The 55,725-nt window shown below is 72.0% G+C and carries 52 protein-coding genes (2 of these 52 cut by a window edge); 24 read left to right on the top strand and 28 right to left on the bottom strand.

Annotation, left to right across the window (positions count from 1 at the left end; all coding sequences use genetic code 11):
• The 5 genes in view from ACIBQ6_RS37960 to ACIBQ6_RS37980 are tightly spaced (at most 32 nt apart) and all read left to right on the top strand, a layout consistent with a single transcriptional unit that may run on beyond the window.
• Positions 1 to 710, top strand: the 3' portion of a protein-coding gene (locus tag ACIBQ6_RS37960; protein WP_397218014.1) for an extracellular solute-binding protein. The gene continues 655 nt to the left of window position 1, outside the view; the window shows 710 of its 1,365 coding nt (coding positions 656-1,365); its start codon lies off the left edge, out of view; it ends in the stop codon at positions 708 to 710.
• Positions 685 to 1,611: a sugar ABC transporter permease gene (locus ACIBQ6_RS37965; protein WP_357977328.1), complete on the top strand. Its 927-nt coding sequence runs from the start codon at positions 685 to 687 to the stop codon at positions 1,609 to 1,611. Before ACIBQ6_RS37960 ends, ACIBQ6_RS37965 begins: the two co-directional genes overlap by 26 nt.
• Positions 1,608 to 2,426, top strand: coding sequence for a carbohydrate ABC transporter permease (locus tag ACIBQ6_RS37970; RefSeq protein ID WP_352364067.1), 819 nt, complete (start codon positions 1,608 to 1,610; stop codon positions 2,424 to 2,426). Before ACIBQ6_RS37965 ends, ACIBQ6_RS37970 begins: the two co-directional genes overlap by 4 nt.
• Complete coding sequence (locus tag ACIBQ6_RS37975; protein WP_397158714.1) at positions 2,423 to 3,469, top strand: ABC transporter ATP-binding protein; 1,047 nt, start codon at positions 2,423 to 2,425, stop codon at positions 3,467 to 3,469. Before ACIBQ6_RS37970 ends, ACIBQ6_RS37975 begins: the two co-directional genes overlap by 4 nt.
• A 32-nt stretch (positions 3,470 to 3,501) precedes the next feature.
• Complete coding sequence (locus ACIBQ6_RS37980) at positions 3,502 to 4,536, top strand: DNA polymerase IV (protein WP_397218017.1); 1,035 nt, start codon at positions 3,502 to 3,504, stop codon at positions 4,534 to 4,536.
• A gap of 97 nt (positions 4,537 to 4,633) precedes the next feature.
• On the opposite strand, the gene ACIBQ6_RS37985 is transcribed toward ACIBQ6_RS37980, so the two are convergent.
• Positions 4,634 to 4,843 carry a ubiquitin-like protein Pup gene (locus ACIBQ6_RS37985; protein ID WP_132622197.1) on the bottom strand — a complete coding sequence of 70 codons (210 nt, stop codon included), beginning with the start codon at positions 4,841 to 4,843 and terminating at the stop codon, positions 4,634 to 4,636.
• A 149-nt stretch (positions 4,844 to 4,992) separates the two neighbouring features.
• Between ACIBQ6_RS37985 and ACIBQ6_RS37990 the strand changes: the two genes are divergently transcribed.
• A complete protein-coding gene (locus ACIBQ6_RS37990) occupies positions 4,993 to 5,397 on the top strand; it encodes a hypothetical protein (RefSeq protein ID WP_352327589.1) in 405 nt (134 codons plus the stop codon).
• 25 nt (positions 5,398 to 5,422) lie between these two features.
• Here ACIBQ6_RS37990 and dop read toward each other — a convergent pair whose 3' ends face one another.
• From dop to ACIBQ6_RS38020, 6 genes are all read right to left on the bottom strand, one after another.
• Positions 5,423 to 6,940, bottom strand: coding sequence for a depupylase/deamidase Dop (gene dop / locus ACIBQ6_RS37995; RefSeq protein ID WP_358299020.1), 1,518 nt, complete (start codon positions 6,938 to 6,940; stop codon positions 5,423 to 5,425).
• A gap of 86 nt (positions 6,941 to 7,026) precedes the next feature.
• A complete protein-coding gene (locus ACIBQ6_RS38000) occupies positions 7,027 to 8,106 on the bottom strand; it encodes an acyltransferase (protein ID WP_358299018.1) in 1,080 nt (359 codons plus the stop codon).
• A 66-nt stretch (positions 8,107 to 8,172) separates the two neighbouring features.
• Positions 8,173 to 9,192, bottom strand: a complete 1,020-nt coding sequence (locus tag ACIBQ6_RS38005) for a pyridoxal-phosphate dependent enzyme (RefSeq protein WP_397218019.1) — start codon at positions 9,190 to 9,192, stop codon at positions 8,173 to 8,175.
• A 65-nt stretch (positions 9,193 to 9,257) separates the two neighbouring features.
• The gene (hypF, locus tag ACIBQ6_RS38010) at positions 9,258 to 11,516 is read right to left on the bottom strand and encodes a carbamoyltransferase HypF (protein ID WP_397218021.1); all 2,259 of its coding nucleotides are present in this window, start codon (positions 11,514 to 11,516) and stop codon (positions 9,258 to 9,260) included.
• A 147-nt stretch (positions 11,517 to 11,663) separates the two neighbouring features.
• Entirely contained in the window at positions 11,664 to 13,427 is a 1,764-nt protein-coding gene (gene arc / locus ACIBQ6_RS38015; protein ID WP_357706964.1) for a proteasome ATPase, read from the bottom strand.
• A 204-nt stretch (positions 13,428 to 13,631) separates the two neighbouring features.
• A complete protein-coding gene (locus tag ACIBQ6_RS38020; protein ID WP_352326892.1) occupies positions 13,632 to 14,483 on the bottom strand; it encodes a tRNA (adenine-N1)-methyltransferase in 852 nt (283 codons plus the stop codon).
• 55 nt (positions 14,484 to 14,538) lie between these two features.
• On the opposite strand from ACIBQ6_RS38020, the gene ACIBQ6_RS38025 reads away from it, so the two are divergent.
• Positions 14,539 to 15,630 (top strand): GNAT family N-acetyltransferase, encoded by a 1,092-nt coding sequence (locus ACIBQ6_RS38025; RefSeq protein WP_397218023.1) that lies wholly within the window; start codon positions 14,539 to 14,541, stop codon positions 15,628 to 15,630.
• Between the two features lie 188 nt (positions 15,631 to 15,818).
• On the top strand, positions 15,819 to 16,289 hold the full coding sequence (locus tag ACIBQ6_RS38030) for a hypothetical protein (protein ID WP_352364046.1): 471 nt from the start codon (positions 15,819 to 15,821) through the stop codon (positions 16,287 to 16,289).
• Positions 16,290 to 16,784: 495 nt separating this feature from the next.
• Here the strand turns inward: ACIBQ6_RS38030 and ACIBQ6_RS38035 are convergent, their stop codons facing one another.
• Positions 16,785 to 18,332, bottom strand: coding sequence for an FHA domain-containing protein (locus tag ACIBQ6_RS38035; RefSeq protein ID WP_358299006.1), 1,548 nt, complete (start codon positions 18,330 to 18,332; stop codon positions 16,785 to 16,787).
• A gap of 316 nt (positions 18,333 to 18,648) precedes the next feature.
• Positions 18,649 to 19,785 (bottom strand): site-2 protease family protein, encoded by a 1,137-nt coding sequence (locus ACIBQ6_RS38040; protein WP_397218025.1) that lies wholly within the window; start codon positions 19,783 to 19,785, stop codon positions 18,649 to 18,651.
• A 116-nt stretch (positions 19,786 to 19,901) separates the two neighbouring features.
• Between ACIBQ6_RS38040 and ACIBQ6_RS38045 the strand changes: the two genes are divergently transcribed.
• From ACIBQ6_RS38045 to ACIBQ6_RS38055, 3 genes are all read left to right on the top strand, one after another.
• Complete coding sequence (locus ACIBQ6_RS38045) at positions 19,902 to 20,762, top strand: RecB family exonuclease (RefSeq protein ID WP_352364040.1); 861 nt, start codon at positions 19,902 to 19,904, stop codon at positions 20,760 to 20,762.
• 86 nt (positions 20,763 to 20,848) lie between these two features.
• Entirely contained in the window at positions 20,849 to 22,024 is a 1,176-nt protein-coding gene (locus ACIBQ6_RS38050) for a sensor histidine kinase (RefSeq protein ID WP_397218027.1), read from the top strand.
• Positions 22,021 to 22,704 (top strand): response regulator transcription factor, encoded by a 684-nt coding sequence (locus tag ACIBQ6_RS38055; RefSeq protein ID WP_358298999.1) that lies wholly within the window; start codon positions 22,021 to 22,023, stop codon positions 22,702 to 22,704. Before ACIBQ6_RS38050 ends, ACIBQ6_RS38055 begins: the two co-directional genes overlap by 4 nt.
• A gap of 72 nt (positions 22,705 to 22,776) precedes the next feature.
• On the opposite strand, the gene ACIBQ6_RS38060 is transcribed toward ACIBQ6_RS38055, so the two are convergent.
• The 8 genes from ACIBQ6_RS38060 to metH all read right to left on the bottom strand — a co-directional run bounded on the left by ACIBQ6_RS38060 (position 22,777) and on the right by metH (position 33,717).
• Positions 22,777 to 23,808, bottom strand: coding sequence for a dipeptide ABC transporter ATP-binding protein (locus ACIBQ6_RS38060; protein WP_352326884.1), 1,032 nt, complete (start codon positions 23,806 to 23,808; stop codon positions 22,777 to 22,779).
• Positions 23,805 to 24,833 carry an ABC transporter ATP-binding protein gene (locus ACIBQ6_RS38065; RefSeq protein WP_358298997.1) on the bottom strand — a complete coding sequence of 343 codons (1,029 nt, stop codon included), beginning with the start codon at positions 24,831 to 24,833 and terminating at the stop codon, positions 23,805 to 23,807. The genes ACIBQ6_RS38060 and ACIBQ6_RS38065 overlap by 4 nt, the downstream gene beginning before the upstream one ends.
• Complete coding sequence (locus ACIBQ6_RS38070) at positions 24,830 to 25,843, bottom strand: ABC transporter permease (RefSeq protein ID WP_352364030.1); 1,014 nt, start codon at positions 25,841 to 25,843, stop codon at positions 24,830 to 24,832. Before ACIBQ6_RS38070 ends, ACIBQ6_RS38065 begins: the two co-directional genes overlap by 4 nt.
• 93 nt (positions 25,844 to 25,936) lie before the next feature.
• Positions 25,937 to 27,703: an ABC transporter substrate-binding protein gene (locus ACIBQ6_RS38075; protein ID WP_397218030.1), complete on the bottom strand. Its 1,767-nt coding sequence runs from the start codon at positions 27,701 to 27,703 to the stop codon at positions 25,937 to 25,939.
• 63 nt (positions 27,704 to 27,766) lie between these two features.
• Positions 27,767 to 28,765: an ABC transporter permease gene (locus ACIBQ6_RS38080; protein ID WP_352364026.1), complete on the bottom strand. Its 999-nt coding sequence runs from the start codon at positions 28,763 to 28,765 to the stop codon at positions 27,767 to 27,769.
• 274 nt (positions 28,766 to 29,039) lie between these two features.
• Entirely contained in the window at positions 29,040 to 29,504 is a 465-nt protein-coding gene (locus ACIBQ6_RS38085) for a cellulose synthase (RefSeq protein WP_358298993.1), read from the bottom strand.
• Between the two features lie 85 nt (positions 29,505 to 29,589).
• Positions 29,590 to 30,231, bottom strand: a complete 642-nt coding sequence (locus ACIBQ6_RS38090) for an HAD family phosphatase (RefSeq protein ID WP_358298991.1) — start codon at positions 30,229 to 30,231, stop codon at positions 29,590 to 29,592.
• A gap of 21 nt (positions 30,232 to 30,252) precedes the next feature.
• The gene (metH, locus tag ACIBQ6_RS38095; protein WP_397218032.1) at positions 30,253 to 33,717 is read right to left on the bottom strand and encodes a methionine synthase; all 3,465 of its coding nucleotides are present in this window, start codon (positions 33,715 to 33,717) and stop codon (positions 30,253 to 30,255) included.
• Positions 33,718 to 34,023: 306 nt separating this feature from the next.
• Between metH and ACIBQ6_RS38100 the strand changes: the two genes are divergently transcribed.
• Positions 34,024 to 34,878, top strand: a complete 855-nt coding sequence (locus ACIBQ6_RS38100; RefSeq protein ID WP_397218034.1) for a PAC2 family protein — start codon at positions 34,024 to 34,026, stop codon at positions 34,876 to 34,878.
• A 536-nt stretch (positions 34,879 to 35,414) separates the two neighbouring features.
• Here ACIBQ6_RS38100 and ACIBQ6_RS38105 read toward each other — a convergent pair.
• The 3 genes from ACIBQ6_RS38105 to ACIBQ6_RS38115 all read right to left on the bottom strand — a co-directional run bounded on the left by ACIBQ6_RS38105 (position 35,415) and on the right by ACIBQ6_RS38115 (position 37,744).
• On the bottom strand, positions 35,415 to 36,164 hold the full coding sequence (locus ACIBQ6_RS38105) for a sirohydrochlorin chelatase (RefSeq protein ID WP_397218037.1): 750 nt from the start codon (positions 36,162 to 36,164) through the stop codon (positions 35,415 to 35,417).
• Between the two features lie 38 nt (positions 36,165 to 36,202).
• Positions 36,203 to 36,367 carry a hypothetical protein gene (locus tag ACIBQ6_RS38110; RefSeq protein WP_397218039.1) on the bottom strand — a complete coding sequence of 55 codons (165 nt, stop codon included), beginning with the start codon at positions 36,365 to 36,367 and terminating at the stop codon, positions 36,203 to 36,205.
• Positions 36,368 to 36,451: 84 nt separating this feature from the next.
• Positions 36,452 to 37,744 carry a uroporphyrinogen-III synthase gene (locus tag ACIBQ6_RS38115; protein ID WP_397218041.1) on the bottom strand — a complete coding sequence of 431 codons (1,293 nt, stop codon included), beginning with the start codon at positions 37,742 to 37,744 and terminating at the stop codon, positions 36,452 to 36,454.
• 248 nt (positions 37,745 to 37,992) lie between these two features.
• On the opposite strand from ACIBQ6_RS38115, the gene ACIBQ6_RS38120 reads away from it, so the two are divergent.
• A complete protein-coding gene (locus ACIBQ6_RS38120) occupies positions 37,993 to 38,457 on the top strand; it encodes a peptide deformylase (protein WP_352364015.1) in 465 nt (154 codons plus the stop codon).
• On the opposite strand, the gene ACIBQ6_RS38125 is transcribed toward ACIBQ6_RS38120, so the two are convergent.
• The 3 genes from ACIBQ6_RS38125 to ACIBQ6_RS38135 all read right to left on the bottom strand — a co-directional run bounded on the left by ACIBQ6_RS38125 (position 38,393) and on the right by ACIBQ6_RS38135 (position 40,263).
• Positions 38,393 to 38,677, bottom strand: a complete 285-nt coding sequence (locus tag ACIBQ6_RS38125; protein WP_357977583.1) for a WhiB family transcriptional regulator — start codon at positions 38,675 to 38,677, stop codon at positions 38,393 to 38,395. The genes ACIBQ6_RS38120 and ACIBQ6_RS38125 overlap by 65 nt on opposite strands.
• A gap of 75 nt (positions 38,678 to 38,752) precedes the next feature.
• Positions 38,753 to 39,673 (bottom strand): glycosyltransferase, encoded by a 921-nt coding sequence (locus ACIBQ6_RS38130; protein WP_358298983.1) that lies wholly within the window; start codon positions 39,671 to 39,673, stop codon positions 38,753 to 38,755.
• Positions 39,670 to 40,263, bottom strand: a complete 594-nt coding sequence (locus tag ACIBQ6_RS38135; RefSeq protein ID WP_358298981.1) for an HAD-IIIA family hydrolase — start codon at positions 40,261 to 40,263, stop codon at positions 39,670 to 39,672. Before ACIBQ6_RS38135 ends, ACIBQ6_RS38130 begins: the two co-directional genes overlap by 4 nt.
• A gap of 173 nt (positions 40,264 to 40,436) precedes the next feature.
• On the opposite strand from ACIBQ6_RS38135, the gene ACIBQ6_RS38140 reads away from it, so the two are divergent.
• The 9 genes from ACIBQ6_RS38140 to ACIBQ6_RS38180 are packed head-to-tail and all read left to right on the top strand — an operon-like array spanning position 40,437 to position 49,935.
• Complete coding sequence (locus tag ACIBQ6_RS38140) at positions 40,437 to 42,068, top strand: carbamoyltransferase (RefSeq protein ID WP_397218044.1); 1,632 nt, start codon at positions 40,437 to 40,439, stop codon at positions 42,066 to 42,068.
• A complete protein-coding gene (locus ACIBQ6_RS38145; RefSeq protein WP_397218046.1) occupies positions 42,065 to 43,144 on the top strand; it encodes a glycosyltransferase family 2 protein in 1,080 nt (359 codons plus the stop codon). The genes ACIBQ6_RS38140 and ACIBQ6_RS38145 overlap by 4 nt, the downstream gene beginning before the upstream one ends.
• Positions 43,141 to 44,358 carry a glycosyltransferase family 9 protein gene (locus ACIBQ6_RS38150; RefSeq protein ID WP_397218048.1) on the top strand — a complete coding sequence of 406 codons (1,218 nt, stop codon included), beginning with the start codon at positions 43,141 to 43,143 and terminating at the stop codon, positions 44,356 to 44,358. The genes ACIBQ6_RS38145 and ACIBQ6_RS38150 overlap by 4 nt, the downstream gene beginning before the upstream one ends.
• Positions 44,355 to 45,548, top strand: a complete 1,194-nt coding sequence (locus ACIBQ6_RS38155; protein WP_397218050.1) for a glycosyltransferase — start codon at positions 44,355 to 44,357, stop codon at positions 45,546 to 45,548. The genes ACIBQ6_RS38150 and ACIBQ6_RS38155 overlap by 4 nt, the downstream gene beginning before the upstream one ends.
• 2 nt (positions 45,549 to 45,550) lie before the next feature.
• Complete coding sequence (locus ACIBQ6_RS38160; RefSeq protein WP_357977238.1) at positions 45,551 to 46,099, top strand: SIS domain-containing protein; 549 nt, start codon at positions 45,551 to 45,553, stop codon at positions 46,097 to 46,099.
• Positions 46,099 to 47,442: a PfkB family carbohydrate kinase gene (locus tag ACIBQ6_RS38165; RefSeq protein WP_358298972.1), complete on the top strand. Its 1,344-nt coding sequence runs from the start codon at positions 46,099 to 46,101 to the stop codon at positions 47,440 to 47,442. The genes ACIBQ6_RS38160 and ACIBQ6_RS38165 overlap by 1 nt, the downstream gene beginning before the upstream one ends.
• Positions 47,439 to 48,113 carry an SDR family oxidoreductase gene (locus tag ACIBQ6_RS38170; RefSeq protein WP_352363997.1) on the top strand — a complete coding sequence of 225 codons (675 nt, stop codon included), beginning with the start codon at positions 47,439 to 47,441 and terminating at the stop codon, positions 48,111 to 48,113. Before ACIBQ6_RS38165 ends, ACIBQ6_RS38170 begins: the two co-directional genes overlap by 4 nt.
• The gene (locus ACIBQ6_RS38175) at positions 48,104 to 48,976 is read left to right on the top strand and encodes a glycosyltransferase family 9 protein (protein WP_397218052.1); all 873 of its coding nucleotides are present in this window, start codon (positions 48,104 to 48,106) and stop codon (positions 48,974 to 48,976) included. The genes ACIBQ6_RS38170 and ACIBQ6_RS38175 overlap by 10 nt, the downstream gene beginning before the upstream one ends.
• On the top strand, positions 48,973 to 49,935 hold the full coding sequence (locus tag ACIBQ6_RS38180; RefSeq protein ID WP_358298968.1) for a UDP-glucuronic acid decarboxylase family protein: 963 nt from the start codon (positions 48,973 to 48,975) through the stop codon (positions 49,933 to 49,935). The genes ACIBQ6_RS38175 and ACIBQ6_RS38180 overlap by 4 nt, the downstream gene beginning before the upstream one ends.
• A gap of 252 nt (positions 49,936 to 50,187) precedes the next feature.
• Here ACIBQ6_RS38180 and mshC read toward each other — a convergent pair whose 3' ends face one another.
• The 5 genes from mshC to ACIBQ6_RS38205 are packed head-to-tail and all read right to left on the bottom strand — an operon-like array spanning position 50,188 to position 54,095.
• A complete protein-coding gene (gene mshC, locus ACIBQ6_RS38185) occupies positions 50,188 to 51,405 on the bottom strand; it encodes a cysteine--1-D-myo-inosityl 2-amino-2-deoxy-alpha-D-glucopyranoside ligase (RefSeq protein ID WP_397218054.1) in 1,218 nt (405 codons plus the stop codon).
• Positions 51,402 to 52,058, bottom strand: a complete 657-nt coding sequence (locus ACIBQ6_RS38190; protein ID WP_397218056.1) for an NRDE family protein — start codon at positions 52,056 to 52,058, stop codon at positions 51,402 to 51,404. Before ACIBQ6_RS38190 ends, mshC begins: the two co-directional genes overlap by 4 nt.
• Positions 52,059 to 52,089: 31 nt before the next feature.
• Positions 52,090 to 52,854 (bottom strand): SCO1664 family protein, encoded by a 765-nt coding sequence (locus ACIBQ6_RS38195; protein ID WP_352327876.1) that lies wholly within the window; start codon positions 52,852 to 52,854, stop codon positions 52,090 to 52,092.
• Positions 52,851 to 53,399 carry a DUF3090 domain-containing protein gene (locus ACIBQ6_RS38200; protein WP_352363409.1) on the bottom strand — a complete coding sequence of 183 codons (549 nt, stop codon included), beginning with the start codon at positions 53,397 to 53,399 and terminating at the stop codon, positions 52,851 to 52,853. Before ACIBQ6_RS38200 ends, ACIBQ6_RS38195 begins: the two co-directional genes overlap by 4 nt.
• Positions 53,400 to 53,408: 9 nt before the next feature.
• Entirely contained in the window at positions 53,409 to 54,095 is a 687-nt protein-coding gene (locus tag ACIBQ6_RS38205) for an MSMEG_4193 family putative phosphomutase (RefSeq protein ID WP_397218058.1), read from the bottom strand.
• A gap of 146 nt (positions 54,096 to 54,241) precedes the next feature.
• Here ACIBQ6_RS38205 and ACIBQ6_RS38210 point away from each other — a divergent pair, with 146 nt between their 5' ends.
• Positions 54,242 to 55,189: an aldo/keto reductase gene (locus tag ACIBQ6_RS38210; protein ID WP_358302276.1), complete on the top strand. Its 948-nt coding sequence runs from the start codon at positions 54,242 to 54,244 to the stop codon at positions 55,187 to 55,189.
• 127 nt (positions 55,190 to 55,316) lie between these two features.
• Positions 55,317 to 55,725 carry the start of a hypothetical protein gene (locus ACIBQ6_RS38215; protein ID WP_397218060.1) on the top strand. The gene runs 473 nt beyond the window's last position, so 409 of the gene's 882 nt are visible here — the first part of the coding sequence; it begins with the start codon at positions 55,317 to 55,319; the stop codon falls past the right edge of the window.

Consider the following 55,725-nt stretch of genomic DNA (forward strand, 5'->3'; position numbering starts at 1 on the left):
CGCTGCTGGCCGGCGCCGGGACGGAGATCTACGCCTCGGGCAAGTGGACCGGCGCCTCCCAGGCCGTCAAGGACGTCCTCGGCTTCTACCAGCAGGTCTACGGCGGCAGCGGGCTCGGCGACCCCAAGCTTCAGCAGGAGGCCAAGGGCCGCGACAAGTCCTTCGCGCAGTTCGCCGCCGGCAAGATCGCCATCCTGGCCGAGAGCGACTACTTCTGGCGCTCGGTCATCGAGCCCCAGGCCGGGGTCGCCCCCATGCCCGACCGCGACCAGGTCGTGGGCTACGCCAAGATCCCGGCCAGGCAGCCCGGCGGCGGCATCCGCGGCCAGGACTTCGTCAGCATGTCCGGCGGGGCGGTCCGCGTGCTCAACCCCTTCTCCAAGAACCCCAAGGCGGCCTGGGAGCTGCTGGCCTTCATGCACTCGGCCGCCGCGACCAAGTCGCAGCTGGCCGGGCAGGCCCGCGTCAGCGCCCGCACCGACGTCAACGAAGAGGTGCTGAGCGCCGACCCCATGCTCAAGTTCGTCGCCGACGAGGTGCTGCCCATCACCGCCTACCGGCCGGGCCTGGCCGTCTACCCGCAGGTCTCCACCGCCCTGCAGGAGGCGACCGCGGCCGTGGTGGCCGGGAAGAGCGCCGACGAGGCGGCCGCGGCGTACCGGAGCAAGCTGGAGGGACTGGTCGGTGGCGCGGCCAACGTCGGCGGCTGACGCCGCCGGACTGGGCCGGGGCAGGGCGGTCGCGTTCGTCCTGCCCGCCCTGGTCCTGATCGGCGTCTTCCTGCTCTTCCCTGCCCTGTGGACCATCTACCTCGGCCTGACCGACTACCGGCTGACCGGCCTGGCCGCCGCCGACCCCCAGGTCGTCGGACTGGACAACTACACCGCCGCGCTCGCCGACCCGCGGTTCCTGTCCTCGCTGTGGCTCACCCTGCTGTACGTCGGCGGCTCGGCCGTCGTCGGGCAGGCCGGGCTGGGCTTCGCCCTGGCCTGGATCCTGCGCTCGCGCACCGGCCCGCTGCGCCGGGTCGTCGAGGGCGCGGTGCTGCTGTCGTGGATCCTGCCCAGCACCGTGGTCGGCATGTTGTGGTTCGCGCTGCTCGACCGCGACGACGGCACGCTCAACGCCCTGCTGCACACGCCCGGGTTCGCCTGGCTGCTGGACTACCCGCTGCTGTCGATCATCGTCTTCAACGTGTGGCGCGGCACCGCGTTCTCGATGATGCTCTACTCGGCCGCCCTGGAGAACGTGCCGCCCTCGCACCTGGAGACCGCCCGGCTGGCCGGCGCGAGCGTGCCGCAGCAGCTGCGCGACGTGGTGCTGCCCGCCATCAGACGGCACGTCCTGACGAACCTGCTGCTGATCAGCCTGTGGACGTTCAACGACTTCACGCCGTTCGTGCTGACCGGCGGCGGGCCCGAGGGCCGCTCGGAGATCCTGCCCGTGTACGTCTACCGCGTCGCCCTCCAGGACGGGCAGCTCGGCGTGGGCGCCGCCATCTCCTTCCTCATCCTGCTGATCAACCTCGTCTTCGCCCTGGCCTACCTGCGGTTGCTGCGCGGACGTCGCCGCACGCGGGAGGTCGCCGCCGCCGGAGGACCGCCCGCATGATCCGCCACACGCTCGGACGGCTGGCCGCCACCGTGTTCGTCGCCGTCGTCCTGGCCTTCTTCGCGCTGCCCATGCTCTGGCTGGCCAGCGCGCCCTTCGACGACACGCCGACGATCACCACGTCGATCCCCGAGTTCACGTTGCGCAACTTCGCCGCCGTCCTGGACAACCCGTACGCGCTGGGCTCGATCCGCAACTCGCTCATCCAGGGGGGCGGGGCGGCGGTGCTGGTCGTCGTCCTGTCGGCGCTGGCCGCCTACGCCCTGTCGCGGGTGCGGCTGCCCGGCCGTGACGTCCTGCTCTACCTGCTTCTGCTGCTGTCGTCCGTGGTCACCGGCACCGCGGCGATGGTGCCGATCTTCGAGCTGGCCACCCGGCTCGGCCTCATCGACACCCATCTCGGCGTCGTCCTCGTGGTCTCGGCCGGTCTGCTGCCCGCCGCGATCTTCATCCTGAAGGACTTCATGGACGAGACGCCCACCTCCTACGAGGAGTCGGCCCGGGTCTTCGGCGCCTCGTCGCTGCAGATCCTGCGGCACATCGTGGTGCCGCTCGTCCGGCCGGGGCTGGCCACCATCGCCGTGTGGGCGCTGGCCAGCGTGTGGGGCGGGTTCCTGTTCCAGTTCATCCTGCTGCGCGACCCCGAGAAGGCGCCCGGCTCGATCATCCTCTACACGCTCTACACCGAGGGCGGCGCGCCCCGGCTCGACCTCATCTCCGCCTTCTCGCTGCTGTACTCCCTGCCGGTGGTGCTGATGTACCTGTTCGTCTCCCAGCGGTACGGTTTCCGCTTCCACGGAGGAATCAAGCGTTGATCTCCCTGCACGGCCTGACCAAGGTGTTCCCCGGGGGCGTGCGCGCGCTCGACGACCTCGCCCTCACCGTCGAGGACGGCGAGTTCTTCGCCCTGCTCGGCCCCTCCGGCTGCGGCAAGACCACCCTCCTGCGCAGCATCGCCGGCCTGGAGACCCCCACCTCCGGGACCGTCGCCATCAACGGCAAGGACGTCACCGCGCTGCCGCCGGGCGAGCGCGACGTCGCCATGGTCTTCCAGGACTACGCGATCTTCCCCCACATGGACGTCACCGCCAACATCGCCTACCCGCTGCGCATCAGGAAGGTCCCCCGCGCCCGGCGGACGGAGAAGGCGGCCGAGGTCGCGGCCCGGCTCAGCCTCACCGAGCTGCTGCTGCGGCGTCCGTCCGAGCTGTCCGGCGGCCAGCAGCAGCGGGTGGCGCTGGCCCGCGCGATCGCCTGCCACCCGGCCGCGTTCCTGTTCGACGAGCCGCTGTCCAACCTCGACGCCCGCCTGCGCCTGGAGGCGCGCACCTTCCTCAAGCGGCTGCAGCGGGAGCTGGCCGTCACCACCGTGTTCGTCACCCACGACCAGGCCGAGGCGCTCGCACTGGCCGACCGGATCGCCGTCATGTCCAGGGGCTCGATGATCCAGGTCGGCACCCCGGCGGAGATCTTCCACCGGCCGGCCACCACGTTCGTGGCCTCCTTCATCGGCTCCACCCCGATGAACCTGCTGCCGGCCCAGGTCACCGGCTCCGGGCTCAAGGTGGCCGGCGCCCTGCGCCCCCTGCCCGACGGCCTGACCCCGGACGACGACGCCCCCGTGACGTACGGCGTGCGCCCGGAGTACATGGACCTGTCCCCCGCCGAGCGCCCCGACGCCTTCCCCGGCGTGGTCTCCGTCCTGGAGAACATGGGCACCCACACCCTCATCACCCTGGAGTCGCCGGACGCGCTCATCCAGGCCGTCGTGCCGGAGGGCGAGGAGCCGCCGCTCGGCGCCGCCCGCTGGGCCGTGCCGCGCCGCGCCCTGGTCTACCGCGACGACCGGCTGCTGTGACCCCGGGGCGGCCCGCCTCGCATACTGGACTCATGGCCAGGTCCTGGATCCTGCACGTCGACCTCGACCAGTTCATCGCCGCCGTCGAGCTGCTGCGCCATCCCGAGCTGCGCGGCAGGCCCGTCGTCGTGGGCGGTTCCGGCGACCCCGCCCAGCCCCGCACGGTCGCCGCGACCGCCACCTACGAGGCCCGCGCGCACGGCGTGCACTCCGGCATGCCGCTGCGCACCGCGCTGCGGCGCTGCCCCGACGCCGTCTTCCTGCCCAGCGACCCGCCCGCCTACGAGGCCGCCTCCGAGCGCGTCATGGCCGCCTTGCGCGAGCTGCCGGTGCTGGTGGAGGTCTGGGGCTGGGACGAGGCGTTCGTCGGCGCCACGACTGACGACCCCGAGGCGCTGGCGGCCGACCTGCGGCGGGTCGTGCTCGACCGCACCACGCTGAGCTGCTCGGTCGGCATCGGCGACAACAAGCACCAGGCCAAGCTCGCCTCGGCCTTCGCCAAACCGGCCGGCGTCTACCGCCTGACCGGCGAGAACTGGGCCGAGGTGATGAACGACCGGCCGACCGACGCGCTGTGGGGCATCGGCGCCCGGACGGCGAAGAAGCTCACCGGGCTCGGCCTGCGCACGGTCGCCGACCTGGCCGCCGCCGACCCCGCCGAGCTGGCCCGCGCCTTCGGTCCGGTGAACGGCCCCTGGTACCGCTACCTGGCCCTCGGCAAGGGCGAGGCCGAGGTGGACACCACTCCCTGGGTGGCCCGCGGTCACAGCCGCGAGATCACCTTTCCCCGTGACCTCACCGATCGGGAGGCCGTCGCCGGCCAGGTGGCCGATCTCGCCGGGCAGGTCGCCCGTGACGCCGTGGCGGCGGGGCGTCTCTGCGCGCGGGTGACGGTCAAGGTGCGCTTCACCCCGTTCCTGACCCGTACCCGGCAGTGCACGCTCCCCGAGCCCACGGCCGACGCCGGCACGCTGACCGAGGCGGCGCTCGCCGCGCTGGGCCGCTTCGACCTGGACCGCCCGGTCCGGCTGCTCGGCGTGGCGGTCGACTACACGGCACCCGCCTGAACAGCACCGGGCTGGTCCGAGGAGTGAGCCCCGGCCGCATCGGCCGGGGCTCATCCTTCCCCATGGTCAGAGCGGTGAGGACAAGGCCCTACTGGCCCTACTCGCCACCCTTTTGCACATAGGAACGCACGAATTCCTCTGCGTTCTCTTCGAGCACTTCGTCGATTTCGTCCAGGATCGCGTCCACATCGTCAGTGAGCTTCTCCTGTCGCTCCTGCACGTCCGGCGCCGCCGAGGCCTCGGTCTCCTCAACTTCGGCCTCACGCCGGCCGGTCTGCTTCTGCCCGCCGGTGTCCTTGGTTGCCATGTCCTACCTCCGCTTGGGGGACTGCCTCTAAGGCATATCTTCCCCGAACCGGACGACATTTCGCGTCGAACGCCCTGCGATCTTGGCGGCTTGACTGGATAGCACTCCTATCCAATAATGGATCCACCTATACACAAGGAGATCCCGACATGTCGCCTTCGTCGCTGCACACCGCAGGTGTGCTCCTCATCACAGTCCCCGGCGTCGCGTTCGGCGGCGTGACGCTGCTGCGTTTCCTCATGCGCAACGAGCCGGGCTATCTGGACAACCCCGTCCGCAGGGGCCTGTGGCGGGCCGGGCACGCGCATGCGGGCGTCCTGGTGCTGTTCAGCCTGGTCGCGATGGTGTACGTGGACCAGGCGAGCCTGTCCGAAGGCGTGAAGGCGCTGACGCGCACGCTCATCGTGGCCGCGCCCATCCTGATGCCGCTGGGCTTCTTCCTGTCGGTGCTGCGTCCGCGCGACACCAAGCCGAACCGGCTGATCTGGCTGACCGCGGTGGGCGGCGCCTCGCTGGCCGCGGGCACGCTGACGCTCGGCATCGGTCTGCTGTGAGCCCCGGGACGGCCCGGGGCCCCGGCTACTCCCCGGTGCCGGTCAGCGCCGCGACCAGCTCGGCCGCGGTGCGGCAGCGGTCGAAGAGCTCGCCGACGTGGGCCTTGGTGCCGCGCAGCGGTTCGAGCGTGGGCACGCGCTGCAGGGACTCCCGGCCGGGGATGTCGAAGATCACCGAGTCCCAGGAGGCGGCGGCCACCGACTCGCTGTACTGGCTCAGGCAGCGCCCGCGGAAGTAGGCGCGGGTGTCGGTCGGCGGCAGCTCGATCGCGCGCTCGACCTCCTCCTCGCTGATCAGGCGCTGCATGCGCCCGCGCGCCACGAGCCGGTTGTACAGGCCGCGGTCGGGGCGGATGTCGGAGTACTGGAGGTCGACGAGCTGCAGCCGCGGGTGGGACCAGGGCAGGCTGTCGCGGGTGCGGTAGCCCTCCAGCAGCTCCAGCTTGGCGACCCAGTCGAGCTCGCGCGAGAGCTGCATCGGGTCCTCGGCCAGGCGCGTGAGCACGGACTCCCAGCGGTCGAGGACGTCCTTGTTCATCTCGTCCTGGGCGGTGCCGCGTTCCTCGACGTACTTGCGGGCCTGCTCCAGGTACTCCATCTGGAGCTGCACGGCGGTGAGCCTGCGGCCGTCGCGCATCGGGATCTCGTAGCGGCAGGTCGGGTCGTGGCTGACCGCCCGCAGCGACTGGACGGGGTTCTCCACGGCCAGGTCGCGGGTCAGGAAGCCCTCCTCGATCATGGCCAGGACGAGCGCGGTGGAGCCGAGCTTGAGATAGGTGGAGATCTCCGACATGTTGGCGTCGCCGATGATCACGTGCAGCCGGCGGTACTTCTCGGGGTCGGCGTGCGGCTCGTCGCGGGTGTTGATGATGGGCCGCTTGAGCGTGGTCTCCAGGCCCACCTCGACCTCGAAGAAGTCGGCGCGCTGGCTGATCTGGAAGCCCTCGCCCCGGGAGTCCTGGCCGATGCCGACCTTGCCCGCGCCGGTGACGACCTGCCGCGAGACGAAGAACGGCGTCAGGTGCCGGACGATGTCGGCGAACGGCGTGGCCCGCCGCATCAGGTAGTTCTCGTGGCAGCCGTAGGAGGCGCCCTTGGCGTCGGTGTTGTTCTTGTAGAGCTGGATCGGCGCGTTGGACGGGATCGCCGAGGCGCGGGTGGCCGCGTCGTACATCACGCGCTCGCCGGCCTTGTCCCAGATGACCGCGGCCCGTGGGTTGGTGCACTCCGGCGAGGAGTACTCCGGGTGGGCGTGGTCGACGTAGAGCCTGGCCCCGTTGGTGAGGATGACGTTGGCCAGCCCGAGGTCCTCGTCGGTGAGCTGGCTGGGATCGGCGACCTCGCGGGCCAGGTCGAAGCCGCGCGCGTCGCGCAGCGGGTTCTCCTCCTCGAAGTCCCATCGCGCTCTGCGCGCGCGGGCCGCCGAGGCGGCCAGGTAGGCGTTCACGACCTGGGAGGAGGTCACCATCGCGTTGGCGCCTGGCTGACCTGGTACGGAGATGCCGTATTCGGTCTCGATGCCCATCACCCGACGCACCGTCATGCAACACCCTCTGTTCGTCCGGATCTGCCTATCCGCCGTTTATATGCCCGAGCCTATGCCCTTCACAGTGCCCCGAGGCCACAGAGTTATGGCACCGACGCCTTCTGAATCTGTACGGCGGAGCTTGTTGTGGTTTGCGGTGATCTGCGGGGCTTGAGGAGTCGCTGGATCGGCCGTTCGGCAAAGGAGTAGATCAGATACGACAGCACGACGGCGGCCAGCGTCGTGACCAGGGCCACCGCCCAGGGGGGCAGGTCGCCGGTGAGCAGCGGGATGAGCGCCGCCGCGGTGACCCCATGGAAGAGGTAAAGCGGGTAAGTGGTGGCGCCCAGCGCGGTGAGCGTCCTGGACGGCTTGAGACGGATGAGGCCGAGGGCGACCAGGGCCATGGCGGCGAAGATCAGGGTGATGGTGACGATCACGCTGGTGTCGGTGACGGGCATGTTCTTGAACCCGGCGGCGTCGATGCGGCGTTGCACGCGGTCCAGCGCGGCGGGAATGGCCATGGCGTATCCGGCGGCGACGTACAGCCACGGGAGCAGGGCCTTGCGGTTCTGGTGGATGAGATAGAGGGCCATGCCGGCGACGAAGTAGGGGGCGTAGTCGGGCATGACGATCTCCTTCAGCAGATCGTTCTCCACGAATCTGGCGGCCAGCGCGGCGGCCAGCCAGACGCCCGAGAAGACCAGCACGCGCCCGTACGTGACACCGGCGATCACCAGGATCGCGATCAGCAGGTAGAAGCGCAGCTCGGCCCAGAGCGACCAGTAGACGCCGCTGGCGTCGGCCACCTTGAACAGCCGCTGGAACATGGTGGCGTTCACCAGGTACTGGCCTGGTGAAAGTTTTGGGTCCAGCGCGGTGGCGCCGGTCAGACCGTACAGGGCCGCCACCGCGCCGAGGCTCAGCCAGTACGCCGGGTAGAGCCGCACCAGCCGCGACCGGGCGAACGCCCCGAGCCCCCTCCCCCACACCGTCATGAGGATGACGAACCCGCTGATGACGAAGAACAGCTCGACGCCGAGGATGCCCAGCCCGGCGAAGGGCGCCAGCGCGGGGAACAGCGCGGCGGGCCTGGCCCCCCAGACCGAGGCGAAGGCCACCAGGTAGTGGAAGGCGACGACCGCCAGGGCGGCGAGGAAACGCAGCAGGTCGAGCTCGGCCAACCGGCCGTCTCCCCGAGCATGCTTTGGCCGGTTAGCTTGATGCACGCCCTTTTGACGACCCGCTGATCACTTTGGTTCCACGGGTCCCTCTGTTCCCACCAGCAACACGCGTGCGGCCGGGCCGAGCGCGATCGCCTCGCGGGTGCCCGGGTCGAGGGCGAGCAGCCCGGCGGCCCCCGCCGCGCCGCACTCCGACAGGGCCACCCCGCGCTCGGCCAGCAGCGCGGCGGCCTCGGCGGCCTGCTCGTCGGCCACGGTGACGAACAGGTCGGCCTGGCGGCTCAGCAGGTCGAAGGCGATCAGGGACGGCTCCAGGCAGTCGAGCCTGCCCAGGCGCGTGGGCGAACCGGTCGCGTGCACCGGCCGTCCCGCGCGGGCGCTCTCCAGCAGGCAGGGCGCGCCGTCGGGCTCGACCACGACGATCCTCGGCTGCTCGCCCCAGCGGTCGCGCGTGTACCCGGCCGCGGCGGCGGCCAGCCCGCCCACCCCGGCCTGCACGAACACGTGGGTGGGCGGGATCTCGATCTCGTCGAACAGGACGGTGTAGCCGCGCATCACGTCCAGGGGGATGTCGTCGTAGCCCTCCCAGGAGGTGTCGGCGACCAGGCGCCAGCCGTGCTCCTGGGAGGCGTGCAGGGCGGCGGCCAGGCTGGCGTCGTAGTCGCCGCCCTCGCGGCGGACCTCGGCGTCCAGGGCGCGCAGCCGGTGCGCGAACGGCTCGGGCACCTGCTCGTTGAGGTAGACGACGCAGTGCGCGCCGAGCTCCCTGGCCCCGGCCGCGACCGAGATGCCGTGGTTGCCGGCGCTGGCGCAGACGTACGTGGTGCCGCCGCCGTCGCGTTCGGACAGCCGGTGCACGGCGTAGGCCCCGCCGAGCGCCTTGAAGCTGCCCAGGCCCATGCGGCCGCTCTCGTCCTTGACGTGCACGGTGCCCGCCCCGGCCAGATCGGTCAGGGTGTGCACGGGCGTGGGCCGGTAGGCCGGGTGCCGGCCGAAGTGGGCGCGGGCCAGCCGGGCGTGCTCCACACCGATCAGCTCACGGTCGCGTTCGGCGTAGGGCGTGCGGCCGGGGTTGAAGAAATGCATGATCGCCATGCTAGGACGGGCCGGGCGGCGTTCCCCGGCACCTGGCGGGCGCGCCCGGCCGCATGTCACGCGGACCGGTCGCGGGCGGCGGCCACGGCGGCCTGGCCGAGGCTGAGGCCGCCGTCGCCGGGCGGCACCCGGGTGTGGGTGAGCACCCGGAACCCGGCCCCGCGCAGGCGCTCGACGGCCCTTTCCAGCAGCAGCGCGTTCTGCAGCACCGAGCCCGACAGCGCCACGGTGTTCAGGCCGGTGCCGTCCCTGAGCATGACGCAGCAGCGCACGACGGCGTCGGCCACGCCGTTGTGGAAGCGGCCCGCGATCGAGCCGGTGGCCACCCCGGCCGCGACGTCGGCGGCGGCGGCCCGGACGAGGTCGGCGGCGTGCACGACGAGCAGGTCGCCCTCGGTGATGGTCGCCGGGTACGAGCCGCTCTCGGCCGGGTCGGCGCGCTGTTCGAGCTCGGCGGCCGCCTGCCCCTCGTAGGTGACGGCGTCCCGGATGCCGAGCAGCGCCGAGACGGCGTCGAACAGCGGCCCGGCGCTGGAGGTCATGGGCGCGCCCAGCCCGGTGCGGGTCCGGGCGAGCACGTCGGGCCAGTGGGCGGCGTTGCGGCGGACGACGTCCAGGCCGGGGTGCTCGTCGCGCAGGTAGGCGGCGGCCATGCGCCACGGCTGGCGGACCGCGGCGGCGCCGCCGGGCATCGGGACCAGGGCCAGGTGGCCGAGCCGGTGGCAGGAGGTCAGGTCGGCATGCAGGAACTCGCCACCCCACAGCGTGCCGTCGAGGCCATGGCCGGGGCCGTCGAGGGCCACGCCGATCACCGGGCCCGTCTCGCCGTTGTCGGCCAGGCAGGAGGCGATGTGGGCGTGGTGGTGCTGGACGCCGACCAGCTCGACGCCGGTCAGCTCCAGGGCGTGCCTGGTGGACAGGTAGCCGGGGTCGAGGTCGTGGGCGACGACCTCGGGACGGATGTCGAACAGGCCGCAGAAGTGGTCGATGCCCTCGACGAAGGAGCGCAGGGTCTCCTGGTCGTCCAGGTCGCCGATGTGCTGGGACAGGAACGCGCGCCGGCCGCGTACCAGGCAGAAGGTGCTGCGCAGCTCGGCGCCGCAGGCCAGCACCGGGCGGGGCGCGGGACGGCGCAGCGTGAGCGGCTCGGGCGCGTGGCCGCGGGCGCGGCGCAGCACGGTGTGCCCGCCGGACCAGGGGCGCAGCACCGAGTCGTCGGCGGGCACGTGGATGGCCCGGTCGTGGACCAGGAAGGCGTCGGCGATGCCGCCGAGCCGGGTGACCGCGTCGGCGTCCTCGTAGGCGAGGGGCTCGTCGCCGACGCTGCCGCTGGTCAGGACCATGGGCTCGGCCAGCTCCGCGAGCAGCAGGTGGTGCAGCGGCGTGCAGGGCAGCATCAGGCCGAGGTCGCGGCTGCCGGGCGCGACGGCGTCGGCGACGGGCGCGCCGGGCAGCCGGGGCAGCAGCACGATCGGGCGCGCGCGGCCGGTGAGCAGCGCGGCGCCCTGCCCGTCGACCGCGCACAGCCGGCGGGCCTGGTCGAGGTCGGCGACCATGACGGCGAACGGCTTCTCCGCGCGGTGCTTGCGGGCCCGCAGCGCCGCGGCGGCCTCCTGGTGGGCGGCGGGCACGGCCAGGTGGAACCCGCCCAGCCCCTTGACGGCGACGACGCGGCCGGCCCGCAGCAGGGTCGCGCAGGCGCTGACCGGGTCGCCGCACAGCTCGGCGCCGCGGGCGTCCAGCAGGCGCAGGGACGGGCCGCAGGCCGGACAGCAGGTGGACTCGGCGCGGAAGTGGCGATCGCCGGGGTCGTGGTACTCGGCCGAGCAGCCGGCGCACATCGCGAACCCGGCCATGGTGGTCAGCAGCCGGTCGTAGGGCACGCCGCGCACGACGGTGAAGCGCGGCCCGCAGTTGGCGCAGGCGATGAACGGGTAGCGGTGGCGGCGGCCTGCCGGGTCGGCCAGCTCGCGCAGGCAGTCGTCGCAGGTGGCGAGGTCGGCCGGGACGAGGGCGCGGCGCGGGCCGGCCGGGTCGCCGGCGGCGATGCTGAAGCCCCGGTGGCCGGCGGGCGCGCCGCTGACGACGGTGACGCTCTCGATCTCCGACAGGGCGGGCGCGTCGCGCTCCAGCGCGGTCAGGAACTCCTCGACCCCGGCCAGGGCGCCCTCGACCTCGATGAACACCCCCTCGACGTCGTTGCGCACGCGGCCGGCCAGGCCGAGCCTGCTGGCCAGCGAATACACGAAGGGGCGGAATCCCACGCCCTGGACGACGCCTTCGACGCGGACGTCCACCCGTTTACGGACGGTCACAGGCCCCAGTGTGCGCCTCGCCGGGGCGGCTTGTACGCCGGATGAGGCGTGTCGCGGCCTTCCTCTCAGGAAGCCGACGTGCCCATCTCCCCCGGTGGGCATGGAAAGGGCCGCGCGGACGGCCGCGCGGCCCTTTCCAGACGTTCCCTACAGGTACTGGCCGGTGTTGGCGACCGTGTCGATCGAACGGCCGGCCTCGGTGCCCTGCTTGCCGGAGACCAGCGTGCGGATGTAGACGATCCGCTCGCCCTTCTTGCCGGAGATGCGGGCCCAGTCGTCGGGGTTGGTGGTGTTGGGCAGGTCTTCGTTCTCGGAGAACTCGTCGACGCAGGCGGTGAGCAGGTGTTGCACCCGCAGGCCCTTCTGACCGCTCTCCAGGAACTGCTTGATGGCCATCTTCTTGCCCCGGTCGACGATGTTCTGGATCATCGCGCCGGAGTTGAAGTCCTTGAAGTAGAGGACTTCCTTGTCACCGTTGGCGTAGGTCACCTCGAGGAAGCGGTTCTCCTCGCTCTCGGTGTACATGCGCTCCACCACACTCTGGATCATGCCGTGGATGGTCGCCTCGCGAGAGTCGCCGTGCTCGGACAGATCGTCGGGGTGCAGGGGAAGCTCGGCCAGCAGGTACTTGGAGAAGATGTCCTTGGCCGCCTCGGCGTCGGGCCGCTCGATCTTGATCTTCACGTCCAGGCGGCCCGGCCGCAGGATCGCGGGGTCGATCATGTCCTCGCGGTTGGAGGCGCCGATCACGATGACGTTCTCCAGGCCCTCGACGCCGTCGATCTCCGACAGCAGCTGAGGGACGATGGTGTTCTCCACGTCGGACGAGACGCCGGAGCCTCGGGTGCGGAAGATCGAGTCCATCTCGTCGAAGAACACGATCACCGGGGTGCCCTCGGAGGCCTTCTCACGGGCCCGCTGGAAGACCAGGCGGATGTGCCGCTCGGTCTCGCCGACGTACTTGTTGAGCAGCTCCGGGCCCTTGATGTTGAGGAAGAAGCTCTTGCCGGACTGGCCGGTCTTCTCCGCGACCTGCTTGGCCAGGGAGTTGGCGACCGCCTTGGCGATGAGCGTCTTGCCGCAGCCGGGCGGGCCGTAGAGCAGCACGCCCTTCGGGGGACGGAGTTTGTGCTCGCGGAACAGGTCGGCGTGCAGGTAGGGCAGCTCGATGGCGTCCCTGATCTGCTCGATCTGCCGCATGAGCCCGCCGATCTCCTCGTAGGAGATGTCGGGGACCTCCTCGAGCACGAGCTCTTCGACTTCGGACTTGGGTATGCGCTCGTAGACGTAGCCGGAGCGGGGTTCGAGCAGGAGCGAGTCACCGGCCCTGATGGGCTGGCCGACCAGCGAGTCGGCCAGTCGCACGACGCGCTCCTCGTCGGCGTGCGAGATGACCAGGGCCCGCTTGCCCTCGTCCAGCAGTTCCTTGAGCATGACGATCTCGCCGACCTCTTCGTAGCCGAGCGCCTCGACCACGTTGAGTGCTTCGTTGAGCATGACCTCCTGGCCACGCCTCAGCGAGTCGACGTCGACGGCGGGGCTGACGTTCACCCGGAGCTTGCGCCCTCCGGTGAACACCTCGATCGTGCCGTCTTCTCGGGCTTCAAGAAAGGTGCCGAAGCCGGACGGCGGCTGCGCCAGCCGGTCGACCTCCTCCTTGAGAGCGACGATCTGGTCCCGGGCCTCCTTGAGTGTGGCCACCAGGCGCTCGTTCTGGCCTGTCACGGCCGCGAGATTCGCCTGTGCCTCATGGAGACGTTCTTCGAGGACTCTGGCCTGACGGGGTGACTCGGCCAGCTTCCGCCTCAGCGCGGTGATCTCCTCCTGGAGGAAGGAGACCTGTGTTGAAAGATCAGCGACCTCCCGTTCGCGCTGCGCGGCTCGAGCCTCAGCATCATCGCGAGCTGCCACGCCCCGTCACCTCCTTCCCAGTCGAGGGCGACTACTAAGGACCTTACCTATCTCGGGCCCCTCCGTAACCTGGCCGGGCAGTGTTCGTCGAGTGACATGCAGTATTCGGTGAATAATCCCCAATGGTGCGTTTAATACTCCCAGCATATGAACACGGCGATCTGTTCCCGTGTCACGCACCAACGCACCCTCGTGGCCAAATTGTCATAGTTCCTCGGTGGTTCCCTTCGGTCGGCGGCGTCGCGGCGGCGGCGTCACTCCGTCTGCCATGCGGCGGGCGCTGACGAGGAAGCCGGTGTGGCCGATCATCCGATGATCGGGACGAACCGCGAGCCCTTCGACATGCCAGTCGCGAACCAGGGTCTCCCACGCATGAGGCTCGGTGAAACACCCGTGATCGCGAATGGCCTCCACGGTCTTGGACATCTGGGTGGTGGTGGCGACATAGCAGCAGATGACGCCGCCCGGCGTGAGGGCCTTGGCGGCGGCGTCGACGCACTCCCACGGGGCCAGCATGTCGAGGATGACGCGGTCGACGTCGGCCTCGTCGATCGAGGAGACCAGGTCGCCGACGACCAGGCGCCAGTTGTCCTCCATCGGGTCGCCGAAGAACTTCTCCACGTTCTTGCGGGCCACCTCGGAGAACTCCTCGCGGCGCTCGTAGGAGGTGACGTGGCCCTCGGGGCCGACGGCGCGCAGCAGGAAGCAGGTCAGGGCGCCGGAGCCTACCCCGGCCTCGATCACCCGGGCGCCGGGGAAGACGTCGGCCATGCCGACGATCATCGAGGCGTCCTTGGGGTAGATGACGGCCGCGCCGCGCGGCATCGCGAGCGTGTAGTCCTGGAGCAGGTGGCGGAAGGCGAGGTAGGCGGTGCCGCCGGAGGACCGCACGACGGAGCCTTCAGGCTGCCCGATCAGCTCGCTGTGCGGGATGGCGCCCTTGTGCGTGTGGAAGACGCCGTCCTGCTTGAGAGTGATCGTGTGGCGCTTGTTCTTGGGGTCGGTGAGCTGCACCTGATCCCCTGCCTGGAACGGCCCATGCCTGCGGAAACCCATGGCGGCAAGGTTATATGGGTTTCTCACGCGCGCGGACGCGCGGTATCTATGGGGGATGCTCCCGCGCGACGTGATCTCCACCGGTCCCCTGATCCTGCGAATGCCCGCCGACCCCGACGCAGAGGCGATCGCGCGCATGATGAACGATCCCGTCACCGCCCGGCATCTGCCGCTGCTGCCGTCGCCGTACCGGATCGAGGACGCCCGCGCCTACCTGAAGTTCGCCGAGGACAAGTGGGCGTCGGGCGGCGCGGAGTGGGCCGTCACCGAGGACGGCCGGTACGCCGGCGCGATCGGGGTCCGCCCGCCCGACCGCTGGGGCACGGCCGAGATCGGCTACGTGGTGGCGCCGTGGGCGCGCGGCAGGGGCGTGGCCGCCCGGGCCGCCAGAGCGGTGTCCGACTGGCTCACCGACCAGGGTGTGCACCGGGTGGAGTTGCAGGCCGAGGTGGAGAACGTGGCCAGCCTCAGGGTCGCGCTCAGGGCCGGGTTCCGCGAGGAGGGCCGGCGGCGCAAGGCCAAGCGGCTGCGCGACGGGCGGTGGGCCGACCTGGTGTCCTTCGCCCGGATCGCCGGGGAGCCGGCGGCGGCCGAGGAGCCGTACCTGCCCTTCTTCGACGGCGGCGAGCTGACCGACGGCGTGGTGCGGCTCGTGCCGCTCTCGGTGGAGGACGCCCCGGAGTACCACCGGATGATGTGCGACCCGAGTGTGACCGCCTACTCCCTGACCCCGCCCGCCTCCCTGGAGGAGGACGAGCAGCGCTGCCGCTGCACCGGCTACTGGTGGGTCACCGGGCAGCGGATCGAACTGGCGGTCAGGGACGCCGCCACCGGCGCGTTCGCCGGGCACCTCCAGCTCATGCAGGTCGTCCCCGTGCTCGGGCAGGCCATGATCGGCTACTCGCTGGTGCCGGATTTCCGCGGCAGGGGGTTCATGACCCGCGCGGTGCGGCTGCTGGTCGACTGGGCGTTCGCGCGCACGGCACTGCACCGGGTGGTGGCGGGCACCGACGTGGTGAACGCGGCCTCGCACGCGGTGCTGGAACGTGCCGGTTTCAGCAGGGAGAGCCTGCACCGGGAGCTGTTCCCGAAGCCGGACGGCACGCGGGCGGACGACGTGGAGTGGGTGCGGCTGCGCTCGTCGTGAACGGCTCGACCGGCCCTGCCTGCGAAATGCGGAAAAATCGCAATTTCCTGTTGAGGGGTAGTCAAGAGCCGCGTCGAGGGTGATACTCCGGGCACCGTTCGGAGTTTCGCGTGATCGGGCCGCGCGATCTCTTCCCCCCTCCACCCGAGGGAATCACCGCGATGCCAAACAACCGTGTCGATATCGCCATGCGTGAACTCATCACCGCGTTCTCCTGCCTGGAGGTCGCCGACGTGATCGATCGGCTCGCGCGCGCCGCGGCGGCCGTGGCGGGCACCGCGTACGCGGGGTTCGTGCACGTGGACGTCCTGCGGCGGGACGCCCGTCCGCTGCACGTCCACGCGCCGCCGGGAGACCCGCTGCGGGTTCGGCGCTGGTTGTCGGGGTCCGGGGTGCTGAAGGAGCTGGCCGCCGCGGAGGGGTCGCTCCGGCTGGCGCGGGACGAGACGATGGGCGAGCCGGGGTTCCTGGCCGTGCCGGTGCCGGCGCAGGTCCGCGACCACACGTTCGTGTGGGTGGCGGGACGGGGGTTCCAGGAGGGGGACGAACACCTGCTCAGCCGATACGCGACGGCGGCGGGACGGGCGGTGGAGGGGGCCCGCGGCCTGGAGGCGGCCGTGCGCCTGCTGCGCGGCGTACGCACCTTCCGCCCCACCTGACCACCAGCCCCAGCCCCAGCCCCAGCCCCAGCCACCCTCCCGGACCGCCCGCCCCTTCGGGCATGGACCGCCCCTTCCGAACCCCCACCCCCTCGAAACACCTGCACCTTCGGGCCTGCATGCCCCTTCAGGGCGGGCTGCACCTTCGGGTCTGCCACCTCTTCAGGGCGGGCTCCACCTTCGGAACGCCCGCCCCTCGAAACGACTGCACCTTCCGGACTTCCCGCCCTCTCGGAACGACTGTGCCATTGGCACGGCCGCCCCTTTGGGACGGTCCGGATCCCTCTTTCGGAAAGGGCCGCGAGCCCGGTCCTGACTTTTCCCGAAATATCGCCCAGCGCCCACGAAATACCCTTACCCACCCCCTCCCCCGGCCCCGACAATTCCCATTCAGCCATTTACCATCGGACATTCCAGACGCATTTCCTAAAGGGTTTCCGGAAACACGAACGCCCGCACCCCCGGGAAAGAGGTGCGGGCGGACAGGCGCCGGGATCAGCCCCGGTGGGCCTCGAAGCGGAGCGTGCGGGAGACGCCCACGCGGACCGTCGTGCCGGGCGCGATGGTGACCGGCTCGTTGGGCGGGATGTCGTAGAAGTTGGGGTCGCCGGGCGGCTGGATCTGGGTGCCGTTGACCGAGCCCAGGTCGACCAGGTTGACGTCCCAGCCGTCGAGGGCCACCCGCAGGTGGCGGCGCGAGACCGAGCCGTCGGGGCTGGTGACCTTGGCGGGCCGGGCCGAGCCGCCCGCCACCTCGGGCGCGCGCTCGGGGTCACGGCCCAGCAGGTAGTCGCTCTCCAGCGGCAGCGCCGTGCCGTCGTCGAGGATGAGCACCCCGAGCGAGGGCCGCGGCCCCTTGTACGGCACCAGCGTCCGCTGCACCAGGGCGATGCCGCAGACGGCGCAGTAGGGCACCCTCGGGTCGTTGAAGTGGTCGTTCTTGCAGTCGACCCCGTAGACCAGCGGGCGGTCGCCGTGGTCGCCCTGCTGCTGCTCCTGCGGCGGCGGCCCCGGGTGGTCGAAGTGCTCCGGCGGGCCGAGCACGGGCGGGGCCGGCTGGTCGAAGTGATCGGGCGGACCCATGTGCTGCTGCTGGTCGGCCATGCCGTTGCCGGACGGCGGCAGCTCGTCGTAGGACGGGAACTGCTGCTGGGGCTCGGGCTGGGGCTGCTCCTGCACGGGCAGGAAGGGAGGCTGGTCCTGGGGCGGGAGGTAGGGCGGCTGCTCGTGCCCGAACGGGGCCTGCTCCTGGCCGAAGGGCGGCTGCTCGTGCCCGAACGGCGGCTGGTCCAGCGACGGCGGGCCGGAGTGAGGACCGGAGTGGGGACCGGGCTGAGGGCCCGGGTGCGGGACGCCGGCCTGCGCGCCCGAGGGCGGACCCTGGACGATCGGCGGCTGGTCGGCCAGCGGATAGGGAGGCCGCTCGACGGGCCGCTCCACTGGCCGCTCGGCAGGCCGCTCGGGCGGCGGCGCCAGGTCGGGCTCCATGTGCAGGGCCGTGTTGGGCATCTCACTGGTGAGCGGCCTGGACCGGTCGGCCGCCTGCCCCTGGGGACGGACGTGCGACGGCTGGTCGGTGAGGTCGCCGATCAGGCCGCCGCCGTGGACGACGCCGCCCTCGAAGCCGACCGCGGGATGCGCACTGCCGGCGCCGGGCAGGGTGAGCTCGACGCGCTCGACCGGGCCGCTGATCAGCCGGTCGGCCCAGGTGAGGGAGTCGCTGCCGGCCAGGCGCGTCTCGCCGCCGGAGGTGCTGACCGAGGCCGAGGCCGAGCCGCTGACCAGCACGGCCACGCCGCCGCCGACGGGACCGGCGACCGCGCATGTGGCCGGGTCGCCCGCCATGTTGGCGGCCAGCACCTGCGCCGCGCGGCGGGCCAGCGCCCGGCCGTCGCCGCCGGAGGCCGCCGTCTCGCGCAGCGCCTCGATCAGGCCGTCGGCGGCCGCCTCGCCCGCGTCGCACACCAGCAGCAGGCCGCCGATGTAGGCGACCAGCCCGTCGCCGGGAAGGGGACGCACCACTCCGAAGCCCTGGCCGCTCATGCGCCCTCCCTCATGACGACCGTGCTGCGCTCATCGGTGCCCTCGCTGCGCTCGGTCACTCAACTCTCCTCCCGGAAGCCGGCGGTATTACGGCACCCGCACTGCCGTGCCGGCCACCAGCCATACGCATACCCAGACGACGACGCCGTGTCGCGGCCCAGGCGTCTCGATTCGGTGAACCGGTGGACCACGACCAACCCGTCAACTGTGCAAGTTCGGCCAAACAGAAGACTATCGGCCTGCCGTCCTGGCATCGAAATCGCCGGGCTACGGGAAGTGGCCGGACAAGACCTTAGCCGCAAACGCGCCGGGCATGTCAGACCCCGGTGAAGACGCGGTTGACGTCGGCGGTGGCGAGCACGCCGTAGATGTCGCCGCCTTGCTCCACCAGCAGGTACTCACCCGCGGGGGCCGAGCGCATGGCGTCGATGAGCGGCTCGCCGGTCAGGTCGGCAGCCAGCACCATGGTCGGTTCGAGCGCCTTGGCCAGCGAGCCCACGTCGACCCAGGGGCGCCGGTGCTCGGGGGTGGCCTGGACGGCGGCCTCGTTGACGATGGCGACCGGCCGTCCGTCGTGGTCGACCACCACCAGGGCGCCCGCCCGCTGCTCGGCGGCCTGCCGCAGCGCCTCGGCCAGCGGCGTCTCGGCCGCCACCGGGATCGCCCTGCGGGCCAGCGTGCGCGCGTTGACCTGCGGGATGCGGGCGCGGATGCGGGCCACGCGCAGCGACTGGGTGGCGCCCATCCAGATGAAGGAGGCCAGCACCACCGGCCACAGCAGCTCGACCGGGTCGAACTCCTGCCCGCTCGTCATCGACGTCGCGAACGGCAGGACGACCAGCAGCACGGCCAGCACGCGCCCGCCCCAGGCGGCCACGACCGTGCCGGAGCCGGGGTTCCTGGTCAGCTTCCACACGCCCGCGCGCAGCATCCGGCCGCCGTCGAGCGGCAGGCCGGGCAGCAGGTTGAACACGCCGACGATGAGGTTGGCCACCCACAGCTGCCAGATGAGCACCTCGGCGATGCCGCCGTCGTTGATCACGTACGTGTCGGCGAGCAGGCCGAGCCCGGCCAGGCCCAGCGACAGGGCCGGCCCGGCGGCGGCGACCAGGAACTCCTTGCCCGGCGTCGGCGGCTCCTTCTCGATCTCCGACACGCCGCCGAGGAAGTAGAGGGTGATCCGGCGCACCGGCAGGCCGAACATCTTGGCCAGCACGCTGTGGGCCAGCTCGTGCAGCAGCACCGAGACGTAGAGCAGCACGGCGAAGACGAAGGCCACCGCGTAGGCGACGGTGCTGTCCAGCTCGGGCAGCATGTCGCGCATGCGGGGGCCGAACATGACGGTGATGAAGGCAGCGACGATGAACCACGTCCAGGAGACGTACACCGGGATGCCGAAGGGCCGCCCCATCCGAAGGCCGGGGAACTCCTGACGCGGGCTCTGCTCGCTCACCGCACTCCTCGTACGTCCATTACGTGCTGTTGCTGCCTCGATGCTACGCGCCGGATCACGTGATCCTCGTCCCGGCGAGGGTTATTCTGTCGGGCTCTTGACCTAGAGTGCGGTGCATGACGTTGACCGAACCGGTGATCATCGGAGCTCTCTCCCCGTCCCGGGCAGGCGATTTCATGACCTGTCCCCTGCTCTACCGGTTCCGGGTCATCGACCAGCTGCCCGAGAAACCCTCCCCCGCGGCCGTGCGCGGCACCGTGGTGCACGCCGTCCTGGAGCGGCTCTACGACCTGCCGGCGCCGCGCCGGTCGGTGCAGGCGGCGCTGGAGCTGCTGGAGCCGCAGTGGCAGCGCCTGCTGCAGGAGGACGAGCAGTACGCGCGGATGTTCGCCGACGACGCCGAGCAGGCCGAGTGGCTGGCGCAGGCGCGGGCGATGCTGGAGCGCTACTTCACGCTGGAGGACCCGACCCGGCTGGAGCCCGCCGAGCGCGAGCTCTACGTGCAGGCGGTGCTCGACGGCGGCCTGATGCTGCGGGGCTACGTCGACCGGCTCGACGTGGCGCCCACCGGCGAGGTCCGGGTGGTCGACTACAAGACGGGCAGCGCGCCCGGCCCCGACTTCGAGGCCAAGGCGCTGTTCCAGATGAAGTTCTACGCGCTGGTGCTGTGGCGGCTGCGCGGGCAGGTGCCCCGGCTGCTGCAGCTGGTCTACCTGGGCGGGCGCGGCGAGGTGCTGCGTTACGCCCCCGACGAGGCCGACCTGCTGGCCACCGAGCGCAAGGTGATGGCGCTGTGGACGGCGATCGAGCGGGCGCTGGAGACCGGCGAGTGGCGCGCGCGCCGCAGCCGGCTGTGCGACTGGTGCGACCATCAGGCGCTGTGCCCGGAGTTCGGCGGCACCCCGCCGCCGGTGCCCGACCGCCAGCCCGGCGACACGGTGCGCAGCAACCGGCGCGCCGCCACCGACGAGCTGTAGCCCTGGGCCCGTAGCCCTCCCGCAGGCCGCCCCTTATCCTCCGAAGGGAGGAGTTCAAGGCTCTCACCTGGGCCTACAGTGAAGCGGTGCGGATCGACCGACCCCTGTTCCACGACACGGTCCTGGCCGTGGTGGTGGCCGCGGCCTCGGTGACGCTCTTCCTCCTCTACGGGCCCGAGCGCCTGGAGCCGGCGGAGCTGACGACGGTGAGCATGCGCGCCCCCGACGGGCTCGGGGCGACGCTGCTGGTGCTGGCCGCCGCGCCCATCGCGGTGCGCAGGCGCTGGCCGCTGGCGGCGCTGTGCGCCGGCCTGATCCCCGAGACGGCGCTGACCGCGCTGGGGTACGGCGCCGGCGCGTCGGGGGTGTCCAGCCTGGTGCTGGTGTACTCGGTGGCCTCCAACCGGGGGCTGGCGGTGGCGCTGGGCGGGCTGCTGGTCTCGCTGCTGACGTACGCGGTGGGGGCGGTAGCAGGGCCGGTCACGCCGCCGGGCGCGAGCGGGCACGTGGTGGCGGTGCTGGTGCTGCTGGCGGTCTGGGGGGCGGGCAGGAGCCTGCGGCTGCGGCGGGCGTACCTGGAGGAGCTGCGCGACCGGGCGGCCCGGCTGGAGCGGGCCCACGCGGCCGACACGCGGGCCGCGCGGGCCGAGGAGCGCTCGCGCATCGCCCGTGAGCTGCACGACGTGGTGGCCCACCACGTGAGCGTGATGACGGTGCAGGCGGCCGCGGCGCGGCGGGTGCTGGCCGCCGATCCCGACCTGGCGCGGGAGGCGCTGTCGGCGATCGAGAACACCGGGCGGCTGGCCATGTCCGAGATGCGCAACATCGTGGGCGTGCTGCGCACTGACGCGCGGGCCGAGCTGGGGCCGCAGCCGGGCGTGGGCGACCTGCCGGGGCTGGTGGAGCAGATGCGCGAGGCGGGGCTGCCCACGCGGCTGCGTGTGGAGGGCGAGCCGCGGCCGCTGCCCGCGGGGGTCGACCTGGCCGCCTACCGGCTGGTCCAGGAGGGGCTGACGAACAGCCTGCGGCACGCCGGGGCCGGGGCCGAGGCGGTGGTCACCGTCTCGCACGCCCCCTCGGGCCTCGACGTACGCGTCGAGGACGACGGCAGGGGCGCCGCGCCTGCGGCCGACCGGACGGGCCACGGCCTGGTCGGCATTCGCGAGCGGGTCGCACTCTATGGTGGAATTCTGAACATCGGTCCGCGACCGGGGGGCGGTTTCGAGGTGCGGGCGAGGTTCCCGTTGAAGGACGGCCAATGACGATCAGAGTGCTGCTGGTGGACGACCAGCCGCTGCTGCGCACGGGATTTCGCCTGATCTTGGAGGCCGAGTCCGACATCACGGTGGTCGGCCAGGCCGGCGACGGCAAGGACGCGATGGAGCAGACCAGGGCGTTGCTGCCCGACGTGGTGCTCATGGACATCCGGATGCCGGGCGTCGACGGCATCGAGGCGACCCGCCGGATCGTGCGGGAGGCCGCGCCCACGGCGCACGTGCCGAAGGTGCTGGTGCTGACCACGTTCGACCTCGACGAGTACATCGTGGAGGCGCTGCGGTCGGGGGCGTCGGGCTTCCTGCTGAAGGACGTGCCGCCCGACGAGCTGGTGCAGGCGATCCGGGTGGTGGCGGCGGGCGACGCGATCGTGGCGCCGAGCGTGACCAGGCGGCTGCTCGACCGGTTCTCCAAGCGGCTGCCCTCGGCCTACGAGCAGGCCACGCCGGCCCGCCTCGACCGGCTGACCGAGCGGGAGCTGGAGGTGCTGCGGCTGATCGCCAAGGGCATGTCCAACGCGGAGATCGCGGCCAAGCTCGTGGTGAGCGAGACGACGGTCAAGACGCACGTGGGCAACGTGCTGACCAAGCTGGGGCTGCGCGACCGGGTGCAGGCCGTGGTGCTGGCGTACGAGACCGGGCTGATCACGCCCGGCGCGACGTCCTGAGGCCGCCGCCCCGGCAGGAGGGCGGCGGCCGCAAGGTCTCAGGGCCCGCGTCAGGCCCGCGTCACACCGGGGTCAGGCCTGCGTCGCCGCGGCGGTCGCGGCGGCGGGCGCGTTCTCCGGGAAGTGGCAGGCCACGCGGTGGCCGCCGGCCAGCTCCTCCAGGGGCGGCTCGACCGTCTTGCAGATCTCCTGCGCCTTCCAGCAGCGGGTGTGGAAGCGGCAGGCGGGCGGCGGGTTGAGCGGGCTCGGCACGTCGCCGGTGAGCCTGATGCGCTCGCGTTCCTTGCGCGCCTTGGGGTCGGGCACGGGCACGGCCGACAGCAGGGCGTTGGTGTAGGGGTGCATCGGCGAGCTGTAGAGGCTCTTGCGGTCGGCGATCTCGACGATCTTGCCCAGGTACATGACCGCGACCCGGTCGCTGATGTGGCGCACCACCGACAGGTCGTGGGCGATCACGACGTAGGTCAGGTCGAGCTCGTTCTGCAGGTCCTCCAGCAGGTTGACGACCTGGGCCTGGATGGACACGTCGAGCGCGGAGACCGGCTCGTCGGCGATGATGAGCTTGGGCTTGAGCGCGAGCGTGCGGGCGATGCCGATGCGCTGCCGCTGACCGCCGGAGAACTCGTGCGGGTAGCGGTTGTAGTGCTCGGGGTTGAGCCCGACCAGGGCGAGGATGTCCTGGACCGCCTTCTTGACGCCGTTCTCGGTCTGCACGCCCTGGATGCGGAAGGGCGCGCCGACGATGGTGCCGACGGTGTGGCGGGGGTTCAGCGACGAGAACGGGTCCTGGAAGATCATCTGCATGTCGCGGCGGAGCGGCCTGAGCCTGCCCTGCCCCATGTGCGTGATGTCCTGGCCCTCGAAGACGACCTTGCCGCCGGTCGGCTCAAGGAGCCTGGTGACCAGGCGGCCGGTGGTGGACTTGCCGCAGCCGGACTCCCCCACCAGGCCGAGCGTCTCGCCCTTGTAGACGTCGAAGCTGACCCCGTCGACCGCCTTGACGGCGCCGACCTGCCGCTTGAGCAGGCCCTTCGTCACCGGGAAGTGCTTCTCCAGCCCCTGGACGGAAAGAAGCGGCTCGTTCGCGGTCACCGTCTCGCTCACTGGCTCTCCAGCACTGGCTTGATCTCGTTCTCCCACAGCTCCCGCCGCTCCGTCCTGCTCATGTGGCAGCGCACCAGGTGGCCGCCCTCGGTCTCGATCAGGCCGGGCACCTCGCTGCTGGACTTGCCCCCGGTGCGCTCGGCGTAGGGGCAGCGGGGGTGGAAGGCGCAGCCCGAAGGCACGTTGATCAGGGACGGCGGCGAGCCCTTGATCGGCAGCAGCCGTTCGGTGGGCTCCCGGTCGAGGCGGGGCATCGATCCCAGTAGACCCCATGTGTAGGGGTGCTCGGGACGGTAGAAGATGTCGTCGGCGGTGCCGTACTCGATGCACTTGCCGCCGTACATGACCAGGATGTCGTCGGACAGCTCGGCCACCACGCCCAGGTCGTGGGTGATGATGATCAGCGCGGAGTTGAACTCGCGCTGCAGGTCGACCATGAGGTCGAGGATCTGGGCCTGCACGGTCACGTCGAGCGCGGTGGTCGGCTCGTCGGCGATGAGCAGTTCGGGGTCGCACGACAGCGCCATGGCGATCATCGCGCGCTGCCGCATGCCGCCGGAGAACTCGTGCGGGTAGGAGTCGACGCGGCGCTGGGGCTCGGGGATGCCCACGCGGCCCAGCATGTCCACGGCGTGCTTCTTGGCGACGGCCTTGGTGACCTTGTGGTGGATCCGGTACGCCTCGACGATCTGGTCGCCGACCGTGTAGAAGGGGTGCATCGCCGACAGCGGATCCTGGAAGATCATCGCCATCTTCTTGCCGCGCAGCCCGCGCACGTGCTCCTGCGAGGCGCCCACGAGCTCCTCGCCGTCGAGCCAGATCTCGCCCGAGACGTTGGCGCCCTTGCCCTTGTGCAGGCCGAGGATGCCGAGGCTGGTCACCGACTTGCCCGAGCCGGACTCGCCGACGATGCCGAGGGTCTTGCCGCGTTCGAGGCTGAAGGTCAGCCCGTCGACGGAGCGGACCAGGCCGTCGTCGGTCGGGAAGTGGATCTTCAGGTCCTTGACGTCGAGGAAGGGACTCACGCCAGCCTCACTCTCGGGTCAACGACCGCGTAGAGCAGGTCGACGATCAGGTTGGCCAGGATGATGAAGGCCGCCGCGACGATCGTGACGCCCATCACCTGGGGAAGGTCGTTGTTGCTGATGGCGTCGACGGCGTACTTGCCGATGCCGGGCAGCGAGAAGGTGCTCTCGGTCAGGACGGCGCCGCCGAGCAGCAGCCCCAGGTCGAGGCCGAACATGGTGACCACGGGGGTGAGCGTGGCCCGCAGCCCGTGTTTGAGCACCACCTTCCGCTCGGGCAGGCCCTTGGCCCTGGCCGTGCGGATGTAGTCCTCCGACATGGTCTCCAGCATGCCCGCGCGGGTGAGGCGGGCGTAGCCGGCGGCGTACAGGAAGGCGAGCGTCACCCAGGGCAGCATGAGGTTGTTGGCCCAGGTGAGCGGGTCTTCGCTGATCGGCACCCAGTCGGCCACGTCGCCGACCAGGCCGAGCTGGTCGCGGAAGATGGCCAGGGAGACGATGCCGGTGAAGAAGATCGGCAGCGAGACGCCGGCCAGGGCGATGCCCATGGACAGGCGGTCGAAGAAGCTGCCGCGGCGCAGCGCCGACAGCACGCCGGTGGCCACGCCGAAGATGACCCACACCACGGCCGCGCCGAGCGCCAGCGACAAGGTGATCGGCAGGCGGTTGAGCAGGTCGGGCAGGACCGGGTTCTGGCTGACGTAGCTGTAGCCGAAGCAGGGCGCCGGGCAGTGCTCGATGCCGGGGCCGTAGTTGCGGTCGACGCCGACGAAGATGCCCTGCACGAAACGCCCGTACTGGACCAGGATCGGGTCGTAGAAGCCGAGGCGCACAGCCGTGTCGTGGATCACCTCGGCGTTGGCCGCCTTGCCCACGTACCGGGAGGCCAGGTCGTCAGCGGACATCCCAGCGAGCCGAGGCACGAGGAAGAAGATGGCGAACGTCGCGATGCTCACCACGAAGAGCAGCATGACGGCCGCTATCAACCGTCTGAGAATGTATGTGAACACTGATCTCGGCCATGGCGGCCGGGCCTTGTGAGCCCGGCCGCCGAAGCCTTCACCTGCTTTCGGTACGGGACGTTCCGGCAGTATGCGCCGTTGCTACTGGGTGCTCAGCGTGAGGAACTCGTACATGCCCCAGTTCTGGGAGACGAAGACGTTCTTCAGCTGCGGCGGACGGTAGAACAGGCCGTGCGCCCAGACGTAGGGAAGGATGTAGGCCGACTCCATGACCTGCTTGTCGACGGCGGCCCAGATGCTGTTGCGCTTGGTCGCGTCGGTCTCGCCCGCGGCCTGGTCGATCAGCTCGTCGATCTTGGGGTCCTTCACGCCGAGGTTGGTGTTACCGGCGGGACGGATGACCCGGCTGTCGACGATCTGCTGGAAGAAGCCGAAGCCCTCGGGGTAGTCGGCGCCCCAGCCGTAGACCATGAGGCCCAGGTTGTTCTTCTTGGCGAAGTCGGGCTTGCCAGCGTACAGCTTGAAGTAGTCACCCTGCGGGAAGCCCTTGAGCTCCAGCTTGATGCCCACGCGGCCGAGCGACTGCTGCAGCGACTCGGCGGTCTGCTTCTCGGCAGAGCGCTCGTTGCGGAAGGAGATGGTGGTGCTGAAGCCGTTGGGCTGGCCGCAGGCCGCCAGTTCTTCCTTGGCCTTGGCGATGTCGCCGGTCGGGTTGGCCTCGACGCCGTAGGGGTCGATCTTCTCGTAACCGGTCATCTTGGCCGGCATGAGGCTGAGGGCCACGTCGCCACCGGCGTCCGGGCCGCCGTAGGCGCCCTGGATGGCCGAGCGGTCGGTCGCGTACAGCACGGCCTTGCGGCAGTGGATGTTGTCGAACGGCGGCACGTCACCGTTGATGTTGGTGAACCAGGTGCGGTCGATCGGGGCCGAGTCGGCGTACTGCTTGACCTTCTCGTCGGTCAGGACCGTCTTGCGGGCGTTGGCCGCCACGCCGGTGCTGTTGACCTTGACGTCGATCTTGCCGGAGAGCAGGCGCTGGTCGAGGTCGTCCTCGTTCTGGCCCAGCAGCACCTCGATCGAGTCGTTGAGCTGCTTGCGGTTGGGGTCGGTCGCCGCGTCCCAGTTCGGGTTCTTGACGAGCTCGATGCGCTTGGTGAGCTCGTGCGCCTTGAACATGTACGGGCCGGTCGCGACCGGGTGCTCCTTGTACTTCGAGCCGGTGTCCTTGGCCTCGGGCACGGGGGCCGTCTGCGGGAGCATGGCGAAGTAGTCGAAACCGCCGTACGCCTTCTTCAGGTGGAAGACGATGGTCTGGTCGTCGGGGGTCTCGATCGCCTTGAAGTCGTCGAGCTTGCCCTTCATCTTGTACGGGCCGGTGTAGCTGCCGACGTCGAGCCAGTCGTTGAAGTACGTCGGGCCGCTGGGCAGGATGTCCTTGTCCAGCGAGCGCGCCACGCCGTACTTGACGTCCTTCGAGGTGACCGGGGTGCCGTCCTCGAACTTGACGCCCTTGCGCAGCTTGTACGTCCACGTCTTGCCGCCGTCGCTCGGCGTGCCCAGGCCCTCGGCCAGGTCGCCGACGAGCTGCAGGCCCTCCTCGCCGGGGACCGGCTTGAACATGGTGAGCGCGCGCGTGTAGAGGCGGGCGAAGTTCCAGGCGTAGCCGTAGTACATGTCGCCCGGGTCCACCGAGTCGAAGTCGCCGGGCATGCCCATGTGCAGGGTGCCGCCGACCTTCTCCGACGGGTTGATGACCGCCGTCACGCCCGCGTTGTACTTGCTGGACGGCTTGTCGTCGCTGCCCGAGCCGCTGGTGTTCTTGCTGCCACCGCCGCCGCCACACGCGGAGACGACCACGGCGAGAGCGGCGGTCACCGCGATCGCCGACGCCTTAGATCTCATCTTCATCGACCTGACACACCCCTTGAATCTAGGAGTTGAGAGAACTTGCGGATAACTACTCACGAGGCCTTATCGGGCCTTGGGATCGAAGGCGTCCCTGAGGCCGTCACCGAGCAGGTTGAACGCCAGCACGGTGATGAAGATCGCGAGGCCGGGGAAGATCATGAAGTTGGGCGCCACGTCGTAGTTGTGGACCGCCTCAGCCAGCATGCCTCCCCACGTGGGGGTCGGCGGCCGCACGCCCACGCCGAGGAAGGAGAGTGCGGCCTCGAACAGGATGTTCGACGGGATCAGCAGCGTCGAGTACACGAGGATCGGCGCGAGCAGGTTGGGCAGGATCTCCTTGAACAGGATCGTGTGGCTGCGCGCGCCCAGGCTTCTGGAGGCGTCGACGAACTCCCGCTCGCGCAGGGAGAGCGTCTGGCCCCGGATGATGCGCCCGATGTAGGGCCAGTTGAAGAAGCCGATGATGAACACCAGCAGGCTGATCCTGAGGGTGTCGCCCGACATGCCGAACGCCTTGTCGGGGATGACGCCGGCCAGCGCCAGCGCGAACACCAGCAGCGGGAAGGCGAGGAAGATGTCCATGAGGCGGGAGATGATGGTGTCGACCCAGCCGCCGAAGAAGCCGGCGATCATCCCCAGCACGGTGCCGATCACCACGCACAGCAGCGTCGCGAAGAACGCGATCAGCAGCGAGATGCGGGCGCCGTACAGGATCCGGCTGAACAGGTCGCGGCCCGTGGTGGGCTCGACACCGAACAGGAAGTCCCAGCTCATGCCGCCGAAGGCGCCGATCGGAGCCTGGATCGCCGGGTCGATCTTCTCCCGGTGCCATTCGGCCGGGTCGTGACCGAACCACGACACCAGCAGCGGCGCGAAGATCGCCACGAGGATCAGCAGGACGATGACGATGCCGCCGATCATCGCGATGCGGTCGCGCTTGAGGCGCATCCAGGCGATCTGCCCGAGGGAACGCCCCCGGATGACTGAAGACTCCGCCCCCTCAAGAACGGTCTCCGGCCCGGCCTCGACGGCCGAGTCAGGAACATCGAGCGGTGCGGTCATGCCAGTGGCCCCCTGGATTCCAGACGACGTCGTCCGTGTCGGCGCGACCCGGTCAGGGTAGTGCGCCCGTGCAAGGCGAGTCCGCAGAGTCGCGGCCCCAGGAGGCAGAATCTATGGCCTGAGCTGGTATGACCAGTCCCTCAGCGCTCGATGTGGCTCAACTGTGATTGACGCGAAACTTATTCGTATCGATCTTGATGTGAATGTCTACGGCCCGTCCCGGTTGGGTCTCGGAACTGTGACAGTGCCGATCCACGACCGTTTCCGTCCGAAATCAGCTGATGCCGCGGCGCTTCAGAAGCGCTTCGATATCGGAGAAGTCATCGTCGGTCTTGGGGGTCTTCGGGGCCACCGACGGCTGGGGTTTGTTCGCTACAGGCTGAACCGGCGGCTTCCCTCCCGGCTCGGGAGCGGCCTTCTTCTTGCGCCCCAAGGACAGCCTGCGGCCGCGCATCACCCCGGAGACCACGAACAGCACGGCGGCCAGGCCCGCCACGGCCACACCGGCCCACACCATCGGGTTGAGCACCAGCCCGGTGACGAACCCCACCGCGGTCGCCCCGATCGTCCACAGCGCGCTGAGCGCGCCGGTCAGGTAGGCCGCCACCGGCAGCAGGGACCAGGCCGCCAGCCTCATCCCCGCGGCCGCACCCCGGCGCCTGAAGGCCAGGAAGCTCAGCACCAGCCCTACCGCCGTCACCCCGGCGCACAGCGGCAACCAGGCGATCTGATTGAACATTACGGCCGCCCCTCGTCTCGACTACGCCTTCCATCCTGGCACGCGAAACGACGGGGGCCTCTCCTCCGCGAGGACCAGACGCCCCCTAGGGGATCAGCGCGCGCAGATCGGCGACGCCGACGCCGGCCAGCGAGGAGACCACCAGACGGCCGGGGGCAGGCTCGACGGGCAGCAGGTTGGGGACGGCCACGACGGCGCAGCCGGCCGCCGTGGCGGCCGCCACGCCGTTGGGTGAGTCCTCCAGCACCACGCAGCGCACCGGCTCGACGCCGAGCAGCCCGGCCGCCTTGAGGTAGGGCTCGGGGTCGGGCTTGGTCCGCTCGACGTCGGCGGCGGTGACGACGACGTCGAAGCGGTCTTCGCCGAAGCCCTTCAGCACGGCGTCGGCGATCTCCTTCATCGACGAGGTGACCAGGCCGACCGGCACCCCCTCGTCGCGCAGCGCCTCCAGCAGCTCCGCGGCCCCCGGCATGACGGCGACGCCCTCGGCCAGGCGCTCGACCATGCCGGCGACCATCCACTCCTGCACCGTCGGCGCCGGGACGTCGGCCCCGGAGACGGCGAGCATGTAGTCGAGCGTGCGCTCCATGGACCCGCCGACCAGGTGGGCCTGGTGCTGGGGCGTCCAGGCGGCGCCGAGCCTGGCCATCACCCTGGTCTCGATCTCCAGCCAGACCTTCTCGCTGTCGACGAGCAGGCCGTCCATGTCGAAGAAGACCGCTTCCACGTGCTTTCCCCCGATGACGAACTAGACGTTGAAGTACTTGGCCTCGGGGTGGTGTGCGACCAGCGCCGAGGTGGCCTGCTCGGGGTGGAGCTGGAACTCCTCCGACAGGCTGACGCCGATGCGCCCCGGGTCGAGCAGCTCGAACAGCTGCTGCTGGTCCTCCAGGTTGGGGCAGGCCGGGTAGCCGAAGGAGTAGCGGCAGCCCTGGATGTTGACCTTGAGCATGTCGTCGAGGGTCTCCTGACCGCCGATGCCCCACTCCGCGCGCACCCGGGCGTGCCAGTACTCGGCCAGCGCCTCGGTGAGCTGCACCGACAGGCCGTGCAGCTCCAGGTAGTCGCGGTAGGCGTCCTTGGCGAACAGCTCGGCGGTGGCCTGGGAGATCTTGGCCCCCATGGTGGCCACCTGGAAGCCGACGACGTCGACCTCGCCGGAGTCCTTGCTCCGGAAGAAGTCGGCCAGGCACAGGTGCCGGTCGCGGCGCTGGCGCGGGAAGGTGAAACGGGTGCGCTCGTTGCCGTCGTCACCCAGGATGATCAGCGAGTCGCCGTCGCTGACGCACGGGAAGTAGCCGTAGACGACGGCCGCCTCCAGCAGGCCCTCGGTCTGCATGCGCTCCAGCCACATGCGCAGCCTGGGCCGGCCCTCGGTCTCGACCAGCTCCTCGTAGCCGGGCCCGTCGCCGCCCCTGGTGGGCTTGAGGCCCCACTGGCCCAGGAACAGGGCGCGCTCGTCGAGGAAGGCCGCGTACTCGTTCAGCGAGATGCCCTTGACCACGCGGTCGCCGTGGAAGGGCGGCGTGGGCACCGGGTTGTCGGCGGCCACGTCGGAGCGGGCGGGCAGCTCCTCGACCGGGGTGCGCTGCAGCACCGCGCCGGTCCTGACCCGCCGCTCGCGCAGCGGCGGCAGCGTGGCGCCCGCGACGCCGCGCTTGACGGCCATGAACGAGTCCATCAGCCGCAGGCCCTCGAACGCGTCGCGGGCGTAGCGCACCTCGCCCTCGAACAGCTCGGCGAGGTCCTGCTCGACGTAGGCGCGGGTGAGCGCGGCGCCGCCGAGCAGCACCGGGTACTTCTCCGACAGGCCCCTGGAGTTCATCTCCTCCAGGTTCTCCTTCATGATGACCGTCGACTTCACCAGCAGCCCGGACATGCCGATCACGTCGGCCTTCTGCTCGTCGGCGGCCTCCAGGATGGCCGAGACCGGCTGCTTGATGCCGAGGTTGACCACCTGGTAGCCGTTGTTGGACAGAATGATGTCCACCAGGTTCTTGCCGATGTCGTGCACGTCGCCCTTGACCGTGGCCAGCACGATGCGGCCCTTGGTCTCGCCCTCGACGCGGTCCATGTGCGGCTCCAGGTAGGCCACGGCGGCCTTCATCACCTCGGCCGACTGCAGCACGAACGGCAGCTGCATCTGGCCGGAGCCGAACAGCTCGCCGACCGTCTTCATGCCGTCGAGCAGCACCTCGTTGATGATCTCCAGCGCGGGCCGCTGGGTGAGCGCGTCGTCGAGGTCGGCCTCCAGGCCCTTGCGCTCGCCGTCGATGATGCGCCGCTTGAGCCGCTCCCACAGCGGCAGCGCGGCCAGCTCCTCGGCCTTGCCGGCGCGCATGGCCGCGGCGTCGACGCCCTCGAACAGGTCCATGAAGCGCTGCAGCGGGTCGTAGCCCTCGCGGCGGCGGTCGTAGACCATGTCGAGCGCGACCTGGCGCTGCTCGTCGGGGATGCGGGCCATCGGCAGGATCTTGGAGGCGTGCACGATGGCGGAGTCGAGGCCGGCGTTGACGCACTCGTTGAGGAACACCGAGTTGAGCACCATGCGGGCGGCCGGGTTGAGGCCGAAGCTGATGTTGGACAGCCCCAGCGTGGTCTGCACGCCCGGGTAGCGGCGCTTGAGCTCGCGGATGGCCTCGATGGTCTCCAGGCCGTCGCGCCTGGTCTCCTCCTGGCCCGTCGCGATGGGGAAGGTCAGGCAGTCGACGATGATGTCCTCGACGCGCATGCCCCAGTTGCCGGTCAGGTCCTCGATGAGGCGGGAGGCCACGCGCACCTTCCAGTCGGCGGTGCGGGCCTGGCCCTCCTCGTCGATGGTCAGCGCGACGACGGCCGCGCCGTGCTCGCGCACCAGGCGCATGATCTTCTGGAAGCGGGAGTCGGGGCCGTCGCCGTCCTCGTAGTTGACGGAGTTGACGGCCGCCCGGCCGCCGAGCATCTCCAGGCCGGCCTGGAGCACGGCGGGCTCGGTGGAGTCGAGCATGATCGGCAGCGTGGAGGCGGTGGCGAAGCGGAAGGCCAGCTCCTTCATGTCGGCCACGCCGTCGCGGCCGACGTAGTCGACGCACAGGTCGAGCATGTGGGCGCCGTCGCGGGCCTGGTCGCGGGCGGTCTCCACGCAGTCGTCCCAGCGGCCCTCCAGCATCGCCTCGCGGAAGGCCTTGGAGCCGTTGGTGTTGCAGCGCTCGCCGATGGCCAGGTAGGAGGTGTCCTGGCGGAAGGGGACCGTCTGGTAGAGGGAGGATGCGCCGGGCTCGGGGTGGGGGCGGCGCGCGACCGGCTCCTTGCCGCGCACCCGCTCGACCACCTGGCGCAGGTGCTCGGGGGTGGTGCCGCAGCAGCCGCCGACCAGCGACAGGCCGTAGTCGCGGGCGAAGGTCTCGTGCGCGTCGGCCAGCTCCTGCGCCGACAGCGGATAGTACGCGCCGTCGGAGGTGAGCACCGGCAGGCCGGCGTTGGGCATGCAGGACAGCTTGAGCCGGGAGTGGCGGGCGAGGTAGCGCAGGTGCTCGCTCATCTCGGCCGGGCCGGTCGCGCAGTTGAGCCCGACGATGTCGACGCCGAGCGGCTCGATCGCGGTGAGTGCGGCGCCGATCTCCGAGCCGAGCAGCATCGCGCCGTTGGTCTCGATCGTCACCTGGGCGATGATCGGGACGTCCCGGCCGGCCGCCTCGACGGCCCGCTTGGCGCCGATGACGGCGGCCTTGACCTGGAGCAGGTCCTGGCAGGTCTCGATGATGAGCGCGTCGGCGCCGCCCGCGATCAGGCCGGCCGCGTTGTCGCGGTAGGCGTCGCGCAGACTCCGGTAGGGCAGGTGGCCCAGCGTCGGCAGCTTGGTGCCAGGCCCCATCGAGCCGAGGACGAAGCGCGGCTGCTCCGGCGTGGACCAGTGGTCGGCCCGCTCGCGGGCGATGCGGGCGCCGGCCTCGGAGTACTCGAAGACGCGCTCGCCGATGTCGTACTCGCCGAGCGCGGCCAGGTTGGCGCCGAAGGTGTTGGTCTCGACGCAGTCGACGCCGACGGCGAAGTACGCGTCGTGCACGCCCTGGACGATGTCGGGACGGGTGACGTTGAGGACCTCGTTGCAGCCCTCGTGCCCCTCGAAGTCGTCGAGCGTCGGGTCCTGCGCCTGGAGCATCGTGCCCATAGCCCCGTCGGCCACGATCACGCGCTGGGACAACACTTCTCGGAAGGACGGGGAGATGCTCATGCCGTAGAGCTTATCGGCTGAGTCCCGACCGCTTATTCTTCCGCCTGTCAATTGACCCGGCGTCCAATACCGGTGGGCCCGTCCGGCTTCCTTCGTGTCGTTCCGGCGGGCGGTCCGCCCCTTTCGGGGTGATCCGCTAGGGGCGAACGAAAGGGAGGGGTGAGCGCCGTGGGACGGGGGATAGTCGCGTGGTGGGCTGGGCGAAAGGGGTGGGCCGGTGGCTCGGAGCGTTCGCGGGGAGATCGGTGACGCCGACGCCTGCTTACCGCATAGGCTTAGCGCGATGAGGGAGAGAGGAGGCGACACGTGATCGAGCTCGAAGGGCTCCCCGAGCTCGTCGACCCGGTGCTCATTGCCGCGTTCGAGGGGTGGAACGACGCGGGCGAGGCTTCCAGCGGTGTGATCGCCCATCTCGAGTCGTCCTGGAAGGCCGAGCCGCTGATCGCGCTCGACCCCGACGACTACTACGACTTCCAGGTCACCCGTCCCGTGGTGGAGATGGGCGACGGGCTGACCCGGTCCATCGTGTGGCCGACGACGCGGCTGTTCCACGCCCGTCCGCCGGGCAGCGAGCGCGACGTCGTGCTGCTGCGCGGCATCGAGCCCAACATGCGCTGGCGTTCCTTCTGCGCCGACATCATCCAGGTCTGCCGCGAGCTGGGCGTCGAGCTGGCGGTCATGCTGGGCGCGCTGCTCAACGACTCGCCGCACACCCGTCCTGTGCCGATCCTGGGCGGGGCCACCGACGAGGCGCTGGCCCGTTCGACCAACCTGGAGCTCAGCCGCTACGAGGGCCCCACCGGCATCGTCGGCGTGCTCCAGCACGCCTTCGGCGAGGCCGGGCTCGACGCGATCTCGCTGTGGGCCTCGGTCCCCCACTACGTCGCCCAGCCGCCCAACCCGAAGGCCACCCTCGCGCTGCTGCGCCGCATGGAGGACGTGCTGGAGATCTCGATGCCGCTCGGCGACCTCGACGAGGAGGCGCGCGCCTGGGAGCGCGGCGTCGACGAGCTGGCCTCGCAGGACAGCGAGGTGGCCGAATACGTCAAGGAGCTGGAGGAGCGCAAGGACGCGGCCGAGCTGCCGGAGGCGAGCGGCGACGCGATCGCCGCCGAGTTCGAGCGCTACCTGCGCCGCCGCGACCGCGACACCGACAGCTGACCCCGGGCTCAGACCACCACACCCGCTGACCGACTCCTGGGCTCATCCCGGCCCAGACCGTTACACCCGACGACTGACTCCGGGGCATCTCCGTATCGGGCTGCCCCACCCGACGGCTGCCCCCGGGCCATTTCGGCCCACGGCCCCCCACCTGGCCACTGACTCCGAGGCCCATCCCGTCTCAGGCCGCCACACCTGACCGCCTGCTCCCGGAGCAGTCCCGCGGCGCGGTCCTCCACACCCGGCGGCCGACTCTGCGAGCAGCCCTTGGGGGTCCGGGCGGGGCGGTGAGTTCGTGTGGCTGTGTCCCAGGCCGCGTTGGGAGGTCGCGTTTCGCGTCCCCGAGGCCAGGGCTGTGAGGTCGCGCGTGTGCATCCCTGAGGCCGGAAGGTGAGGGATCGCTGGGGTACATGCCAGGCCCGCGGGCTGAGAGGGCGTTCGGCTACAGCTCGGGGAGCGGAAGCGAGGTCGGTCGCTGCATCTCTCCATGCCTGTGAGGTCGCGTGGCCGGATTTCGGGGCATGTGAGGGCGGGTGTTACGTCCGGGCGGCGGGGGTCGGGTGCGGGTGTCGGTGTGTGAGGGACTGGTCGTAGCGGTGCCAGATGAGGGCGGTCACGGCGGGGTCCGGGGCGAGCGGGGCGGTGACCAGGTCGGCGCCCGAGGCGGTCAGCCGGTCGTGGAAGAAGCCGGGGGCCAGCACGTACGAGGCCACCACCACCCGGCCGCGGGACGTCCTGCGTGCCTGGTCCACCGCGTCCGGCAGCGACGGCGTCCCTGAGGCGGCGAAGGCCGCCGTGACCGGCCGCGACAGGCGTACCGAGAGCCGCCGGGCCGCGGCGCGCACGTCGGCGAGCCCGGCGGGGTCGGACGAGCCCGCCGCGCCCAGGATCACCGTGTCGTCGGCGCGCAGCCCCGCCTGGGCCAGCGTGCGGACGAGCGCCGAGGTCAGCAGGGCGTGCGGACCGAGCCGCCCGGCCACCAGCGCGTCCGGACGGCGGGCGGCGACCACCTCGGGCAGGTCGACGTGCACGTGGTAGCCCCCGGCCAGCAGCAACGGCACGACCACCACCGGCCCCGGCACGGCCGGCAGCACGTCGGCGAGCAGCGGCGCGCTGATCTCCAGGAAACTCGGCTCGACCCGGCACCCCGGCCGGGCCCTACGGACTGAACGGGCCAGCGCGGCCAGCGCCCGCTCCCCCGCCGCACTCCGCGTGCCGTGCGCGGCCAGCACCAACGTGGGCAGCGCCCCGTCCTTCAGCGCGAACCCACTCACCAGAGGGGACACACCCACCAGAGCGGGCGCACGTACAAGAGCGGGCGCACTCACGACAGCAGATGCACGCACGCCAGCAGGCGAATGCACGTGCACAGGTGCACCCACGACGTCGGGCGCACGCACGACGTCGGGCGCACGTACGAGAGCGGGCGCACGTACGAGAGCGGGCGCGTGCACAGGTGCACGCACGACATCGCACGCACCCACGACATCGGGGGCACGCACGAAGGCCGGGGCACGCATGAGAGTGGGCCCGATGTCCGGGGCCAGGCCGGGGTGGGTGGGGTGGAGAGGGGTCATGGGGTGGGCTGGTGGGGGCAGGCCAGGCGGTAGCCGCGTTTGACGACCGTCTCGACGATGCCGGCCGGACCCAGGGCGCGGCGCAGCCGGGTGACGGCCATCTCCACCGCGTGCTCGGCCGAGTCCCGGGCCGCGCTGCCCGGCAGCACCGTGCGCAGGTCGGCGCGGGAGACGACGTGGCCCGGCTTGTCGGCCAGGCGTTTGAGCACCGCCATCGGCGCGGGCGGCAGCGGACGCAGGTCGCCGTCCACGACGACGGCGTGGCCGCGCACCTCCAGCCGGTGCCCGCCCGCGACCAGCCGGGTGACGCCGTGCTCGGGCAGGTGCCTGGCCAGCGCGCGGGCCAGGGCGCCGAGACGGGACCGGTCGGGCCGCAGGACGCGTACGCCGCGCGAGGTCAGCGGCTCGGCCGTCACGGGCCCCACGCAGGCGGCCACGACGGGCCCGCCGAACGCGGCCAGCAGCGCGTCCTCCAGCCCGTCGGAGCGGGCCGCGCCGAGCATGGCATGGACGGCGGGCGCGCTGGTGAAGGCCACCGCGTCCACCGCGCCCGAGACGGCCTGGCTGATCAGGCGGCGCAGGGGCGAGCCGTCGCGGCAGGGCAGCCACCGGTAGACCGGGATCTCGATCACCTCGGCCCCGGCCGCGCGCAGGGCCGCCACGAAGGCGGTGAGCGGCTCGCCGTGCTGCTGGACCGCGATGCGCCGACCGCGCAGGTCCTGGGCGAGCAGGTGCTCCTTGACCTCGTCGCAGGACTCGGTGACGGGCGTCCAGTGGTCGGTCAGTCCGGCGGCCCGTACGGCTCCCCTGGCCTTGGGGCCGCGGGTGAGCAGGCGGGCCCGGCCGAGGTGGTCGCCCAGGTCGGCGGACAGGCCCCAGCCCTCGGCGGCGGCCATCCAGCCGCGGAAGCCGACGCCGGTGGTGACGACCACGTCGTCCAGGGGGGCCTGGAGGGTGAGCCGGGTGGCGGCGAGCAGGTCGGCGTCCTCGGCCAGGGGCACCAGGCGGATGGCGGGCGCGCTGACGACGCGGGCGCCGCGCCGCGCCAGCAGCGCGGCGAACTCCTCCCGCCGCCGCGTGGCGGTCACCCCGATGGTGAACCCGGCCAGCGCGTCGGGCGCCGTCTCAGGTGACCCTTGGATGAACCCGGCCGGCGCGTCGGGCGCCGTCTCAGGAGACCCTTGGATGAACCCGGCCGGCGCGTCGGACGCCGTCTCAGGAGACCCTCGGGTGAACCCGGCCGGCGCGTCGGACGCCGTCTCAGGAGACCCTTCGGAAAGGGCGGTCATGCCGGCACCTCCGGGCAGGCGGGGCCGGGCCGGGCCCCGAGCGCCCGGCCGGGCGTCACAGGCGCGGGCGACGCAAGTGAGATCACCCTCCGATCCTGCTTTCGGGTGGTTTCACCCTTGGGTCTCCACTGTTACCGCTGTGCTACAAGGCCCGGCCTTCAGGGTTGAGGGGATCCGGCGACGGGAACCGTTCCGCATGACGATCGCGGCGTTTCGGGGAGTTGCGGGTGACGGTCCGGCCTATTCGCGTGTTCGACGATCCGGTGCTCCGCGTGGTGGCGGAGCCGGTGCACGACTTCGACCGGGAGCTGCGGCGCCTGGTGAAGTCGCTGACGCTCACTCTGCGGGCGGGCACGGGCCGGGCGGGCCTGTCGGCCCCGCAGATCGGCGAGCCGGTGCGGGTGCTCGTCTACTCCTACGACGGCCGGTCCGGGCATCTGGTCAACCCGCGGCTGGAGCTGTCGGAACGGCGGATCACCGCCGACGAGGCGTGCCTGTCGGCGCCGGGCCTCTGGCGTCCGCTGGAACGCTCCTACATGGTCACGGCGCGCGGCCGCGACATGTTCGGCAAGCCGGTGACGCTACGGGCGCTGGGCGTGCTGGCGAGGGTGCTGCAACACGAGGCCGATCATCTCGACGGGGTGCTGTTCAGCGACCACCTCGAAGCTGAGGAGCGGGAACGCTTTCTTGCCGAGGCACTGCCGGCGAGCTGAGCTCACGCCGCTGTTCGGGGTCGGTGCCGCCCCACACGCCGTGCGCCTGACGGGTGTCCAGCGCGTACTGCAGGCAGGGCCGGCGCACGGGGCACCGGCCGCAGATGGTCTTGGCCTTCTCGACCTGCGAGCGGCCGGGGCCTTCGAGCGAGATCGGGAAGAACAGTTCGGGGTCCAGTTCCAGGCAGGCTGCCCTGCGTGACCAGTTGAGCATCATCATGCCCATCGCGCCTACCCATGCCTTCCGGCGTCATACCTGTCAGATCCCGGCTCGGACCTCGACTTGCATCCCGGCTCAGATCTCGGCCAGCAGCCGGTCCCAGTCCCGCAGGAACCTGGGCAGGCCGTAGCGCGCCAGGGCGGCGGCGCGCGCGGCCTTGCCGGCCTGGGCGGCCCGCTCGGGGTCGGTGACGAAGGCGTGCAGGGCGTCGGCCAGCACGTCCACCCTGGTGGAGAGCACCCCGGCCTCCTGCGGCACCGCCTCGACGGCCTCGGTGGTGGCCAGCGCCACGACGGGCATGCCCAGGGTCATGGCCTCGATGAGGGCCAGGCCCAGCGACGTCCAGCGGTAGGGGTGCAGGTAGGCGCGTCTGCGGGCCAGGGCGGCGTGCATGACGTGCTGCGGCAGGTCCTCGTAGGTGCCGTACGGCAGTCCGTCCACCTTCATGCCGAACACGTCCAGCGGGACGCGCTCGGCGAAGCGCGGCAGCAGGTCGGTGCCGGCGACCCTGGTACGGCGTACCGGCTCGTTGACCACGACGCCGGCCCTGGCCAGCTCGCCGGTGTACAGGTGGCCCGGGTCGGGGACGCCGTGCTCGATCACGCGGGTGGGCGCCCGGCCGTTGTCCCAGAACAGCTCGTTGAAGTGGGTCACATGGACGATCGTGATGTCACTCTGGCCGGACAGCGGATGCCTCGTGCGCGGGACGTCGCCGGCCGGGGTGTTGTGCTCGACGTACACGCCGGGGGCCGCGCGGCCGAGCCACTCGCGGGCCAGGTCGATCTCGTGCGGCCGCTGGTAGACGACCACGTCGATCGGCTCGTCGCGGAGCCGGTCGTAGGCCACCTCGCGGACGTTGTCCGGCCAGTCGTAGGTGGCGGCGCGCCCCCGGCCGTCGGGACCGCGGCCGGGAACGAGCGGCAGCACGTAGTCGTGGCCGCCGCTGACGAAGGCGCTGGTCCACGAGCCGTGGACGTGCCAGATGAGGATCCTCACCAGCGGCTCCAGCCCATGGCCCGGGCCCAGGGCGCGGACGAGGCCGCCGCCACGGGCATCTCGGGCGCGCTGAGCACCCGGTCGACGACGTCGGTGAGATCGTCGGCGACCTCGGCCGCCTGCTCGATCTCCTCCTCCAGCGTCTGCCTGGTCGGGACGAGGATGCCCCGGGCCCCCGCGGCCCTGGCCGCCTCCATGTCCCGGCCGATGTCGCCGACCACCACGCAGTCGCGCGGGCTGACGTCGAGGACGGCGGCCGCCCTGATCACCAGCCCCGGCGCCGGTTTGCGGCAGGTGCAGCCGTCGGCGTCGTCGTGCACGCAGATGGCCCACGCGTCGAACGGCCCGAGCAGCTCCTCCACCCTGGCGTTCACCTGGTCCATCTCGTCCGGCGAGAGCAGGCCCTTGGCGACGCCGGACTGGTTGGTGACCACCGCGACGGGCACGTCGGCCCGGCGGAGCCTGCCGAGCGCCTCGACCGCTCCCGGCATGGGCTCGACGAGGCGCGGGTCGCCGTTGTACGGCACGTCTTTGATCAAGGTTCCGTCCCGGTCGAAGAGGACGGCCCCGGGACGTCGCTTTTCGAACACCTCTCACCTCCGTCGCGTGGTCCGGCAGCTACCCGGGCCACCACCCGGCAAACAACTACTCAGAGTGACTAATCCCAGGCGGTTTCGCCCGTTTTCGCATCTCCCGAGGTAGCCCCAGGTTTGAGAGCCGCTTCTCTCGGTAGCGGTTCTCGACATCTGCGGGGGAGGAAACGATGAAGTTTCTCGGCATCAACGCGATCTTCCACGACCCGGCCGCGGCGCTGGTCGTCGACGGGAAGATCGTGGCCGCGGCGGAGGAGGAGCGCTTCAGCCGCCGCAAGCACGGCAAACGGCCGCTGGCGTTCTCCGCGTGGGAGCTGCCCGAGCAGGCCGCCGCCTGGTGCCTGCACGAGGCGGGCCTGTCCCCCGAGGACCTGGACGCCGTGGCCTACTCCTACGACCCGGCGCTGGTGGTCCAGCGGCCGGAGGGCGACTGGGAGGACCTGCGCACGAAGTACGCCGTCCGGGCCCCCGCCTTCCTGGCGACCGCGCTGCCGGGCCTGGACGCCGGGCAGGTCACCTACGTGCCGCACCACGTGGCGCACGCCGCCTCGGCCGGCCTGGCCTCCCCCTGGCGCGACTGCGCGGTGCTGGTGTGCGACGGGCGCGGCGAGAACGTCTCGCACCTGGCCGGCCGCTACCGCGACGGCGAGCTGGAGGTGCTGGCCGCCCAGGAGCTGCCGCACTCGCTCGGCCTGATGTACGAGGACGTCACCCAGCACCTGGGCTTCCTGCGCTCCAGCGACGAGTACAAGGTCATGGCCATGGCCTCCTACGGCCGGCCGCGCCACCTGGAGTCGCTGCGCGAGATCATCTACACGACCGGCGACGGCGGTTTCCGCGTCGAGCCGGTCGACTGGAACGTCTACGTCAAGGCCCTGGGCATGGGCGAGCCGTGGACCTCCGACCACGCCGACCTGGCCGCCAGCGTGCAGGCCCGGCTGGAGGAGGTGCTGCTGGAGCTGGCCCGCTGGCTGCACGAGCGCACCGGCGAACGGCGGCTCGCGCTGGCCGGCGGGGTGGCGCTGAACTGCGTGGCCAACACCCGGCTGCTGGACGAGGGGCCGTTCGAGGAGGTGTGGGCCCAGCCGGCCGCCGGCGACTCCGGCACGGCGCTGGGCGGCGCGCTGCACCTGGCGCAGACCTACGGCGAGCCGGCCGGTCCCATGCCGGGCGCGGCGCTCGGGCGCGGGTTCACCGACGAGGAGCTGGGCGCCTGGCTGGACGTGGCGCGGGTGCCGTACACGCGGCCGGCCGACCTGGGCGCGGCGGTGGCCGCCGAACTGGCCGCCGACCGGATCGTGGCCTGGTTCCAGGGCCGGTCCGAGTACGGGCCGCGGGCGCTCGGCCGCCGGTCGCTGCTGGCCCATCCGGGGCACGCGGGCAACACCGAGCGGCTCAACGACGTCAAGGGCCGGGAGCAGTTCCGGCCGATCGCGCCGATGGTCCTGGAGTCCAGGGCGCCGGAGATCTTCGGGCGGGGGCCGGTGCCCTCGCCGTACATGCTGTTCGTGCACGACGTGCGCGAGCCCTGGCGGGACCGCATCCCGGCGGTGGTGCACGTGGACGGCACCGCGCGCATCCAGACGATCTCGCCGGCCGACGACCCGCTGATGGCGCGGGTGCTGACCGAGTTCGAGGCGCGCACGGGGCTGCCGGTGGTGGTCAACACCAGCCTGAACACCGCGGGCCGGCCGATGGTCGACGACCCGCGGGACGCGCTGGAGTGCTTCGGCTCCTCGCCGGTGGACGTGCTGGCGCTGGGGCCTTACCTGGTGCGGCGCGGGGAGGTGTTCGCGTCGTGATCACCGTCGTGATCCCCACCATCGGCCGCGCCACGCTGCGGGAGACGCTGGCGGCGGTGGGCCGGTCGGTGCCGGTGATCGTGGTGGACGACCGGCGGGCGGGCGCCGCCGCGCTGGAGCTGCCCGATCACGTGCGGGTCGTGCGCTCGGGCGGCCGGGGCCCGGCCGCGGCGCGCAACGCCGGGTGGCGGGCCGCCGGGACGCCCTGGGTGGTGTTCCTCGACGACGACGTGATCCCCGCGCCCGGGTGGGCCGAGGCGGTCTGGAAGGACCTGGTGGACCTGCCCGACGACGTGGGCGGCAGCCAGGGCCGGATCGTGGTGCCGCGACCGGCCGGCCGGCGGCCCACCGACGCCGAGCGGCACACGCTGGGGCTGTCGGACGCGCTGTGGGTGACCGCCGACATGGCCTACCGGCGTTCGGTGCTGGAGCAGACCGGCGGGTTCGACGAACGTTTCCCCCGCGCCTACCGCGAGGACGCCGACATCGCCCTGCGGGTGGCGCGGGCGGGCCACCGGCTGGTCGCGGGCGAGCGGGTGACCACGCACCCGGTGCGCCAGGACGGGTTCTGGGCGAGCGTGCGCTTCCAGCGCGGCAACGCCGACGACGCGCTGATGCGGCACCTGCACGGGCCGGACTGGCGGCAGGCGATCGGCGGCTCGGGCGGCCGGCTGCGCCGCCACGCCGCCACCTCGGCCGCCGCGCTCACGGCCGCCGCCCTCGGCCTGGCCGCCACCGTGGCCCGCCCGTCCGGGAAAGGGCGCGCTGACCGGTGGCCGGAGAGGCGGCCCGGCGAGCGGCCCGGCAGTCGGCCCGGCAGGCGGCTCGATCGGCGGCCCGGCAGGCGGGGCGCGGCCGGCGGGTGGGGCGCGGCCGGCGGGTGGCGGGCGTTGCCGGTGCTGGCCGCGTTCGCCGGAGCCCTGTGGGCCGCGATGACCGCCGAGTTCGCCTGGCGGCGCATCGCCCCAGGGCCGCGTACTCCGCGCGAGGTGTGGCGCATGGCCGTCACCAGCGTGGTGATCCCGCCGGTCGCCTGTGTGCACCGGCTTCGGGGGGAATGGAGGTGGCGGCGATGAGACGTCGCGATCCGGCGGCTCGGTGCGGCCGCGGCCGTACGAACGCCACGCAGTGCCGCGGCAAGGCCGGACGGGCCGCCCGCGCCCGCAAGCCCGCGGAACCCACCACAGCGCAGACCGCCACAGCGGAGGCCGGCACGCTGGAGGCGGCGGCGTGCCGGGCGGCCGGAGAGCACGGCGGCGGCCGGGGACGCGTCCTGGTGGCGCGGCTCGACGACGCCGGCGACGTCCTGCTGGCCGGGCCCGCCACCCGGGCCGTGCGCACGCTCGCCGACGAGCTGGTCTTCCTGGCCGGTCCCAACGGCCGGGCCGCCGCCGAGCTGCTGCCCGGCGTGGACCGGGTGATCGAGTGGCGGGCGCCGTGGATCGACCACTCCCCCGCCGCCGTGTCCAACGCCCAGGTCGCCGACCTGATCGCCCGGGTGGAGGGCGTGGACGAGGCGCTGCTGCTGACCTCCTTCCACCAGTCGGCGCTGCCGCTGGCCCTGTTGCTGCGGATGGCCGGCGTGCGGCGCGTCTGCGCGATCAGCAACGACTACCCCGGCTCGCTCCTGGACGTCCGGCACGTCGTGGACGAGACGCTCGACGTGCCCGAGGCCGAGCGCATGCTGGCCGTCGCGCGGGCCGCCGGGTTCGATCTGCCACCCGGCGACGACGGCAAACTGGCTGTTCGGCGGCCCTTGCCGGATATCGGCCGGGAAAGCGGGCAGCTCCTAGGCGTCGGCGGCGCTGCCGATGAACGCTCGTACGTCGTGGTGCATCCAGGGACGTCAGCCCCCGCCAGAACGTGGCCGGCCGACAAGCATCGGCAGGCCGTCAGGGAGCTGGTGGACGACGGGCACCGGGTCGTCGTGACCGGCAAGGAACGTGACCTCACCGCCTACGTGGCCTGCGACGCGGCAGTCGACCTCGGGGGCAGGACCACGTTCGCCGAGCTGGCCGCCGTGATCGAAGGCGCCAGTGTGCTGGTGGCCGGGAACACCGGTCCCGCGCATCTGGCCGCGGCCGTCGGCACACCGGTCGTGAGCCTGTTCGCCCCTGTCGTCCCCGCCGCTCGATGGGCCCCGTACGGCGTTCCCACGGTGCTGCTCGGCGACCAGCAGGCGCCCTGCTCGGGAAGCAGGGCGCGCACCTGTCCGGTGGCCGGGCACCCGTGCCTGTCCCTGGTGACAAGTGAGCAGGTGGTCAAGGCAGTGAGGGAGCTGACGCAGTGAAGGTCGATCTCATCTCCGAACACGCCGATCCGCTGGCGGCCATCGGTGGCGTGGACGCGGGCGGGCAGAACGTCTACGTCGCGCACCTGGCCGTCGCACTGGCCGAGCGCGGGCACACGGTCGTCGTCCACACCAGGCGCTCGGCGCGGTCGCAGCCCGACGCGGTGACCATGGCGCCCGGCGTCACGGTCGAGTACGTCACGGCGGGGCCGGCCGCGGTCGTGCCGAAGGACGAGCTGCCGCCGTACATGCCGGAGTTCACCGAACGCCTGGCCGACCGCTGGGCGGCCGACCCGCCGGACGTGGCCCACGCGCACTTCTGGATGAGCGGCCAGGCGGCCCTGCGGGCCGCCGCCGGGGGCGTGCCGGTGGTGCAGACCTTCCACGCGCTCGGCACCGTGAAGCGGCGCTGGCAGGGCGAGGCCGACACCAGCCCGGCGCACCGGATCGAAACCGAGCGCGAGATCGGCAAGCGGGCCGACGCCGTGCTGGCCACCTGCAGCGACGAGGTCAGCGAGCTGTGCGCGATGGGCGTGCCCGAGCGGCGCGTCACGGTGGTGCCCTGCGGGGTGGACCTGACGGCGTTCCGCCCGCAGGGGCCGGTCGCGCCGCGCGCGGGCGCCAAGGTGGTGCTCAGCATCGGCCGGATGGTGCCGCGCAAGGGCGTGGACACCTTGATCGCCGCGCTGCGCCAGCTCCCGGACGCCGACCTGGTGATCGCCGGCGGCGGCCCGGACGACGAGGAGGAGACCGCCCGGCTGCGCGACCTGGCCCTCGCCTACGGGCTCCAGGACCGGGTGCACCTGATCGGCAGCGTCCCGCGCACGCACGTGCCGGCGTTGATGCGCTCGGCCGATGTCGTGGTCACCGTGCCCTGGTACGAGCCGTTCGGGATGGTCCCGATCGAGGCGATGGCCTGCGGCGTGCCCGTCGTGGCCTCGGCGGTCGGCGGCCACCTGGACACGGTCGCGGGCTGCGGCGTGCTGGTCCCGCCGCGCCGCCCGCGGGCCCTGGCCAGGGCGCTGCGCGACGTGCTCGCCGACCCGGGCAGGCGCGCGGCGCTGGGCGCGGCGGGGGCGCGGCGGGCCCGCGAGCGGTACGGCTGGTCGCGCATCGCCGAGCAGACCGAGGCGGTGTACACGCAGGTCATCGACGGCAAGCTCTGCCGCCTGGCCGCTCTGGGGGGTTGATCATGGACAGACATCTGGAAAAGCTCTGGACCACGCTGGAGAAGGTCGACGACCACGCGGTCACCATCCGCGCCTGGGGCGGGAAGCTGGCCGGCGTGCTGTCGGCCGGCGGCCGGCTGCTGGCCTGCGGCAACGGCGGGTCGGCGGCCGAGGCCCAGCACCTGACGGCCGAGCTGGTGGGCCGGTTCAGGGCCGACCGGCCGCCGTACGCGGCGATCCCGCTGCACGGCGACAGTTCCTCGATGACCGCGATCGCCAACGACTTCGGCCACGAGGAGGTCTACGCCCGCCAGGTGCGGGCGCACGGCCGTCCCGGTGACGTGCTGATGTGCCTGTCCACCAGCGGCGGCAGCCCGAACGTGCTGGCCGCGGCCCGCGCGGCGCAGGAGGTCGGCGTGGTCGCCTGGGCGCTGACCGGGCCCGCGCCGAACCCGCTGGCCGACCTGTGCGACGAGGCCGTGGCCGTGCCCGCGCAGGAGACGGCCACCGTCCAGGAGGTGCACCTCGCCATGATCCACCTGCTCTGCGACGCCATCGAGGAGGCCGTCTGATGGGCCCCCTCGTCGTCATCGGCGACACACTGCTCGACGTGGACGTCGAGGGCGACAGCGAGCGGCTGTGCCCGGACGCGCCGGTCCCGGTGGTCGACATCGCGGCCGAGCACGCCCGCCCCGGCGGAGCCGGGCTGGCCGCGCTGCTGGCCGCGCGGGACGGCGCGGAGGTGGTGCTGATCACCGCGATCGGCGACGACCCCGACGGTCACCGCCTGTGCGCGCTGCTGTCGGAGGAGGTCGAGCTGGTACGCCTGCCGCTGAACGGCGGGACCGTGCGCAAGACCAGGGTCAGGTCGAGAGGCCAGACCATGCTCAGGCTCGACAGCGGCGACGGCGTCACCCGGTCCGACCCGCCCGGCGAGATCCCCGAGGAGATCACGGCCGTGCTGGCCCGCGCCGGCGCCGTACTGGTCTCCGACTACGGCAGGGGCGTGGCCGGCATGGCCCGGGAGCTGCTGCGCGAGGCCCGCGTACCGGTCGTGTGGGACCCGCACCCCCGGGGCGGGCCGCCCATGCCGGGCTGCACGCTGGTGACGCCGAGCGAGGCGGAGGCCAGGATGTTGTGCCCGGACGGCTACCGCGGCCCCGACCACGCGGCCCGCCGCCTGGTGCGGGAGCTGCGCGCGGGAGCCGTGGCGGTCACCACCGGCGGCAACGGCGCCACGCTGGCCGTCCAGGGCGGCCCGCTGACGCGGGTGCCGCCGCCGGTGACGGCGGCCGGGCAGGACGCGTGCGGCGCGGGCGACCGGTTCGCCGGCGCCGCGGCGCTCGCGCTGCGGGACGGCGCGGACGTCGAGGAGGCGGTCACCATCGGCGTCGGCGAGGCCTCGCGCTTCGTCGAGCGCGGCGGGGCCGCCACCGTCAGGACCCAGGAACAGCGGCTCGGCGACCGGCCGCGCACCGCGCTGGAGGTGGCCAGGCTCACCCGCGCGCAGGGCGGCCGGCTGATCGCCACCGGCGGCTGTTTCGACCTGTTGCACGCGGGGCACGTGAGCCTCCTGCGGCGGGCCAGGGCGCTGGGCGACGCTCTCGTCGTCTGCGTCAACTCCGACGACTCGGTGCGCAGGCTGAAGGGCCCGTCCAGGCCCGTGGTCGACGCGCGGGACCGGGTCGAGGTGCTGCGGGCGCTGAGCTGCGTGGACGCGGTCCTGGTGTTCGAGGAGGACACCCCGGCCGAGTCCATCGAGCTGCTGCGGCCCGACGTGTGGGTGAAGGGCGGGGACTACGAGGGGGAAGTCCTGCCCGAGTCAGAGGTCCTGGAGCGGCTCGGCGCCGAGTTCGTCGCCCTCAGCACGCTGCCGGGACGTTCGACCAGCAATCTGATCAGGGAGATCCAGTGAATATTTTGATCACCGGGGGCGCCTCCGGTCTCGGCCTGGCCACCGCCGAAGCGGTCGAGAAGGAGGGCTGGCGGGCGCTCGTCGTCGACGTGCGCGAGCCGGACCAGCGCTTCGACCACGTCACGGCCGACCTGGCCGACCGCGGGCAGGCCGAGCGGGCCGTGCGCGAGCTCGCCGAGCGGGCCGGCGGCCTGGACGGCGTGGTGACCGCGGCCGGCATCGACGCCTGCGGACGCCTGGAGGACGTGCCCGCCGACGACTGGGAGCGGGTGATCCAGGTCAACCTGCTCGGCACGGCCGCCGTCGTCCGGGCGGCGCTGCCGTATCTGAAGCGGAGCCGCGGCAAGGTGGTGACCTGCGCCTCGACGCTCGGGCTGCGCCCGCTGAGCGACGCCTCGGCGTACTCGGCCTCCAAGTTCGGCGTCGTCGGCTTCACCAGGGGCCTGGCGGTCGAGCTGCGCGGCGAGGTGGGGGTGACCCTGCTGATCCCGGGCGGCATGCGGACGAGCTTCTTCGACGGGCGTCCCGAGCAGTACAAGCCGGGCCCGGAGGCGGGGCTGAACGACCCGGCCGACGTCGCCCAGACCGTCGTGTTCGCGCTCCGGCAGCCGGCCGGATGCGAGGTCAGAGAGCTGGTCGTCTGCCCCTCGACGGAGACGTCATGGCCCTAGAACTGCTGGCGTTGCGCGGGCTCGGCCTGGGCGACCTGCTCACGGCCGTCCCCGCGCTGCGGGCGCTGCGGCAGTCGTTCCCCGGGCACCGGATCACGCTGGCCGCGCCGAAGTCCCTGGAGGCCCTGCTGCCGCTGATCGGCGCGGTGGACGCCCAGGTGGACGTGTCCGGGCCGGGCCCGGTGCCGTTCCAGCGGCCCGACATCGCGGTCAACCTGCACGGCAAGGGACCGCAGAGCATCGAGGCGCTGCGCGCCACCGACCCGGGCCGGCTGATCAGCTTCGGCGTCGGCCCGCCGTGGCAGGACGGCGTGCACGAGGTGCGGCGCTGGTGCGGCCTGCTGGAGTGGCACGGCATCCCCGCCGACCCGGAGGACCTGACGCTCGGCATCTCCGACCGGACGGGCCCGGTGATCGTGCATCCGGGGGCCGCCTACCCGGCGCGGCGCTGGCCGCCCGAGCGGTTCGCCGAGGTCGCGGCGGCGCTGGACGACGTGGTCGTCACCGGCAACGCCGACGAGGTGCCGATCGCCAGGAAGGTCGCCGAGCTGGCCGGGCTGCCGCCGGAGCGCATGCTGGCCGGCCGCACCCGGCTGGCCGACCTGATCGACCTGGTCAGCCGGGCCAGGCTGGTGGTCTGCGGCGACACCGGGGTCGCGCACCTGGCGACGGCGTTCTGCGTGCCGTCGGTGGTGCTGTTCGGCCCGGTGCCGCCGTCGGAGTGGGGGCCGCCGCCCGGATGGCGGCACGTGGCCCTGTGGGCCGGTCGCAAGGGCGACCCGCACGGCCTGCGCCCCGATCCCGGCCTGCTCAGGATCGAGGTGTCGGAAGTGGTCGACGCAGCTCTGGAGGTCACGTCATGAGGGCTCTGGTCACCGGCGGAGCCGGCTTCCTCGGTTCCTACCTGTGCGAACGCCTGCTGGACGAGGGCGCCGAGGTCATCTGCATGGACAGTTTCCTGACCGGCGGCCCGCGCAACGTCGAGCACCTGCTGGACAATCCGGCCTTCCGGCTCATCGAGAGCGACCTGACCGGGTACGTGCACGTCCCGGGCCGGGTGGACCTGGTGCTGCACTTCGCCTCGGCCGCCTCGCCGGCCGACTACCTGCGCTACCCGATCGAGACGTTGCGGGTGGGCAGCGTGGGCACCCTGCACGCGCTCGGGCTGGCCAGGGAGAAGGGCGCCCGGTTCGTCCTGGCGTCCACCAGCGAGGTGTACGGCGACCCGCTGGAGCACCCGCAGAAGGAGACGTACTGGGGGAACGTCAACCCGGTCGGCCCGCGCAGCGTCTACGACGAGGCCAAGCGCTTCGCCGAGTCGCTGACCACCGCCTACCGCCACTCGCGCGGCACGGACACCGGGATCGTGCGCATCTTCAACACCTATGGCCCGCGGATGCGCCCGTTCGACGGCCGGGCGATCCCGACGTTCATCCGGCAGTCGCTGAAGGGCGAGCCGCTGACCATCACCGGCGACGGCACCCAGACCAGGTCGATCTGCTACGTGGACGACACCGTCTCGGGCATCCTGGCCATGGCCCGCAGCGACTTCACCGGCCCGGTCAACATCGGCAACCCGGACGAGCTGACCATGCTGGAGCTGGCCACCCTCATCCGCGACCTGACCGGTTCGGCCTCGGAGATCGAGTTCATCGACCGGCCCGCCGACGATCCGAAGGTGCGCCGGCCCGACACCACCCTGGCCGCCGAGCGGCTGGGCTGGCGGGCGGAGGTGCCCGCCAAGGAGGGGTTGCGGCGCACGATCGAGTGGTTCACCGCGGAGCTCGCCGCGAACGACAGGTTCGAGGAGCTGCGTGTGTGACGGAGAACGCCGAGGGATCGGCGACTCCACGGGAGGGGGGGGGGGGGGGGGGGGGGGGCGGGCCCCCCCCCCCCCCACCCCCGCCGCGCGGGGTGGGGGGGGGGGGGGGGGGGGGGGGGGGGGGGGGGGGGGGTGGGGGCGCGCGGGGGGGGGGGGGGCGCCCGGGCGTCGGCCTTCTCGGGGGCCGCGGCCCGCGGCGCCCCCCCCCCCCCCCCCCCCCCCCCACGACCATGTCACCCGTCGGTCGGTTTGTCAGAGGGCGATGCCGAGGAGGGCGTCGGTCAGGTCCTTGACCAGGCCGGGCTGCTGCGGGCCGCCCTCGGCCAGCGCCCGCTCGGCCCAGGCGTCGATCGCGGCCAGCGCGCCCGGCGAGTCGAGGTCGTCGGTCATCCGCTCGCGGACCGCGGCCAGCAGCTCCTCCGCGCGCGGCGCGCCCGGCAGGGCGACGGCCGAGCGCCACAGCGCGAGCCGGCGCTCGGCGGCGGCGAGCTGGTCGGGCGTGTACTCCCAGTCCTCCCGGTAGTGGTGGGCCAGCAGGACGAGCCGCACGGCCATCGGGTCGTGCTGCTGCCGCAGCCGGCTGACGAACACCAGGTTGCCCTTGGACTTCGACATCTTCTCGCCGTCGAGCGCCACCATGCCCGCGTGCGTGTAGAACTTGGCGAACGGCCACTCCCCCGTCGCCGCGTGCCCCTCGGAGGCGCCGCACTCGTGGTGCGGGAAGATCAGGTCGGAGCCGCCGCCCGCCACGTCGTAGCCGGGGCCCAGGTTGCGCAGCGCGATCGCGGTGCACTCGATGTGCCAGCCGGGACGCCCCCGGCCCAGGCTCGTCTCCCAGGCCGGCTCGCCGGGCCGCTCGGCCCGCCACAGCAGCCAGTCGAGCGGGTGCCGCTTGCCCGGCCGGTCGGGGTCGCCGCCGCGCTCGGCGGACAGGGCCAGCATCTCGGCCTCGTCGTACCCGGACACCTGGCCGAACTTGGGGGCGTCGGCCACCTTGAAGTAGACGTCGCCGTCGAGGTCGTAGGTGCAGCCCTTGGCGGCGAGCTCGGTGATCAGGTCGGCGACGTGGCCCACGACCTCGGTGACGCCGACGTACTCGCGCGGCGGCAGGATGCGCAGGGCCTCCATGTCGGTGCGGAACAGCTCGATCTCGCGCTCGGCCAGTTCCTGCCAGTCGATGCCGGTCTGGGCGGCCCGCTCCAGCAGCGGGTCGTCCACGTCGGTGGCGTTCTGGGTGTAGTGGACCTCGTGCCCGGCGTCCCGCCACATCCGGCCCACCAGGTCGAAGGCGTGGTAGGTGTTGGCGTGGCCGAGGTGGGTGGCGTCGTAGGGGGTGATGCCGCAGACGTACATCCGGGCGGTGGGGCCGGGATCGGTCTGCCGCACCTGCCTCGTCGTCGTGTCGTAGAGACGCAGCGGAATGCTCTCACCTGGGAGCTTGGGGATGTTCTGGGCAGACCACGATCTCATGCCTTTGAGCCTATCCGTGCCGTAAGGTCCGTGAACTCGTAGGCGGTGTCGTCCTGAGCCAGGGTGACCCGCATCACCGACAGCGAGGCGTAGACGCGGCCGTCGGGCAGGGTGTTGCGCACCAGGAGGGCGTCCGGCCGGTCGGAGTGCGCGCCGGTGATCAGCTCCGCCCAGTCGGGCGCGCTCGCGAAGCGTGGCAGGTGGGCCCGGACGCGGCCGGCGTCCGGGTCGAGGCCGGTGTTGACGACCATGCTGGTGCCGTCGGGCAGGGCGGAGGCGGTGAGGCGGTCGCCGTCCCAGCTGAACAGCCGCACGCCGGACAGGTCGGCGAGCACGAGGTGGAAGGGGTCGTAGCGGGTCAGGTCGACGTCCGGGACGTCGCCCGTGGACACCGCGATCAGGGCCAGGTCGCCGCGGGAGACCCTGATGGTCTCGGGGGCCATCGTGCCGTGGCCGTTGAGGAGGGCGGCGGCGCGGCAGGCGGACGGGGAGACGGCCATCCAGGTGCCGCCGCCCTTGAGGTCACGGCCGCCGATCACCCCGGGATGCTCGGGCCAGTGCTCCCCGGGCGCCTCCCAGGGACGGTCGGTGAGCTCGTCCCGCACGCCCATGAGGGTCAGCGGCTCCCCGGTTCTCACGATCAGCGTGCACATGCGGCAAAGGGTATAAAACCCCCGCCAGTCCTCAGATAGGGGGCCAGGGAACCGCCGGCCACCCTTCCGACGGGTACGGATGCACGCCGGTGTCCAGCAGCCGCCTGACCCGCCGCCAGGTGGCCTCCACCTCGGCCAGCGTGAGCAGCTCGCGCAGCCGCCGCCCCAGCGAGCCCGACTCCAGGTCGCGCTCCAGCTTGGCCAGCACCGCCACCGCCTCGCGCGCCAGCGGCTTGCCCCGCCACTGCCACAGCACGGTACGGAGTTTGTCCTCGACCGAGAAGCAGACGCCGTGGTCGACGCCGTAGACGTGCCCGGTCGGCAGCGGAAGCAGGTGACCGCCCTTGCGGTCGGCGTTGTTGACCACCGCGTCGAACACCGCCATCCGGCGCACCACCGGGTTGCGGCTCTTGACCAGCCGCATCAGGTCGATCTCGCGCTCGGTGTCGATCCACAGCTGGCACATGCCGGGCCCGAACGGGCCCTCGCGGTAGACGGTCGGCGGCACGATGCGCCAGCCGGTCGCCTGGGAGACCTCGTAGGCGGCCACCTCGCGGGCGGCGAGAGTGCCGTCGGGGAAGTCCCACAGGGGGCGCTCGCCGCGGACGGGCTTGTAGACGCAGGCGGCGCTGCGGCCGCCCAGCTTGATCGAGCAATAGAGAGTCATGTTGGTGGCCTCGACCAGGCGGCCGGCCACCTCCAGGCGCCCGTCGCGCAGCAGCGTGAGCGCCTCCTCCTCCTGCATGATCGGCCCTTGTGGCGGCTTGACGGCCGGTTCGCTCTCAGGAGCGGTCATGAAGCCGCCTCACCCCCGCGGTAGCCGTTGAGTCGGACGCAGACATGGCCTTCGGCGTCGAGCGGCTGCCCGCACAGGGGGCAGGGAGGACGGCCCGCCGCCACGATCTGGAGCGCCCTGCGGGTGAAGGCACGGGCGGCCCCGGCGCTGATCCGCACCCGCAGCACGGCGGGGTCGGGGCCGTCGAGGTCCTCCTCGTCGATGACCTCCTGCGCCTCGATCACCACCTGGGACTTGTCGTCGTCCCAGGCGAGCGCCATGGTGCCGACCCGGAAGTCCTCCGCGACCGGCACGTCGAGGGGGGCGTCGTCGGCCAGGTCGGCCGGAGCCAGCGCGGGCACGTGCGCGGTGCCCCCGCTGAGCCGCAGAACCTCGTCGAGCAGCTCGTCGAGCCTGCCCGCGAGCGCAGCCACCTGCAGCTTCTCCAGCGCCACGGTGGTCAGTCTGCCCTCGGCCCTGGCCTGCAGAAAAAAGACCCGCGCGCCCGGCTGCCCCAGGGCGCCGGCGACGAACCTCTCCGGTGGGTCGTAGTCGAAGACCGGCATAGCCTGACCTTACGTGGTCCCGGGTCCACCGCCGACGGCGGCATCGCTCCCGGTGATGTTTTCTCCCCCGTCTTTCTCCTCCGAATCCTCGGGCAACCGCAATTCCCCCATATCGTTAATCCTGAGAACAAAGGGACGCAAGGGGGCATAGCGAATCACGGTGAGGGCCGCAGGATCGGCTGTTATCCGCTGAAAATGATCGAGGTGCAGCCCCAGAGCGTCCGCCACGATCGCCTTGATGACGTCTCCGTGCGTGCACGCCAGGTAGACACCCTTCAACCCGAGGCGTCGATTCCACTCCCGGACCGCGGCGACCGCCCGATGTTGCATATCGGCCAGCGACTCTCCTTCCGGAAATGTCACCGCACTGGGATGCGCCTGCACGGTCTGCCAGAGCGGCTCCCGCGCGAGCTCCTTGAGCGGGCGGCCCGTCCAGGCGCCGTAGCCGCACTCGATCAGCCGCTCGTCGAGGACCACGTCCGCCCCGCGGCCCTTGGCGACGGCCTCGGCGGTCTCGCGGCAGCGTTCGAGCGGGCTGGAGACGACGGCGTCGAGCCGGACCCCGGCGATGCGGCCGGCCAGCGCCTCGGCCTGCGCCCGCCCGGCCTCGCTCAGGTGCACCCCCGGGGTGCGCCCGGCCAGCACCGGCCCGGTGAGGTCGGTCAGCCCGTGGCGGGCCAGCAGAAGGGTGGTCACACCAGCAAGTGTCGCAGGCGCGGATCACCATGTTTCACGCACCTGCGAGAAAACTTCGCATCCACCCGCCGCCACGCTCCTCACCAGGCAGGACATTGGAGCGGCGGACTGGCGGGCGAGCCCGTTCTTGGTAACCTGGCGGGATCATGGAGCAGCGCTATGTCGGCCGCAGCGGCCTGTCGGTGTCCCGGCTGGGGCTCGGCACGATGACCTGGGGCCGTGACACCGACCCGGAGGAGGCGGCCGCCCAGCTCCGTTCGTTCCTCGACGCGGGCGGCACCCTCGTCGACACCGCCGACGTCTACACCGGGGGCGACTCCGAGCGGCTGCTCGGCCGCATGCTGCGCGACTCCGTGCCGCGCTCGGAGCTGGTGATCTCCACCAAGGCCGTGGTCACCCCGACCGGCCGCCGGCCGCGCGACGCCTCCAGGCGCCACCTGATCGCCGCCGTCGACGAGTCGCTCAACCGGCTCGGCCTCGACTACGTCGACCTGTGGCAGCTGCACACCTACGACTCCGAGGTGCCGCTGGAGGAGACCCTGGCCGCCCTCGACGCGATCGTCTCCTCCGGCCGGGCCGTCTACGCCGGCGTGTGCGACTACGCGGGCTGGCAGCTCGCCGCCGCCGCGGTCACCCAGAGGTCGGTCCCCGGCCGCATCCCGATCACCTCGGCCCAGGTCGAGTACTCGCTGCTGGCCCGCGAGCCCGAGCGCGAGCTGCTGCCCGCCGCCGCCCACCTCGACGTCGGCGTGCTGGCCTGGTCGCCGCTGGGCCGGGGTGTGCTGACCGGCAAGTACCGCACCGGCATCCCGGCCGACTCCCGCGCCGCGACGCCGCACTTCGCCGACTTCGTCCGCCCCTATCTCGACGAGCGCGGCCGCAGCGTGGTCGAGTCGGTCACCACCGCCGCCGACGGGCTCGGCGTCTCGCCGCTGGCGGTGGCCTTGTCGTGGGTGCGCGACCAGCCCGGGGTGGCCTCGGCGATCGTCGGCGCCCGCACCCACACGCAGCTCAAAGGGATTCTGTCGGCCGAGGACGTCGTGCTCCCGATCGAGATCCGGGAGGCGCTGGATGACGTGTCCTCGCTCGACTGACGACGAACGAGAATCCATCTCGCGTATCACTAGTCGATACCGAATCGCAACTTTACCGGGAAAAAGCCTGCGTCTGACGGGCCTTGTCCATAAGGATTTCCTCCTGAAGCGACACAGGAGGGGACGGATGGGGAGCAGGACCGCGATCTCGGCCGGGGTGCTCGCGGTGGCGCTGGCGGCGATCCCGGCGGGGGCGCCGGCCGCTTCCGCCGCCGCCGTCCAGGGCTGCCCGGGCGAGGGTGGGCTGCTCTCGGGCGTCACCGACACGCTGTGCGACGTCGTCGGCGCGCTCACGGGCACGGTCGACGACGTGACCGGCGGCAAGGCCGACCCGGTGACCAAGGGCGTCGACAAGGCCACCGGCGAGGTGCTGGGCACCGTCGGCGACGCCGTGCCGACCGGCAGGCCCGCCGAACCGTCCCACTCGGACCGCCCCTCCCCCAGCCCCAGCCACAGCGACCTGGTGCCCGAGACGCTGAAGGACGTGTGCCTGCCGGTGCTGGCCTGCGACGACCAGGGCGTGCTCCCGTCGCTGA

Source organism: Nonomuraea sp. NPDC049655, assembly GCF_044465465.1.
Taxonomy (GTDB): domain Bacteria; phylum Actinomycetota; class Actinomycetes; order Streptosporangiales; family Streptosporangiaceae; genus Nonomuraea.

What these genes read in the sequence shown, in the direction of transcription:
- ACIBQ6_RS38035 (WP_358299006.1), bottom strand. Translation starts at nt 18,332, where the DNA reads ATGAGCGGCCAGGGCTTCGGAGTGGTGCGTCCCCTTCCCGGCGACGGG.
- ACIBQ6_RS38055 (WP_358298999.1), top strand. Translation starts at nt 22,021, where the DNA reads ATGACGATCAGAGTGCTGCTGGTGGACGACCAGCCGCTGCTGCGCACG.
- ACIBQ6_RS38175 (WP_397218052.1), top strand. Translation starts at nt 48,104, where the DNA reads ATGGCCCTAGAACTGCTGGCGTTGCGCGGGCTCGGCCTGGGCGACCTG.
- ACIBQ6_RS38045 (WP_352364040.1), top strand. Translation starts at nt 19,902, where the DNA reads ATGACGTTGACCGAACCGGTGATCATCGGAGCTCTCTCCCCGTCCCGG.
- ACIBQ6_RS38210 (WP_358302276.1), top strand. Translation starts at nt 54,242, where the DNA reads ATGGAGCAGCGCTATGTCGGCCGCAGCGGCCTGTCGGTGTCCCGGCTG.
- ACIBQ6_RS38080 (WP_352364026.1), bottom strand. Translation starts at nt 28,765, where the DNA reads ATGACCGCACCGCTCGATGTTCCTGACTCGGCCGTCGAGGCCGGGCCG.
- ACIBQ6_RS37970 (WP_352364067.1), top strand. Translation starts at nt 1,608, where the DNA reads ATGATCCGCCACACGCTCGGACGGCTGGCCGCCACCGTGTTCGTCGCC.
- ACIBQ6_RS38200 (WP_352363409.1), bottom strand. Translation starts at nt 53,399, where the DNA reads ATGCCGGTCTTCGACTACGACCCACCGGAGAGGTTCGTCGCCGGCGCC.
- ACIBQ6_RS38150 (WP_397218048.1), top strand. Translation starts at nt 43,141, where the DNA reads ATGAGACGTCGCGATCCGGCGGCTCGGTGCGGCCGCGGCCGTACGAAC.
- ACIBQ6_RS38075 (WP_397218030.1), bottom strand. Translation starts at nt 27,703, where the DNA reads ATGAAGATGAGATCTAAGGCGTCGGCGATCGCGGTGACCGCCGCTCTC.
- metH (WP_397218032.1), bottom strand. Translation starts at nt 33,717, where the DNA reads ATGAGCATCTCCCCGTCCTTCCGAGAAGTGTTGTCCCAGCGCGTGATC.
- ACIBQ6_RS38025 (WP_397218023.1), top strand. Translation starts at nt 14,539, where the DNA reads ATGCTCCCGCGCGACGTGATCTCCACCGGTCCCCTGATCCTGCGAATG.
- ACIBQ6_RS38115 (WP_397218041.1), bottom strand. Translation starts at nt 37,744, where the DNA reads ATGACCGCCCTTTCCGAAGGGTCTCCTGAGACGGCGTCCGACGCGCCG.
- ACIBQ6_RS38020 (WP_352326892.1), bottom strand. Translation starts at nt 14,483, where the DNA reads ATGGGTTTCCGCAGGCATGGGCCGTTCCAGGCAGGGGATCAGGTGCAG.
- ACIBQ6_RS38180 (WP_358298968.1), top strand. Translation starts at nt 48,973, where the DNA reads ATGAGGGCTCTGGTCACCGGCGGAGCCGGCTTCCTCGGTTCCTACCTG.
- ACIBQ6_RS38140 (WP_397218044.1), top strand. Translation starts at nt 40,437, where the DNA reads ATGAAGTTTCTCGGCATCAACGCGATCTTCCACGACCCGGCCGCGGCG.
- dop (WP_358299020.1), bottom strand. Translation starts at nt 6,940, where the DNA reads ATGACGGTGCGTCGGGTGATGGGCATCGAGACCGAATACGGCATCTCC.
- ACIBQ6_RS37980 (WP_397218017.1), top strand. Translation starts at nt 3,502, where the DNA reads ATGGCCAGGTCCTGGATCCTGCACGTCGACCTCGACCAGTTCATCGCC.
- ACIBQ6_RS38085 (WP_358298993.1), bottom strand. Translation starts at nt 29,504, where the DNA reads ATGTTCAATCAGATCGCCTGGTTGCCGCTGTGCGCCGGGGTGACGGCG.
- ACIBQ6_RS38195 (WP_352327876.1), bottom strand. Translation starts at nt 52,854, where the DNA reads ATGACCGCTCCTGAGAGCGAACCGGCCGTCAAGCCGCCACAAGGGCCG.
- ACIBQ6_RS38125 (WP_357977583.1), bottom strand. Translation starts at nt 38,677, where the DNA reads ATGATGATGCTCAACTGGTCACGCAGGGCAGCCTGCCTGGAACTGGAC.
- ACIBQ6_RS38190 (WP_397218056.1), bottom strand. Translation starts at nt 52,058, where the DNA reads ATGTGCACGCTGATCGTGAGAACCGGGGAGCCGCTGACCCTCATGGGC.
- ACIBQ6_RS38005 (WP_397218019.1), bottom strand. Translation starts at nt 9,192, where the DNA reads ATGCATTTCTTCAACCCCGGCCGCACGCCCTACGCCGAACGCGACCGT.
- ACIBQ6_RS37985 (WP_132622197.1), bottom strand. Translation starts at nt 4,843, where the DNA reads ATGGCAACCAAGGACACCGGCGGGCAGAAGCAGACCGGCCGGCGTGAG.
- ACIBQ6_RS38030 (WP_352364046.1), top strand. Translation starts at nt 15,819, where the DNA reads ATGCGTGAACTCATCACCGCGTTCTCCTGCCTGGAGGTCGCCGACGTG.
- ACIBQ6_RS38110 (WP_397218039.1), bottom strand. Translation starts at nt 36,367, where the DNA reads ATGTCGTGGGTGCGTGCGATGTCGTGCGTGCACCTGTGCACGCGCCCG.
- ACIBQ6_RS37990 (WP_352327589.1), top strand. Translation starts at nt 4,993, where the DNA reads ATGTCGCCTTCGTCGCTGCACACCGCAGGTGTGCTCCTCATCACAGTC.
- ACIBQ6_RS38165 (WP_358298972.1), top strand. Translation starts at nt 46,099, where the DNA reads ATGGGCCCCCTCGTCGTCATCGGCGACACACTGCTCGACGTGGACGTC.
- mshC (WP_397218054.1), bottom strand. Translation starts at nt 51,405, where the DNA reads ATGAGATCGTGGTCTGCCCAGAACATCCCCAAGCTCCCAGGTGAGAGC.
- ACIBQ6_RS38160 (WP_357977238.1), top strand. Translation starts at nt 45,551, where the DNA reads ATGGACAGACATCTGGAAAAGCTCTGGACCACGCTGGAGAAGGTCGAC.